Source organism: Rhizobium giardinii bv. giardinii H152 (genome assembly GCF_000379605.1).
Lineage (GTDB): Bacteria > Pseudomonadota > Alphaproteobacteria > Rhizobiales > Rhizobiaceae > Pararhizobium > Pararhizobium giardinii.
The window spans coordinates 111,478-167,651 of the sequence record NZ_KB902757.1; the positions used below are offsets into that span (position 1 = coordinate 111,478).

The following is a 56,174-nucleotide window of genomic DNA, read 5'->3' on the forward strand; positions in this document are numbered from 1 at the left end:
CCGGCGAATTGTCAGTCGGCAGGACGGCGTCCGTGGCAACGTCGGTTGCGTCGTCAGCCGATTGACCGTCGTAGACATAGGACTGGATATAATAGGCGAGGCCGCCCTTCCAGACCTTGCGGCCATCGATTTCCTTGCAAGGATAGGCCGTCTGCAGGTCGGCCTGGAGCGCGTCTGCAGTCGGCGGCGCAGCGACCGACGCATCCGTCGTGGCCGTGAGTGCCAGCATAATTAGGCCAAAGATCAAGATCCCGATCCCTCCAAGTGATTCGCGAGCCAGAGGCACGGACTCTATAACGCAGCCGAGCACCGGTTTGTTACAGCGGAAACGCTTCGCTGTGAGTTTTCCGCAGCGATTTATGAGGGGTGTCTAAAATCCGCAACAGGCGCCCAACGTCCGTCCTCGCATCGCAATTGGCTACGGTCAGGCGGCAAAGTCGTCGTCCGGCGCCTCTTCTCCATCCTGCCGCAGCGGGCGAAAACTCATGCGATGCAGCGGGCAGGGGCCGTGGCTGTCGAGGGCCTTGCGGTGACGAACGGTGGCATAGCCTGCATGCATGGCAAAACCATAGGCGGGAAAGACGAGGCCGGCCCGGATCATCATCCGATCGCGCGCCACTTTGGCAACGATCGAGGCGGCGGCGATCGACAGCGACCGCGCATCGCCCTTGACGACCGCCTTGCCGTGGCAGGGAAGCCCGGGTGGCACGTCGCGACCATCGGCGAGCACCAGGGCAGGGCGCGAGGAGAGCCCGAGGACGGCCCGGCGCATGGCATCGAGGCTCGCCTTGCGGATATCCGTGTCGTCGATCCTACCGGCACCCGAAGAGGCGATCGAGACGATGGATGAGGAAAGGATGATGTCGAACAGTTCCTCTCGACGGGTGAGTGAAAGCTGTTTGCTGTCGTTCAGCCCTTCCGGGATATTGTCCGGATCAAGGATCACAGCCGCCGCAACCACGGGGCCGGCGAGCGGTCCACGCCCGGCCTCATCCGTTCCGGCCACCGGCCATAGGCCATCGCGCCGCGCGCTCGTCTCAAAGGCGAAATCGGGGCCTTCGATGGTTTCGAAGAGAAAGGGGGAATCGGGCGGTGTGCTTCGTGACATGCGGCGAAACTCGCACACAAGCCCGATTCCCTGCAAGTCCTCCGGCAGAGAGGCGGCTGCCGGAGGATGGACCGATCGAGCCCCGGGGCAAGAAGCAGGATCGGCATTCGTTGTTCGGGGGAGCCCGAACGAAGACGTCAGAGCAGCGACAGCTGGACGCCGGTGCCGAGCGGCGGAACGAACAGGTCGCAGTTCAGCGGGCGCTTTGCCACGTTCAGTCCCAGCCGCTTGGCCGCCAGTTCGAAACGGCGGCCGATCTGCCAGGCATAGGGACCGGCGCCCTTCATGCGCTTGCCGAACTCGGCATCGTAGTCCTTGCCGCCGCGCATCGAGCGCACCAGTGACATGACGTGGCGGTAGCGATCCGGATAGTTCCTGAGCAGCCAGTCGCGAAACAACGGGCTCACCTCGAGCGGCAGGCGCAGAAGCACGTAGCTGGCATGGCTGGCACCTGCGGTTTTGCCCGATTCCAGCACCCGCTCGATCTCGTGGTCGTTGAGGGCCGGAACGACCGGCGCCATCATCACCGTTGAGGGAATGCCGGCCTCCGCCAGCGCCTTGATCGCTTCCAGGCGCTTGGATGGCGTCGAGGCGCGTGGCTCCATCAGGCGAGCGAGCTTGCGGTCAAGGGTCGTTACCGAGAGGCCGACCTTCGCCAGTCCCTTCTCCGCCATCGGTGCAAGAAGATCGATGTCGCGCATGACCATCGCCGATTTTGTGACGATCATCACCGGATGGTCGCAGGCCTTCAGCACTTCGAGTACCTGGCGCATGATCCGCCATTCCTTCTCGATCGGCTGGTAGGGATCGGTGTTGGTGCCGATTGCGATTGGCCGCACCTTGTAGCCGGGTTTTGCCAGTTCGCGTTCAAGCAGCTTTGCCGCATCCGGTTTGGCGTAGAGCTTGGTTTCGAAATCGAGCCCCGGCGACAGGCCCATATAGGCGTGGGTCGGACGGGCAAAGCAATAGATGCAGCCGTGCTCGCATCCGCGGTACGGGTTGACCGAGCGATCGAAGGGAAGGTCGGGCGAATCGTTGCGGCTGATGATCGCGCGCGGCTTTTCGACCTGAACCTCGGTCTGGAGGGCCGGGAGGTCGCCCAGCGATTCCCAGCCGTCATCTTCCAGAGCGCGGGAGACTGGCTCGAAACGTCCCGACGTATTGAGGGCGGCGCCACGGCCGCGCCGGCGATCGATCTCGATCCGTATTCCGGAACCGGCGATCATCGCCTCGGCCATATCTGCCGTGTTGCCGGGCGCAAGGGCGCCCTGCCTGATCTCAGACAGCTCGTTCATGGGTTTCTCCGGGAATTGTCCTTGCAGACGATCCGTTATGCTCTGATTATTTTCCTAACTCAGAAAACGGAACAATACAAGAACAAAATGGCGAAGTGCGCTGGGAAGCGCGCACCGGTGTGGCCAGTTCTGTCTTCGTTTGGGCGCGGATTCATCATGAATGAAAAGTTAATCGCCGGAAAACGAAGGGTTTATGGAAATTGCCGGTGCGATGGGTTATGGACGGCGATGCTGACGATCATCATCGAAACCCGCAACAACGAAGCCGAACTGGTGCAGACGCTGTCGGCGCTGGTCGCAGGTGCCGTGGAAGGCCTGGTAAGCGACGTGATCATCCTCGATCACGGCTCGCGCGACGGTTCCAGCCGTGTCGCCGATGCCGCCGGCGCGCGTTTCTGCACGAGTTGGGACATGAAGGACATCGTGCGCTCCGCGCGGGGCGACTGGCTGTTGCTCTTGGAGGCAGGCGCGAGACCAGCGGGCCGCTGGATCGACGACGTTGCCGAATATATGTCCCTTAGTAAGACACCAGCGCGTTTTTCGCCCTCGCGGCTGCATCGTCGGCCGTTCCTGAAGCGCGTCGTCACCCGCGCGGCGCCACTGGAACTGGGCTTCCTTCTGTCGCGGCAACAGGCGACAGCGATCGCAAAATCCGGCATGCGGCTCAGCGAGTTTGCAACCGGCCGCGCTGTGCGGCGCCTCGGCAGCGAGCTCGTGCCGGCCTGGGTCGCGATTGACAATCGTCCCGGAGCGGACGATCGCTAGGCGGTAAGGTCCTCATTTAAGCTCATACAGCAAAATGAGCAGGCCCTTTCAGGCCTGCTCTCGCGTGATGAAAATGAAAGGCTGAAAAGGTCTTGCCGAGCGGCCGAAGCCGCGCCGTCGTATACTTCCCACAGTATTCGTGTTGCCGATGAGGAGAGTTTTATACCGGCGCGCGCGCAGGCGCTGTTCCGGATGGAACAGGAAGGAGAGAGGTCGCAGGGGAGAGGCGTCAGCCGCGCTTCAGATGCTCGTCGAGCCTCGGCATGATCTCGACGAAATTGCAGGGCATGTGCCGGTAGTCGAGCTGCTGCTTCAGGATGCCGTCCCAGGCATCGCGGCAGGCGCCGGGCGAGCCCGGCAGCACGAAGATGAAGGTGCTATTGGCAACGCCGCCGGTCGCGCGAGACTGTATGGTGGAGGTGCCGATCTTCTCATAGGAGATGCGGTGGAAGACGGCGGAAAAGCCATCCATGCGCTTCTCGAACAGCGGTTCCACCGCCTCCGGCGTCACGTCGCGCCCGGTAAAGCCCGTGCCGCCCGTGGTGATGACGACATCGATCGCGTCTGCGAGCGTCCAGGCCTTGACCTGGGCTGCTATCTTCTCCTTGTCGTCGGGGACGATGGCGCGGGCCGCGAGCCGGTGACCGGCATCGGCGATACGGGCGGCAAGCATGTCGCCGGAGCGGTCGTCGGCGAGCGTGCGGGTATCGGAGACGGTCAGGACCGCGATGCCGAGGGGAACGAAGGGTTTCGTCTCGTCAATGCCGGCCATGATGGTCTTCCTCTCCATTGACGCTGTTGCAGGCAAGAACGTACCAGTTCGGGTGATCCGTTGAAAGAACGGCGGCGGCCGCGTCTCTTTCGTCGGCGGTTTCAAACAGCCCGAAGTAGGTGGCCCCCGAGCCGGACATGCGCACGAAAGCCGCGCCTGCCTCGATAAGCGTGTCCGAGACGGCGCCGATGGCTGGTTCCAGAATCCGCGCCGGAGGCTCAAGATCGTTGCGCATGTCTTTCAGCGCCTCGATCCAGTCGCTGCCAACAAGCGCTCCGCGGGGGATAACAAGCGCCGGATTGGTCTTGTTCGTCAGCGTCCGGAAAATCACCGGCGTCGATACGGCAATGAGCGGATTGATGAGAAGGATGGGAAAAGACGGAAGTGGCAGCCCCTCAAGCTCTTCGCCGATGCCGCGGGCAATCAGCGGCCGTCCTTCAAGGCACATCGGCACATCGGCGCCCAGTTTCAGCGCAATGTCCTGCAGGTGACCGCGATCGAAACGAGCTCCCCACAGCTCCAGCAATCCGAGAAGTGCTGCTGCCGCATCCGCCGAGCCGCCGCCTATGCCTGAAGCGACAGGCAGGTTCTTTTCGAGATGTAGGTGAACCGGCCCGGCCGCCATGCCGCGCTCAACCAGATGCGCCCGCAGGAGATCACGCGCCCGCAGCACCAGATTGCCGGACGCGCCTTCACCCGTCAGCGGCAGGTCGGTGGAAAACCGGCCCGAGACGGTGAAGCGGTCTTCCGCCCAATGGGAAAAGCCGATGCGGTCTCCCGCGTCGGCGAACGTCACGAGGCTTTCGAGGAGATGATAGCCGTCCGGCCTCTGACCGACGACATGCAGGGCAAGGTTGATCTTCGCCGGCGCCAGCCGCGTCAGCGCAAAACCTGGAATGCCGTCTTCAGTCGTCATCAGAGGGCGGGGATCAGGACTTCTTGCCCGCTGCCACGTTCGGAGCGACCTTCTCGGGCACGGTTTCCGCCGCCGCCGGGACCCTGGTCTCAAGTGGCGGCAGGCCCCTTTCGATCTTTGCCTTGATCTTCGGAATCTCCGCCTCTTCCGGCTTCAGCGCGAGCGCCTGGTTCCACTGGAAAACGGCTTCGAGCTTGCGTCCGACGCGCCAGTAGGCATCGCCGAGATGATCGTTGATCGTCGCATCGCCCGCCATGAGCTCTGCGGCGCGTTCGAGTTCGGTCACGGCGTCGTCGAAGCGGTTCATGCGGTAGTAGGCCCAGCCGAGCGAATCGACGATGTAGCCGTCATCCGGCTTCAGCTCGACCGCCTTGCGGATCATGCCGAGGCCTTCCTCGAGATTGATGTTCATGTCGACCCAGGAATAGCCGAGATAGTTGAGAACCTGCGGCTGTTCGGGATTGAGCTCAAGAGCCTTCTTGAAGCTCGGCTCGGCCTTAGCCCAGATTTTCTGGCGCTCATAGGCGATGCCGCGCTGGAAGAAGATCGTCCAGTCGCCGCGCTGCGGCACCGGCCCGATCGCCTCCACCGCGCGGTCGTAAACCAGCCCCATCTCCTTGTAATCCTTGGCATCGGACAAGACGCTGCCATAGGCGATGTAGCTGCGCACATCTTTCGGATCGAGATCGATCAACGCCTTCAGGTGCTTCTTGGCTTCCTCCACCTTGCCGATCGAGGCGAGGCTCAAGCCGAGCTGCATTTCGGAGAGCCGGCGCATCGGCGAATTTTCCGGAACGCTCTTGTAGAGCGCGATTGCCCGTTCCGGCTTCTTCAGGTTTTCGGCAATGCCGCCGAGCATGACGAGGATATCGGCGCTTTCCGGATCGAGCGCCCGGGCCGTCTGCAGATAGAGCGAAACGATATCTTCCGCGCCCTCACGGTTGAGGGCCGCACCGATCGAGAAGAGCACGGCAGCGGCACCCTGGGCCGCGCTGCGGACCTGTTGTTCCTGTGGCTTGCCGTCTTCGATGCTCTTGCGCAGCGCCTTCAGCGGGGCATAGTTGTTGATGAAACCTTCGCCCACGGCAACGGCGTCGAGCGCCTTGCGCTTGTTGCCGTCGCGGGCTTCCAGTTTTGCCAGCGCAACGACGGCGCGCATGAAGGTATCCGGCGCGGCGGTGCCGCCTTCGCGATCCAGAACGGCGTCGTTCAGCTTCGAACGGGCCGTGGATTTATCGCCCGCAGCAAGCGCGATGGCACCTTCGTTGTAGGATTTGAAGATCTTGAACCATTCCGGCCCTTCCATGGCGCTGATCCCGGCGATCGCCTCCTTTGGCTTGCCTTCTCCGGCCTTCGCCCAGCCGAGCAGCAGGCCGTTCATCAGCCGGTCGAGATCGTTCGGTCCATCATAATTCAGGATTTTCTGGGCATGGCGGTATTCGCGCTTGCGGATCGCCTCGACGGCCCGGGCGATCGTGGTGATGCGCTCGACGGAGCTGTCGGACTTCAGCTCTTCGGCAAGCTTCACGCCTTCGTCGAATTCGCCGTTCATCAGAAGCGTGATCATCAGGCGCTGCTTGACCTCGACATTGTCCGGCTCGAATTCGAGCGCCGTGCGGTAGAGCCTGGTCGCTACATCGAGGTCGTGATCGACATCGGCGGTGCGGGCGGCGAGGAACGCGCCCGAGAAGCTGTTGACCGAATCCACATCGAAAGGCTTGCTTTCCTCCACCGCGGCCTTTTCCTCGGCAAAGCTCTGGGAAGCGCCGAAAATCGACGCCAGGGCCAGGAACGCTGCGCCGCTGAGCAGGCGAAGAAGGTGTTTTTGCCGCATGACAAGCCTTTCGTTACGGTCGGCGCCCCTTGGCGCCGACGCCGGATTCGCGCGGAATCAGTCCCAAATCATTAGCGTATAACCCGGCAAACCGGAATCGGTTTGAGCGCTGAGCAAGACGCAATTCGACAGGTTGCCGTCAAGATCTACCGCCTTCGGTTGCGCCGGTGACGTGGCAACGATGTCATCATGAACGCACAGCATGGCTTTTTTGGCGCGGTGCGGCAAGAATTTCCTCGAAGGCTTCCGGGCGGGATCGCCGGATCAGCTTACCCGCTCGATGCAGAAATCGATCACCTCGAGAAGCGCCGCCTTCCACGGAGACTGCGGCAAGGGCGCAAGCGCGTCGCGGGCGATCGTCCCATAGTGCTGAGCCCGGGCGATCGTATCGCTCAGGCCACCATAGCGGGTGATGAGACCGAGGGCCTTTTCGAGGTTCTGGTCGTCGCTCTTGCCGCCCTCGATCGCCTCGCGCCAGAAACTGCGCTCGTCGGCCGTGCCGCGGCGGTAGGAGAGGATCACCGGAAGGGTGATCTTGCCCTCGCGGAAATCGTCGCCGACATTCTTGCCGAGATCGGCGGCCTTGCCGCCGTAGTCGAGTACGTCATCCACCAGCTGGAAGGCGAGGCCGAGATTCATACCGTAGGATTTCAGCGCGTTGCGGCTCGCCTTGTCGGTCTTGGCGACGATGGGGCCGACTTCCGCGGCAGCGGCAAACAGTGCCGCCGTCTTGGCGCGGATGACCGAGAGATAGTCGTCCTCGGTTGTTTCCATGTTCTTGGCGACGGAAAGCTGCAGCACCTCGCCCTCGGCGATCACCGAAGCTGCCGTCGAAAGCACGTCGAGCGCCTCCAGCGAGCCGACATCGACCATCATGCGGAAAGCCTGGCCGAGCAGGAAGTCGCCGACGAGAACGCTCGCCTGGTTGCCCCAGATCATCCGCGCCGTCGATTTTCCGCGTCTGAGATCGCTTTCATCGACCACGTCGTCATGCAAAAGCGTGGCCGTGTGCATGAATTCGACCGAGGTCGCGAGCTTCACATGCGCGTCGCCGGTAAAGCCGAACATCGAGGCGGAAGCGAGCGTCAGCATCGGCCGCAGGCGTTTGCCGCCCGAGGAAATCAGATGGTTCGCTACTTCCGGGATCATCTGGACGTCGGAACCGGCCTTGGACAGGATCAATTGGTTGACGCGCTCCATGTCCGCCTTCGTCAGGTCGACGAGCGGCTTCACGGATGCCTGTTTGTTTTTGCTGTCTTCCAGCGGTATCACTACGCCCAACGCAAGGCACTCCTGTTCAAATTCCAGTTCGGACAATAGAAAGGGGGCCTTGTGGCGGCAAGAGGCGAATTGTCCCGCTTCCTCAAATAAGGCAGGAAAACGATCACGAATGAAGGAATTGATCCGCACCAACGACGCCGTCGTCCTTTCCTTCGCCGAGAGCCTGATGAAGGAGGCAGGCATCGGCTGCTTCATCGCCGATCAGGGCATGAGCATTCTCGAAGGCTCGCTCGGCCTGCTGCCCCGCCGTTTTCTCGTCGATGAGGACGATGCAGATGAAGCGCGACAGATCCTGATCGATGCCGGGCTCGGGGCGGAATTGCGCGACCAATGACAACTGCCAAGTCCGAAACCGTCGACAGCTTCCACCGCGGTCAATTCCACGTGATCCAGCCGCTGGGGCAGGGGCACCGGTCCGGCATGGACGCGATGCTGCTTGCCTCGCTGGTCGCCTCCGACAAACCGCTCAGGGTTGCCGACCTCGGCGCAGGTGCTGGAGCGGCCGGCATGGCCGTTGCCTCGCGGCTCGAGAATGCGCAGGTGCTGCTGGTCGAGCGTTCGCCGCTGATGGCCGAGTTTGCCCGCAAGAGCCTCGCGCTGGCGCAGAACGAGCGGTTCAGTTCCCGCGCGTCCGTGCTTGAAGCGGATGTCGCGCTCACCGGCCGGGCGCGGGTCGCCGCCGGCCTTCCCGACGATACGTTCGACCACGTCATCATGAATCCGCCCTTCAACCATGCGTCCGACCGCAAGACCCCCGACGCCCTGAGGGCCGAGGCGCATGCGATGAGCGACGGTCTGTTCGACATCTGGATCCGCACCGCAGGCGCCATCATGAAGCCCGGCGGGCAACTGTCGCTGATCGCCAGGCCGGAATCGATCGCCGAGATCATCCGCGCCTGCGGCCGCCGGTTCGGCGGCATCGAGATCACTGCCCTGCATCCGCGAACGGGCGAAAACGCGGTGCGAATCCTCGTCACCGCCATCAAGCAGAGCCGTGCCCGGCTGGCGCTGCGGGCGCCGCTGATCATGCACGAGGACGGCACGCACAAATTCTCCGCCTTCGTCGATGACCTGAACAACGGTCGCGCCGCCTATCGTCGCCGGCGATGATTTTCGCGGCACCGCCATTGCGTTTGGCCTGTCAATGCATACATGCCATCACGAAAAACAGAAAAGTGAATGCAGGGAGTTGAGATGGCCCGATTTTTCAGAAGGCTTTTGCCGAGGCGTTTTCGCAAGGAGGGGCTGACGATCCCGGTCGTCAGGCTGCACGGTGCGATCATGGCCGGCGGCAGCCAGTTTCGCCCGCCGCTCAACCTTGCTTCGGTTGCTCCGGTGCTCGACAGGGCCTTTTCGATGAAAGGTACGCCGGCCGTAGCCATCTCGGTCAATTCGCCTGGAGGCTCGCCAGTGCAATCGCGGCTGATCTACCAGCGTATCCGCGATCTCGCTGAAGAGAAGAAGAAGCGCGTCATCATTTTCGTCGAGGATGTCGCGGCGTCCGGCGGCTATATGATCGCGCTGGCCGGCGACGAGATCATTGCCGACCCGACCTCGATCGTCGGGTCCATCGGCGTCGTTTCCGGCGGCTTCGGCTTTCCGGAACTTTTAAAGAAGATCGGTGTCGAGCGGCGTGTTTATACGGCCGGCAACAACAAGGCGATGCTCGACCCCTTCCAGCCGGAAAAGGAAAACGAAATCGAGTATCTGAAGAGCCTGCAACTCGAGATCCACGATATCTTCATCGGCATGGTCAAGGCGCGGCGCGGCCACCTGCTTGCCGACACGCCGGATATCTTCTCCGGCCTGTTCTGGACTGGCAAGCGCGGCCAGGAACTCGGCCTTGTCGACAGTCTCGGCGACATGCGCGGCGAATTGAAGAAGCGTTTCGGCGAGAAAACCGAGTTGCAGCTCGTTTCCGCGTCGCGCGGCCTGTTCGGCAGGCGCCAGCCCGGAGCCTCCTTGGCAGGCGGAATGGCGGAACGCGTCGCGGCTTCGGCCGTTTCCGGTCTTGCGGAGGTGGCCGAAGAAAGAGCATTATGGGCCCGCTTCGGCCTTTGATCATCTTGAAGGAAACGGGGGAGGAGCGATGCCGCAACTTATTCTTCTGCTGCTGTTTGCAGCCATCGCCTGGATCGGCTACCGCAAGTTCGTGGCCGACGCCGAAAAACTCGCCCGGCGCCAGCAGGACGTCCGCCGCCAGCAGGAAACCGGCACACAGGGCACGCTGGTCAAGGACCCGGTGACGGGAGAATACAGGCTGAAAAAGCCGGAGTGATTTCTCGCGTTTGCTTCAGAGTGCGACAACATCGTCAAGCCGCATTGGAGCAGGCCGCCCACGGTGGATGGGCCGTCGCAAGTGGGCATGTTGGGTTCGGCCCAGTACATTGCTCAAATGCCGAGTACATTGTTCAAATGATGGCGAAGCTCTGTGAGCACAACGGTTTGTCGCGTGTCCTCCCGCGTGGACGAACTACAAACTCAGACTGTTTTTCGCGTGAGAATTTTGTGTTGACGGCCGTTTTGCCGTTGATTCGGCGAAAACGAGGCCGCTCCCACGCCGAGATCAGCTCGAATCTCAGCAGCAAGCGCCTTAACTGCCGGCGCGCTGTAGGTTCCGTTCGATTGAAGCAGGCAAATATCGAGGAACGGCAGAGACGGAAATCCGTCCTCCGGTGTAATTATTCTCATGTCATCGGGAACCGAGCATTTTGCGAGGGCCGCGACAGCAAGACCCGCCCGTACAACGGTGAGAAGCCCGGCAACACTAGGGCTTGAAAAAGCAATACGGTATGATCGCCCATATTCGCGCAGCGCCTCGATGACCAAGGCCCGACCGACGCAACCCGGCTGGAAGAGCGCCAGCGGCACAGTACTTTCTTGATGGATGGCATGATGCATCGACGTGACCCACACCATCGGTTCGGATCGAAGGAATTGGGCATCAGAACCGCTTGATCCACGGGTGACAATCGCAAGGTCTATCCTGCGATCGGCAACCAAGCGGGACAGGGCGTCGCTCGGCTCACAAGTAACCTGAACTTCGACATTAGCATATTGACTGGCAAACCGGTCAAGAGCGTTCGGAAGCAGCGAACTGACATAGTCCTCTGGAGCACCCAAACGCACTGTGCCGACCAGGCTGGTCATTTTCAACATCGCCCTGGTTTCTTCGTGGAGTTCAACAAACCGCCGGGCGTGGGCAAGAAGCGCTTCTCCACGTGAAGCCAAGAGTCTACGACGACCATCCCGCTTGAAAAGCGGGGGGTCTCCAACAAGTTCTTCAAGTCGCTTCATCTGCATGCTCACCGCCGATTCCGTTCTCCCGATCCGCCCAGCCGCTCCGGAAAAGGAGCCGCTGTCCGCTATCGCGACAAGGGTGATCAGAAGCTGCGGATCGATTGGATCATGAGCATTGAGCATGCCGAATACTTAAGCATCCCTGATGTTTGACTTCAACTGAATTCGTTTGAATCTACGCATTCGCCCCCCTTAAATAAACCTATGCATGCATGGTTAAGTATCTGCTATTTAAGGAAAATTTGCCGCATGCTGCCAGCGCAGACATTTCCGCTGGGCTCTCCCAAGCACCAATGCAACAAAGGGAAAATTCCATGTCGAATATGCATCATTTCAAAGAAACCGTATTCCGGAAATTCGAGTCCGGTGATTTCTTTCGCGCGAGCTCGAAAAACTTTCCCGCACTGAAGGGCCTCGCGGTTCAGGGGCTTGATCTCGCACCCGGCGCCGTTCGCGAGCCGCACAGCCATCCGAATGCGAACCAACTCGACTATTGCGTCAGCGGCGAAGGACGTGTCGGGATCGTCGGCCCGGAAGGTGAAACGCACTATCTGGACCTCAAGCCCGGCGACATATCGTTTGTGCCTCAGGGATTTCTTCACTGGATCGAGAACACCGGCTCTGAGCCCCTGAGTTTTCTGGTCGTTCTGTCCCATGAAGAACCGCAAACCATCGAACTTTCCGAGATGCTGACGGGTGTGCCCGATGCGACGCTTGCCAACATGTACGGCGTTCCCGAAAGCGTCTTCGAGGCTATTCCGGACCGCACGGTCGTTATCGGTGGCGGCTACGGCCGTGAACCCGCGAGCGCTCCGCTGAAGATGGTGGCTGCGGAATAGAGACCAACAGACCCGGCCGCACACGCGGTCGGGTCCATTTGAGGGAAAAGGCGATGTCGACAAGCGCACGGGGTAGGCTCTCTTTGGGGGATATCGGCCTGCTCATTCTGGTCGCGTTTGTCTGGGGGTTCAACTTCGTTGTAATCGCTGTCGGACTGAACAGTTTCCCGCCCCTTCTGTTTTCTGCGCTTCGTTTCCTCGTCTGCGCGTTGCCGGCCGTCTTTTTTGTTCCACGCCCCGCAGTGAGGGTGCGCGACCTGATAGGTCTTGGCATCGTGCTTGGCATCCTTCTTTTCGGCTTCCTCTTCGTCGGCATTCAAGCAGGTATGCCGGCGGGGCTTGCATCGCTCGTCATGCAGTCGCAGGTCTTCTTCACAGTGGTGCTGGGAGTTGCGTTGCTCGGCGAGCGTCCTCGTCCATTGAACTGGCTTGCCATCGTAATTGGATTCTTCGGTATTGCTCTTATTGCATCCGCGCGCGGCAGCTTCGACAAGGCCTCCGCGCTCATGCTCGTTCTTGCCGGCGCGTTGTCGTGGGGTGTTGCAAACCTCATGATGAAGAAGATGCCAAAGACCAACATGATGCACCTGATGGTATGGATCAGCCTGATCCCTCCTGTCCCGCTTCTCCTTTTGTCCCTGGCCTTGGATGGTTGGTCCACTATCGAAATCTCGTTGGTGGACATGAATTGGCGGGGCATCGGCGCGATACTCTACACCGGACTTCTTTCGACGATTTTTGCCTACGGTGTGTGGGGAAATATGCTGCAACGTTACCAGACCGTCCAGGTGACCCCATTTGCACTTCTCATTCCGTTGTTTGGTCTGGTATCAGCCTTCCTGTTCCTCGGCGAGCAGCACGGTGTAGTCGATGTGGCGGCTTCGTTTCTGATCCTAACCGCGCTGGCCATCAACGTGTGGGCTCCACATCTGGAAGCGATTTTCCGTAGTCCATCGGCCAAGCGCCTAAAATCTTTTCGTGAATAATGACAAGCCAGTCTGTGGCCGGCCGCGGATAGTATCCGCAAACAACGACGCCACGGACGAAGCGCATTGTCGTTTTTGGTATGCCCGAGATGTGACATTTAAGAAATGAAACATGCCGACAGAAAGATCTTGCATATGCCCTTGGAAGTGATGAAGAGGGCGATTTCGGCGAGCGTCTCAGAGACGTGACGGACGAGGAGCTTCGTTCGATCCTTGAAGGGCCGCCATGCAGGTTTCAAGGTCGGAAAGCGGTCTGGTCCTCGACGAGCCTGCCCACACAATGAAGCAACGGCAGGTCGAGTCGCTGGAACGCATCAAGGCGGTTGCGAAGCATCTGCCTGCCGACTGGAAATTCGAGCGTGACGAAGCAAATGCGCGCTGAGGGCTTTCGCCACACTTCCTCCGCCCCTTGACCCCTTTCGCCCGTCATGGCACCAGACAGCCAGCACATTCAACCTGGACTGACGCCATGACGACCGCCGCCCTGCCGGACCATATGAACCCGAAGCGCTCCTTTCAGGCGCTGATCCTCACGCTGCACAATTACTGGGCGGACAAGGGATGCGCGGTCCTGCAGCCCTATGACATGGAAGTCGGCGCCGGTACCTTTCACCCGGCAACGACGCTGCGCGCCCTTGGGCCAAAGCCCTGGCGGGCGGCCTACGTCCAGCCGTCGCGCCGCCCGACCGATGGGCGCTACGGTGAAAACCCCAACCGCCTGCAGCATTATTACCAGTACCAGGTGATCCTGAAGCCAAACCCGTCAAACCTCCAGGAACTCTATCTCGGCTCGCTCGCGGCGATCGGGCTCGACCCGCTGCTGCACGATATCCGCTTCGTCGAGGACGACTGGGAAAGCCCGACGCTCGGCGCCTGGGGGCTCGGCTGGGAATGCTGGTGCGACGGCATGGAAGTGTCGCAGTTCACCTATTTCCAGCAGGTCTGCGGCATCGAGTGCTCGCCGGTTTCGGGCGAGCTCACCTACGGCCTCGAACGCCTTGCGATGTATGTGCAGGGCGTCGACAACGTCTACGACTTGAACTTCAACGGGCGTGAAGGCGACGAGAAGATCAGCTATGGCGACGTGTTCCTGCAGGCCGAGCAGGAATATTCACGCCACAATTTCGAATATGCCAACACCGCCATGCTGCAGCAGCATTTCGTCGACGCCGAAAAGGAGTGCCTGTCCCTGCTCGCCGTCGGCGCGCCCGACAGCGGCGCCAACGCGATGCTGCACAAATGCGTCTTTCCGGCCTACGACCAGTGCATCAAGGCCAGCCACGTCTTCAACCTGCTCGACGCTCGCGGCGTGATTTCGGTGACTGAACGGCAGAGCTATATCCTGCGCGTGCGCGCGCTGGCCAAGGCTTGCGGCGAGGCGTTTCTGCTGACCGATGCAGGCGGTGTCAACCTCGTGGACCGGGCGGCCTAAGGCAATCTTCACTTAGGTTCGACCGAGGCGGCGCCTAGCGCCTGTCCGTGTGGATGCGCACCGGCACGAGGCTCTTCTGCCGCTGGTCCAGTTTCTGCGCCCGACTGGCCGCCATGTGGCTCACGCCGATGAGAACCAGTGCCGAGAGGGTGATCATCAAAAGAATGGTCATGGTTCAAGTCGCACTTCAATAAGAGTTTGGCGACGCTCTTGGCCTGCGTTGCGCCGTAAGGTTTCGAGGCGGCCATCCTGGCCCATGCCGCAGCCCAAATTGGCCATGTATTAGAAAATTATGCGATAAGGATACGCTTTATCCGGCCGCTCGCAATCACCAGTTATAGCTAGATCCCTCGCCGGCTTGTCTGCGGGGATGGCCGGTATCCAAACACTCGCCTTTCGCGGTGAAAGGTGGGGGATCACAGGCGGAACTTCGATCGTCAGCAAGCGATGGTCGGCCCTCGCTATCAGGCCGACATTGGGTTTCATCGCAATCTGAACATTTGTCGGCGTTTAGGTCGGATGTGGGAAAGAGTTCAGACCCGGTCGCTGGCATCGACGCCGATCTTCCAGACCGGCTTCAGGGTCGGATAGGCGCCGGTCGGAAGCTGGCCGGCGTAGGTCTGCAGGGCGCGGCGGACGCCGGTCGGCTTTTCCACGGAGGTGGTGCTCGCATAGGCGACGAACAAAGCCGAGAAGGCGATGACGTTGATGAAGGTTGCGAGCGTTTTCATGGTGCCGTTTCTTTTCGGTTTGGCGTTGACTTGATGGAGGGACTATCGGCCAAACGGCGCCGTCGCGCGGTTCCCGGAGGAACAGGGCAGGCGCGATGGCAATGCGAAAACAAGACGGAAGAGGCGGCGGTGGAAAATTGTCTTCCAACGGTGGCGCACGATGCTTAAGTTGCAAAAAAACCTGTCTGGCGGAAGGAAGCCTCGATGATCGGTCTCGCTATTGCTGCGGTCGTGATCCTGTACGTGATCTTTATCTACAACGGCCTGGTGAAGGCGCGTCAGGTAAAGGAAGAGGCGTGGTCCGGCATCGACGTGCAGTTGAAGCGCCGCGCGGATCTCATTCCGAACCTGATCGAGACGGTCAAGGGCTATGCCGCCCATGAGAAGGGCACGCTGCAGGAGGTCGTCGAGCTTCGCAGCAAGGCGCAGGCCGTGCCCGCCGGCGATGTCGCCGGACGGGCCACCGCGGAAGGCATGCTCAGCCAGGCGCTCGGCAAGCTCTTCGCGCTGGCGGAAGCCTATCCCGACCTCAAGGCCAACCAGAATTTCGCCGAACTGCAGCAGTCGCTGGAGGAGATCGAAAGCGAAGTGCAGATGGCCCGCCGCTATTACAATGGCGCGGCCCGCGACCTGAATGTCAAGGTCGAGAGCTTCCCGTCCAATTTCATCGCCGGCCCCTTCGGCTTCGCCAAGGCGGCGTATTTCGAGATCACCAACGAAGCCGACCGCGCCGTGCCGGTCGTGAAGTTTTGATCTATCGCCAAGCGCCATTCCGTCGTAGACGGCTGTCGACAATCGATAGAGCGCAAGCCTAAAAAACCCGGCGCCGCAGGTATCAAGAGACATGAGCATGAGCAACGCTGACCAGAAACTGACCATCCTCCCGCCGGGCCATCCGCTTGAGGGCCGCGTCAGCCCGCCCGGGTCGAAGTCGATCACCAACCGGGCCCTGCTGCTCGCCGGCCTTGCCAAGGGCACGAGCCGGCTGACCGGTGCGCTGAAGAGCGATGACACGCGCTATATGGCCGACGCCCTGCGCGCCATGGGCGTTACGATTTCCGAGCCGGACGACACGACTTTCGTCGTCACTGGAACGGGTAAGCTGTTGCCGCCCGAAAAGCCGCTTTTCCTTGGCAATGCCGGCACCGCGACCCGCTTCCTGACGGCGGCCGCAGCGCTCGTCGATGGCACGGTGGTGGTCGATGGCGACCAGCACATGCGCAAGCGGCCGATCGCGCCGCTGGTCACGGCGCTGCGCGCGCTCGGCGTGACGGTCGAGGCCGAAACCGGCTGCCCGCCGGTCACGGTGTCCGGCAGCGGCGATTTCGGCGCCGATCGCGTCACCATCGATGCCGGCCTGTCCAGCCAGTACGTTTCTGCCTTGTTGATGGCGGCGGCGGGCGGCACGCGCCCGGTCAACATCGAGCTTGCCGGCGAGGAGATCGGCGCGCGCGGTTACATCGACCTCACCGTTGCCGCCATGCACGCCTTCGGCGCCGAGGTCAGCCAGGTGAGCCCGTCCATCTGGCAGGTCGCCCCGACCGGCTATCGCGCCACCGACTATGTCATCGAGCCGGACGCCTCGGCCGCCACCTATCTCTGGGCGGCGGAAGTGCTCACCGGCGGCAGCATCGATCTCGGCGTCGCTGCCACCTCGTTCTCGCAGCCCGACGCGAAATCCTATGAGGTGATCGCCCGCTTCCCGCATATGCCGGCCATCATCGACGGATCGCAGATGCAGGACGCGGTGCCGACGCTCGCCGTGCTTGCCGCCTTCAATGAGACACCGGTGCGCTTCACCGGGCTTGCCAATTTGCGCGTCAAGGAATGCGACCGGGTGCGGGCGCTGTCCACCGGCCTGTCGAACATCCGCCCGGGGCTCGGCATCGAGGAGGGCGATGACCTGCTGGTCGCTTCCGACCCGAAGCTCGCCGGCCAGACGCTGCCCGCCGATATCGATACCTTCGCCGATCACCGCATCGCCATGAGCTTCGCGCTGGCGGGGCTGAAGATCAACGGCATCACCATCCTCGATCCCGGCTGTGTGGCGAAAACCTATCCGCGCTATTGGGATGAGCTCGCCTCGCTCGGCGTCGATTTCGAAGGCGACAGGCCGTGAGCGGGCGTATCGCCATCGGCCGGAGGTAGGAATGAAACGTCTCCTCGCGGCGCTCGGTCTCGTCTGGCTGTTTCTGGCCCTGGGCGGTGCCGTGCGGGCGGAGGAAATGTTCACCTCCTATCATTCGGATATCGGGCTGGCGCAGGACGGCACGCTGACCGTCACAGAGACAATCAGCGCAATCGTCGAGGGCGACCGGATCAAGCGCGGCATCTACCGTGATCTCCCGCTCACCTTCACCGACGCCAGCGGCCGCACCGCCAGGGTCGATTTCAAGCTCATCTCGGTCGAGCGCGACGGCAGTGCGGGGCCCTATCGCACCGAAAGCATCAAGGGCGGCATCCGCATCTACAGCGGTGATGCCGACGTCTTCCTGTCGCGCGGCGAACACACGTTCCGGTTCACCTACGAGACGGCCCGCCAGATCCGCTTTTTCGACGATCACGACGAACTCTACTGGAACGTCACCGGCACGGATTGGGCCTTTCCTATCGAAGAGGCCTCCGCAACGGTCACCCTGCCATCCGGCGTGAAGGCGCAGGCGCTCGACGTTTTCACCGGCCGATACGGGGCAACCGACAAGAATGCCCGCGCGGTCGAGGAAGGCGACGAACTGATGTTCACCACGACGCGCCGTCTGCAGCCGGGCGAGGGGCTGACCATTGCCATCAAGATGCCGAAGGGCAGCATCGAGCGACCATCGGCTTCCACGGAAAGGCTCTGGTGGTTCCGCGACAATCTGGCCGCCATCATCGCCATCGCCGGGCTCGTGATCGTCGTCCTCTATTACTCCCGCGCCTGGTTCAAGGTCGGCCGCGATCCGGCTCGCGGGGTGATGGTGCCGCGCTGGGACGCGCCGGACGGCATCTCGCCGGCGCTGGTCAACTACATCGACAACAAGGGCTTTTCCGGCGAGGGCTGGACGGCGCTTTCGGCCGCAGCACTCAACCTCGCCGTCGGCGGCCATGTCGTCCTGGAGGACCTGAAGAATTCCCTGGTCATCACCAGCACCGGCAAGGCGAGGGCCGGTCGCTTGCCGACCGGTGAGGCAGCACTTCTGAAGGCCGTTGAAGATCAGGGCGGCAAGCTGGTGATCGACAAGGCCAACGGCAAGATCGTGCAGAAGGTCGGTGCCGATTTCCGCAGCGCCATGGAGCGAGAGCATCGCGGCAAATACTACAAGGCCAATACCGCCTACGTGGTCGGCGGCGTCGTCCTGTCGGTCCTGTTCCTTCTTGCTATCTTCCTTTTCGGCGAACTTGATGAGGAAAACATCGGCCTCGTCATCGTACCGGTTGCCGCCGCCTTCTTCGTGTCGGTCTTCGCCGTTGGTTTCGGCAAATCCTTCCGCAGGCAGGCGAGCCTTGCCGCGCGCATAGTCTCGGTTGTCGTGCTCGGCTTCATCGGTTTCGTCGCCGTTTCGGTGTTTTCCGGCGTCTTCGCTTTCCTCGTCTTCGAGGCGGTGTCGTCGCATCAGCTGCCGCTGCTGATTGCCGTTGGCGGCATCGTTCTCGTCAATCTCCTGTTCTTTCTCCTCATGGGCGCGCCCACGCCGCTCGGTGCCCGGATGATGGACGGCATCGATGGCCTGCGCCAATACCTGACGCTTGCCGAGAAGGAGCGGCTGAACATGGCCGGCGCGCCGGAGATGTCGCCGCAGCATTTCGAAATACTGCTGCCCTACGCCGTTGCCCTCGGCGTCGAAAAACCCTGGTCGGAGACCTTCGATCGCTGGCTGCTCACCGCCGCTGCCGGGGCCGCCGCAGCCGGGTACCAGCCCGCCTGGTACCACGGCGACAGTTTCAGCGCCGGTTCCTTCGGCGACCGCATGGGCGGCTTTGCCGGCTCGATGGCCGATACCATGACCTCGTCCCTGCCGCCCCCGCCCAAAAGCTCGTCGTCCGGCTTCTCCAGCGGCGGCGGCTTCTCCGGCGGTGGCGGCGGAGGAGGTGGTGGGGGAGGGTGGTAGGTCGCGGCCAGTTTCAGGAAATGTATCATCCGATGATTCTTGACGCATCCAATTCAATGTATCATTGTGTGATACAGTCTTGGAGATGATTGGTGATCCGTTCTTTCAAGGGCAAGCTCTCCCCATCCGTGGCCGATGGCAGCGTGAAAAAGGGCTTTCCTGTGGACCTCGTTCGCCGCGCGCAGCAACTGTTGGCCTTGTTGAACGGGCGGCAGATGTGAAGGATTTGCGCTCCCCGCCAGGAAATCGCCTGGAGAAGTTGTCGGGAGATAGGGAAGGCCAGTATTCGATCCGTATCAATGGCCAATGGCGCATCTGTTTCTTATGGTCCAATGGCGGCGCCGATGATGTGGAAATAGTGGACTACCATTGAGGTTAAGGAAAAATCAGATGAGTGATATCGGTCTGCCCGCAATCCATCCGGGCGAAATCCTGAAGGACCTATATCTCGATCCATTGGGGATGAGTGGCGGGACGCTTGCCAAGAAGCTCAATGTTCCAAGGACCCGCATCGAGCGTATCGTCTCGGGCAAGACCGGCGTGACGTCCGATACCGCGCTGCGCCTTGCGAAATTCTTCGACACCACACCCGAACTCTGGATGAATCTACAGGTGAGCTACGATCTGAAGATCCAGGCGGAGCGAAATCGCGCCGAAATCGAACGCATTCCTGTACGCGACGCCGCGTGACAGCTGACTTTTCCGCTATTGAATGGATGACTTTTGCTACCGGGCTTGCTAAGTCCCCCGCAGTCCACCGATCCCTCAGAAAAGCATCCATCTCATGCCCGATCTTCTGCTTGAACTCCGCTCCGAGGAAATCCCGGCTCGCATGCAGCGCAAGGCTGCCGGCGACCTGAAGAAGCTTTTGACCGATGCTTTGGTCGAGGCGGGGCTGACCTATGAGGGTGCGCGGGAATATTGGACGCCGCGACGGCTGACGCTCGATATCCGCGGCCTGAACACCCGTTCGGCCGATGTGCGCGAGGAACGCAAGGGCCCGCGCACCGATGCCAACGAAAAGGCGATCGAAGGCTTTTTGCGCGGTGCAGGGCTGACATCGATCGATCAGGCGCATGTGCACAGCGACCCGAAGAAGGGCGACTTCTACGTCGCCCATATCGTCAAACCCGGCCGCCCCGCCGAAGAGATCATTGCCGAGGTGATGCCCGGCATCATCCGCAACTTCGCCTGGCCGAAATCGATGCGCTCCGGTGCCGCCTCGGCGAAGGCCGGCGCCATGCGCTGGGTCAGGCCGTTGCAGTCGATCATCTGCCTGTTCGGCCCGGAACACGAGGAAACCCGCGTCATCCCGTTCGAGGTCGACGGCATCACCGCCTCCAACGTCACCTACGGCCACCGTTTCCATGCGCCGGAAGCGATCACCGTTCGCCGCTTTGCCGATTACATCGAGAAGCTGGAAAAGGCCTATGTCGTGCTCGATGCCGAGCGCCGCAAGGACATCATCCTCCACGATGCCCGCGATATCGCCTTCGCGAGCGGCCTCGAACTGGTCGAGGACGAGGGGCTGCTGGAGGAAGTCTCCGGTCTGGTCGAATGGCCGCGGGTGCTGATGGGCGCCTTCGAGGAGGACTACCTGGCGATCCCCTCGGAAATCATCCGGCTGACGATCAAGACCAACCAGAAATGCTTCGTCACGCGCGTGCTCGGCGAGGAAACCCTGTCGAACAAGTTCATCCTCGTTGCCAATATCGAAGCGAAGGATGGCGGCAAGGAAATCGTCCACGGCAACGGCAAGGTCGTCCGCGCCCGCCTGTCGGACGCCAAGCATTTCTGGACCCGCGACCAGGGCAACCTGCCGGACCTCGAAACGCTCGACGCCTCCGCAAAGAAGTTCGATCTCGACCTGAAAAAGCCGCTCGACCAGCGCATGGCCAAGCTCGACGCGCTGAACGTGACGTTCCATGCCAAGCTCGGCACGCAAGGCGATCGTGTTGCGCGCATCCGGTCGCTCGCCGCCGAACTGGCGAAGGTGACCGGCGCCGATCCGGTATTGGTTGACCGCGCCGTCGTGCTCTCCAAGGCAGACCTGCGCACCGAGGCCGTCGGCGAGTTCCCCGAGCTTCAGGGCATCATGGGCCGCAAATATGCGCTGCTACAGGCGGAGGATGTTTCCGTCGCCGCAGCGATCGAGGATCACTACAAGCCGCAGGGGCCCTCCGACCGCGTGCCGGACGACAAGGTCGCCATCACCGTGGCGCTTGCCGACAAGCTCGATACGCTCGTCGGCTTCTGGGCCATTGATGAAAAGCCGACGGGCTCAAAGGATCCCTATGCGTTGCGCCGTGCCGCACTGGGTGTGATCCGCATCATGCTAGAGCGGAAGGTGCGCTTGCCGCTGGCGAAGTCATTCAGGCAGGCAACGGTCCTGGTGCTTGAAAATCCCGATGGGATGAGTGGACAGGACATTCATGTTCTTCAAGACGACCTCCTCTCCTTCTTCCACGACCGCCTGAAAGTCTACCTGCGCGATCTCGGCGCCCGCTATGACCTGATCGATGCGGTGCTTGCGGCCAGCCCCTCATCCGCCCTGCGGGCACCTTCTCCCCGCGAGCGGGGAGAAGGCAGGGAGAGCGCAGAGGCTGCCGGTTCCTTCTCCCCGCTTGCGGGGAGAAGGTGGCCCGAAGGGTCGGATGAGGGGCAGTCGGCGCCCGCAAACGACGACCTCCTGATGGTCGCCCGGCGCGTCGAGGCGCTGACGGCCTTCATCACGTCCGAAGACGGCCAGAACCTGCTCGCCGGCACCAAGCGCGCCACGCAGCTGCTGGCGGCCGAGGAAAAGAAGGGCACTGCCGTTGCTGCAGTCGTCGATCCGTCGCTCTTCAGGCTCGGTCAGGAAAAGGCGCTTTACGCCGCCGTCTCCGAGGCCTCGCAGGAGGCCGCTGCCGCCATCGCAGGCGAAGATTTCCGCTCGGCCATGGAGGCCCTGTCGAAACTGCGCGGCCCGGTCGATCAGTTCTTCAACGACGTCCTCGTCAACGACGAAGACCCGGCCATCCGCGCCAACCGTCTGGCATTGCTCGGCCTGATCCGCTCGGCAACGGGAACGGTCGCCGACTTCTCGAAGATCAGCGGCTAAGGGAAAGGGCCGATGGGGGCAAAAATCCTCGTCAGTGCTTGTCTGATGGGTCATGCCGTCCGCTATGACGGGCGGGCCAAGCCGCTCGCGCATCCGGCACTCGATCGCTGGCTGGCGGAAGGGCGGCTGATCACGATCTGTCCGGAAATGTCGGCGGGCATGCCGGTGCCGCGGCTGCCGGCGGAAATCGAACCGGGAAAATCCGCGGCCGAGGTGCTCTCCGGAGGCGCTCGCGTGCTGGAGATTAATGGTGACGACGTCACCGCCGAGTTCCGGCAGGCGGCTGAAAATGCTCTGGCCCTGGCGCTCGAGACCGGCTGCGCCTATGCACTCCTGATCGACGGCAGCCCATCCTGTGGGTCGGGTTTCATCTATGACGGCAGCTTTTCAGGCCGCCGCCGGCCGGGCGAGGGCGTCACGGCAGCACTTCTCAAGGCGCACGGCATCCAGGTGTTTTCCGACCGCGACATCGACGCCCTCGTCGAAGTCTTGGGCTCTACCGTCTGATCGCTTCCGAACTGCAATGAAAGAAAAAGGCAGCACCCGAGGGTGCTGCCTTTTCCGGTATTGGTCAGCGGTTCGGGTCAGCCAGCCTTGCGCCACTGGGGCTGCCGACCGGTCTCGGTGGGTGCACCCCGGTCGGAGATGCGGAAACCGCGGATGAGGTTCAGGAGCTCTTCCGTATCGTCGGCCAGCACCTGGGCCGACGCCGTCGTCTCTTCCGCCATGGCGGCGTTCTGCTGCGTGGCGACGTCGAGCTGGTTCATCGAGCCGTTGATGCTGCGCAGCGTCGAGTCCTGTTCCTTGGCGCTGTAGGCGATCTTGGCAACGATCTCGTTGGCCGCCGCAATCTGGCTGGAAATCCGCTTCAGCGCTTCCCCTGCCTCGCCGACCAGCTTGACCCCGTTGACCACCTGGCCGGAGGAGCGGGAAATCTGCTCCTTGATCTCCTTGGCGGCTGCGGCGGAACGTTGCGCCAGCTCGCGCACCTCCTGCGCCACGACGGCGAAGCCCTTGCCGGACTCGCCGGCACGCGCCGCCTCGACACCGGCGTTCAGCGCAAGCAGGTTGGTCTGGAAGGCGATTTCGTCGATCACGCCGATGATCTTGGAAATCTCGTCGGAGGATTTTTCGATGCCGCTCATGGCTTCGATCGCCTGCGAGACGATGGCGTCGCTGCGCGACGCGTCGACGCTGACGGCCTGCACCCGCTTGCTTGCTTCGCTTGCCCCTTCGGCCGTGTGGCGCACGGAGGCGGACAGCTCGTCGACGGCGGCGACTGTTTCTTCCAGATTGGCGGCCTGCTGCTCGGTACGGCGGGCGAGTTCCAGGGAAGCGTTGCGGATTTCCTCCTTGCTGCCACCGATATCGGCACCCTTGCCGTTGACCTTGGACATGGCCGCCTCGAGCCGCGCCAGCGCATTGTTGAAGTGTTCGCGCAGCGTCGAGTAGTTGGGGCCGAGATCACCGCAGCGGATGGTCAGGTCGCCGGTCGCCAGAACCTCCATCGCCTCGCCGATCGTTGCCACCACATGCGCCTGCAGTTCCGCCTCTTCGCGCTGAAGGTCGAGATTGTGCTGGCGCTCGGCGTTGATTACGGCCTGCTGCTCGGCCTGGTGGCGGGTCATCTCATGCCGTTCGCGGACCTTGTGCTGCAGCGATTGCGTCGCCGTCGCCATCAGGCCGACTTCGTTACGCAGGTTCGTATGCGGGATGTCGATCGTGACGTTCTCGTCGGCAACCGCCTGGAGCGCCGTGTGGATCGCCTGCAGCGGCCTGGTGATGCCGCGGATGACGTACCAGGCAGCGGCAATGCCGAAGCCGAAGACGAGCAGGCCGATCGACAACGCCTTCCAGATGGTGGCGGTAACCTGCGCGTCGAGGTCATCAATGTAAAGGCCGGTGACGACGACCACCTGCCAGGGCTCGAAGGCCAGGGCATAGCCGCTCTTGCGGAAGAAGGCATCATCCGGCTCGCCGGGCTTGACGGCATAGAAGTTTGTCTGCCCGCCGCCGGCGCGTCCAAGCCGGACCAGTTCGTCCCGGAACTTGTAGCCCTTCGGATCGGCTACGCCCTTGGCGCTCTTGCCGACCTTGCGGGCGTCGGGATGGAATTTCATGACGACGTCGTAGTCGTAGCCGAAGAAATATCCGTCCGGATCGAACTTCATCGCCGTCAAGGTCTTGAAGGCCTGGGTCTGTGCCTCATCGCGGGTCAGTTCGCCGGCAGCTTCCCGTTCATGAAAAGCCTTCAGCACCGATACGGCCGACTGCACCTGGGTGCGCAGCGTGTCATAACGGGCGTTGTAAAGCGCTTCGCTCGATGCGGATATTTGAAAATAGACGGCCGCTGCGAAAGAACGAACAGTCCGGTGACCAGCAACAGCAGTTGCCGCGAAATCCTGAGGTTCTTCATGGTGTTTCACGCGATCCAGACACCGGCGGCCAAGGGGTCGCCGGCAAATCTATTTTGAATGAGCAGGGGCAAGGGCAGGTCGCACTCCGCGGCCACCGGAAATCATTTCCAAGACTATGTTAGTCTGAACGTGCTTAAGAAAAACCTATCCGTCCGCTGACGAATGCCACTTTCGTGCAGCACAAAAAATTACGCCCCTGCTTCTCTCAGGGGCGCAATTTCTCGCCTTGGAAGGCGAATGCCCGTTCAGCCATTTCAGCGTGGCTGGCCAGGGCAGGGACAGGGAACTCCCGGATTATTTTAGCCGAAGTTGGAAGTTTTCCAGATCAACTTCTTGTGAACGGCTGTCGTGCGGCGTTACCGCGGCCATACCGGCCATCGACGCGCTGGAGACCGCGCTGGTTTTCACCGTGCCGTCGATGACGGGCAGAGCGGCCGTTGCCTGAGCCTCTGCCGGCAGCGGATCGGCCGTTGCAGCCTCCGCCAGATGCTCGGTCGGCTGCATTTCAGCCTGCGCCGCCTTGACCGCTTCCGCCGAGGCCTTGGTGATGAAGACGACCGGCGAGCCGCCCAGCCACGCCTCGGTGCGAACCAGCTTCATCTCGCCGTTGATTTGCTTTACTTCAACCCGCTCCGTGCCGGGGGCGACGTCGGGAACGACATAGCCGGTCTTCTTCTCGATCACCGGCGGCGGGCACTGCGCGCAGGATATTTGCGAGATGCTGGTGTTGGCATCCTGTCCGGTCGTTACGGCTTCGATCGACGACGCGGCGGCTGAACCGGCGGCAAACAGGCTGGCGACTGTGAACAACAGGGTGCGCATCGGCATTCTCCTCGATAATCCGTACCGAGGAGAATATTCATTCTCCGTTACGTTCCCGTCAGGAGAATTGGTAAAAATTGAATGAGTCTTTTGATTTCCGGGCGGGATCGCTGCCGTCAGGCCTTTTCGCGCTTGACCGCCTGCCAGCCGATGTCACGGCGGCAGAAGCCGTTTTCCCACTCGACCAGGTCGAGAGCGGCGTAGGCTGCCGCCTGGGCCGCGCGGACGGTCGCTGCCTTGGCGGTGACGTTGAGCACGCGGCCACCGGTCGCCACCAACTGCCCGTCCTTCAGCGCCGTTCCGGCATGGAAGACCTTGGTCGCGGCGTCTTCGGGCGGCAGCTTTCCGATCGGCGTGTTCTTCTCGTAGGAGCCCGGATAGCCCTTCGACGCCATCACCACCGTCAGCGCCACCTCGTCGCGCCAGTCCGCGCCGACATTGGCCAGCGTCCCCGTGGCGGCGGCATAGAGCAGCGGCAGAAGATCGCTCTTCAGCCGCATCATCAGCACTTGGCATTCCGGATCACCGAAGCGGACATTGTATTCGATCAGTTCGGGACCCTTGGCGGTGATCATCAGCCCGGCGAACAGCACGCCGGTGAAGGGATGGCCGCTGTCGGCCATGCCGGCAATCGTCGGCTCGATGATCTCGCGCATCGTCCGCTCGACCATCTGAGCCGTCATCACCGGCGCCGGCGAATAGGCACCCATGCCGCCTGTGTTCGGTCCGGTGTCGCCGTCGCCGACGCGCTTGTGGTCCTGCGCCGATGCAAGTGGCAGGGCGGTCTTGCCGTCGCAGAGACAGAAGAAGCTCGCTTCCTCGCCATCGAGATAGGCCTCGACCACGACCTCGGCACCGGCGGCGCCGAAGGTGCCGGCAAAGCAGCTGTCGACGGCCTCCAGCGCCTCGTCCAGCGTCATCGCCACGGTCACACCCTTGCCGGCGGCAAGCCCGTCGGCCTTGATGACGATCGGTGCGCCCTGCGCGCGCACATAGGCCCTGGCGGGCTCGGCAGACGTGAAGCGCTGATAGGCGCCGGTCGGAATGCCGTATTTGGCGCAGATGTCCTTGGTGAAACCCTTGGAGCCCTCGAGCTGGGCTGCGGCTGCCGAGGGTCCGAAGACGGCGATGCCGCCCGTGCGCAGCGTATCGGCAAGTCCCGCCACCAGCGGCGCTTCCGGACCGACGACGACGAAGTCGATCAATTCCCTGCGGCAGAAGGCGAGCACGGCGCTGTCGTCGGCGATATCGAGATCGACGAGTGTTGCTTCCTCGCCGATGCCGGGATTGCCGGGCGCGGCGTAAAGGGCCGTCAGCAACGGTGATTGCGCCAGTTTCCATGCCAGCGCATGCTCGCGCCCACCTGACCCGATCAACAGAACTCTCATCGCCTACTCCGCAGCCTGAAGTGTTGAGGTGCGGTTAAGGCGAGGGGGGCTGAAGGTCAAGGTAAAATCGGGAGCCACGGTGCTATAGGCGCGTTTCACTGGCGGTTCACAGCAGGCTGGAGGACCCCGCGCGGCGCCTGCCGCCGCTGACGAACGCGCGGTCCTCATCGCCACCGGCGATTTCCGCTGCCTGCTTCAGTGCCCAGATCGACAGGTCCGGCAATGCCAGCGGCTTGCTGATGAGATAGCCCTGGAAATGGTCGCAACCGGCAGCGATCAAAAGCGCGAGTTTCTCGTGGGTGTCGATGCCTTCGCCAACCACCGCCATCTTGCGCGCGTGGCAGAGCGAGACCATTGCTTTCAGGGCCGGCAGCGTTTCCTGATTGGCAAGGTTTTGCACAAGCGCCCGGTCGAGCTTGATCGTATCGGCGGTATATTCGATGATCTGCTGCACCGAGGTATAGCCGGCGCCGAAATCGTCGATGGAGATGCGGAAGCCCTTCTCCCGCAGGTTTTCGATGTTCCGGTGCAACTGATCGCCGAGCTTGACGGCGTAGGTTTCCGTCAGCTCGATCTCGATCGTGCGCGCGTCGAGCCCGTGCCGGTCGAGGCAATCGCTGAAATAGTCGCCGATCGATTTCGAGTGTAGTTCCGCCGACGAGATGTTGATGGCAAGCACCGTCTCCGGCCCGAACAACGCCTTCAGATGCTGATGCTCCGACATCGCCCGGTTGATCACCCACCAGTCGATCTTGGTGAACTGGCCGGTGCTTTCGGCGATCGGCACGAACTCGTCCGGCGTGATGTTGCCGAGCGTCGGGGAAACCCAGCGCAGCAATGCCTCGCAACCGGTCACCTTGCCGCGCGCATCGATGATGGGCATGTAGACGAGGTGGAACTGCTCGTCCGGATCGACCAGCCGCAGCTCTTCCTGAATGTGGCGGATCCGGTCGCGTTTGTCCTGCAGCGCACGGGAGAAGCGCGAGGAACGGTTCTTGCCGTTGGTCTTGGCCTGGTACATGGCCGCATCCGCATTGGAGATCAGCTCGGCCAGGTTCGTTGCGTCCATCGGACAGATGGCAACGCCGATGCTGGCGGTGACCGGGTAATGTTTGCCGTGCACTTCGAAGCCGTCCGAAAACAGGCCCAAGATGCAGGCACACATTTCGCGGATCGTGCCGTCCCCGGATGCCGACTGCACCAGAACGGCGAATTCGTCGCCCGAAAGACGCGCAAAGACGACCGGCGGCAGGGATCGACGCGCGATGATTTCGCCGACGACACGTTCGATCCTGAGCGCCAGTACCTTCAGAAGTTCGTCGCCGACCTCGTGGCCGTATTTGTCGTTGACGAACTTGAAGTTGTCGATGTCGATGAACAGCAGGCTGCCATGACCGCCCTGCGTCGTAACCTTGTGGACGACCTTTGCAGCCAGCGTGTTGAAATGCCCGCGGTTGCTGATGCCCGTCAGCGTATCCGTCCACGACGCATGCTGAACAAGGTGCAATGCGCGTTGGGACTGATCGTGCAATTGCTTGATGTTTCCGGTCAGTCGACCGATTTCCCCGGCGGCGTCGATTTCCGTAATGCCTTCGTTCTTGCCGGTCATCACCGCAGTGACCTGCCGGTCGAGCGCGGCGATCGGATTGGTGATGAAGCGGCGGATAAGGACGATCATCAGACCGACGGAGACGAGGCTCATGGCCAGCGCGCCAAGGCCGAGGAGCAGCTTCAGTCGCTCCACGTTGCCTGCATCGTGAGACGGCGGAACTGCCAGCGCGGCAAAGAGTGACGGCGCCAGTCTGACTGATGCAGAAAGTTCGTTTGGCAGGGATGGCCGCGGCACGGTGTCGAAGTCGATCACGGTTTGATACTCGTCCTGCAGCTGGCGCTGCATGGAGAGAAACTGGGTCGGCTCGAGCGCCACCTGAACCAGCAGCGCGCTTTTCTTGGCGCTGGGCAGCGGCCGGCCGAAGGTCACAGGGTCGATAAATTCCGAATAGACGATCAGCGGGCGTGTTTGCCCCTCATGAAGGTAGGTCCAGTCTCTGAGCTGGCTGCCGCCCGTGAGCCGGCGTCCCAGCGCAAACTGTGCTTCGCCGATTTCGGCAAAGGGATCGTCGCTGTTTTCGAAGTAGTAGCCGGGCGTCAGATCCGGATTGAGGATGGCGAAGGAAATGAATTTCTTCGGATCGTCGGAGAGCGAGCGGATGCTCTGCTGCAGCCTGAGCCCAAGCGCGTTGTTGCGGTAGTCCTCATCGGTTTCGGAGACGAACAGCCGGACCGCATTGCCTTCGAGAAGCGAATAAAGAAAGCTCCGGCTCTGGTTGACATCGTTGCGGAACAGGGCCGCGATATGGTCGAGTTGCTGCGATAGTCGCGCGCGCTCAAGCGAGAGCATCGAATGGCTCTGCGCGATGTAGACAGACAGCGCTGCGAGCAGGTACCCCGTCAGGACAACCGGAAAAATCAGGAAAAAGGCGCGTTTGCCGAGTGTCACTGGAAATTTGCCATCGAGCTGATGATGCGTCGACGGGTCTGGATCGACTGGACAGACAGTTCCTTCTGATACTGGCTCTTGGCCAGAATTTCGGCGGGCGGGTAGATTTCCGTGTTCGACCGGGTCTCTGCCGGGATGAGTTTCAGTGCCGCTTCACTTGCCGTCGGCATCGTCAGCGCCTCGGCGTTGGCGGCGGCGCTTTCCGGCGATCCGATAAAGTCGAGCAACTGCAGGGCGAGTTGCTTGCGGGGCGAGGCTGTCGTCACGGCCATGCAGTCGAGCCATGAGAACGTGCCTTCCTTCGGTACCGCGTAACGCCAGACGCCGGGTGTTCCCGCCTTGTCGTTGAGCACATGCTGATCGCCGCTATAGGCGATCGCCATGTAGATGTCCTTGCCGATATCGGGATTCTGGATCGAGGTGATGACATAGTCATAGGTCAGCACGAAGGGCGCCTGTTTCTTCATCAACTCGAAGGCTTGCTTCAGCGTCTCGTTGTCGTTGGCGTTGATCGATTTGCCAAGCAGCACCAGCGGCGCGATGAACGCTTCGTTGTGGTCGTCATACATGGCGATGTGTTTTTTCAGCCCCGGCGCAGGCGACATCAGGTCGTTCCAGGAGGTGGGCGCCGTGCTGATCTTATCGGAGCGGTAGGCGATGCCCATCGTTCCCCACAGATAGGGCATGGCATAGCCGGCGCAGCGCGAGGTCCACTCCGGTTTATAGTCCTTCAGCGAAGGCACGTTCTTTTCTGTCAGCGGCTCCAGGATGCCGCGTTTTCCGAAGAGATCAGCACCGTTCTCGCCAACGACGACAAGATCAATATTGCTGTTGGGGTCGGACAGCACTTCGTCGCGTGCATCGCCGCTGTCATAGTAGATCTGGTGGACTGCGACGCCGGAGTTCTGCGTCCAGCGGTCGAGGATCTTCTGGTCGATATAGGATTCCCAGATCAACAGGTTGAGCGTTTCCGCCTGCCCGGGCGTGGCAGCGAACGGCGCGCCAAGCGCGACGGAAACGGCAATAAACGTCTTGCGCATTGAAGTTACCCCGACAGTCCCCGGAGAGAACCTTAGCCCGCAATGCTTGATGAATACTTACAAGGGGATGCGTTGGACTGGCGCAGGCATGAAATGTCGCAGGGGCGCTCTTCGCCTACCTGTGGCGGGGGAGCTTCGGCAGGAAGATCGTGAGCAGGCCGAGCAGCGGCAGGTAAGAGCAGATCGTGTAAACGAACGATATGCCGCGGTGATCGGCAATGACGCCGAGCACGGCGGCGCCGATGCCGCCGAAGCCGAAGGCAAAGCCGAAGAACATGCCGGCGATCAGGCCGACGCGGCCCGGCACCAGTTCCTGCGCGAAGACCACGATGGCGGAAAAGGCGGAGGAGAAGATGAAGCCGATCAGGATGACGAGCGCTGCGGTCCAGAACAGGTTGGCATAGGGCAGGATCAGAGCGAACGGAATGACGCCGAGAATCGAGAACCAGATCACGAAACGCGCGCCAAAACGGTCGCCGATCGGTCCGCCGAAGATCACGCCGGTCGCCGACGCGCCAAGGAACAGGAACAGGAGCATCTGCGCGTCCTGAACCCCGAGGCCGAACTTCTCTATGGTGAAGAAGGTGAAATAGCTCGAAAGGCTTGCGAGGTAGGCGTTCTTGGTCGCGGTCAGGATGACGAGGACGATCAGCGTCCAGATCACCTGATTGCGCGGCAGGGGCAGGGTGCGGCTGGCAGCCTTGCGGCCAGCGGAACTGCGGCGGTGGCGCGTATACCAGACGCTAACCCCGGACAGCACCATGAAGCCGGTGAGCGCGATGATCGAGAACCAGCTGAGGCTTTCCTGGCCATGCGGGATGACGATGAAGGCCGCGAGCAGCGGCCCGATCGCCGTACCGGTATTGCCGCCCACCTGAAACAGCGACTGGGCAAGGCCATGCCGGCCGCCGGAAGCAAGCCGCGCGACGCGCGATGCCTCGGGATGGAAGATGGCCGAGCCGATGCCGATCAGGCAGGCGCCCGCGACGAGAACGTAAAAATGATTGGCGTTGGCGAGCGTGATCAGCCCCGTACAGGTGGAGAGCATCGCCACCGGCAGCGAGAAAGGCATCGGCCAGCGATCGGTGACGACGCCGACAGCCGGCTGCAACAGCGAAGCGGTGACCTGAAATGCGAAGGTGAGAAGCCCGATCTGGACGAAATCGAGGGCGTAATTCTCTTTCAGCAGCGGATAAAGCGAAGTCAGCAGCGACTGCATGATGTCGTTCAGCATGTGGCAGAAACTGACGGCGACGATGACGGAAACGGCCGTCTTTTCCGCGCCGATGCCGCTGGCCGATGATATCGTCGTCATGCTGTCTTCCTCGCCTGGGGATCGCGTCCTGCTGGTGTTTATCGTCTTTACATTGCTTGTGCTTGGCCTGCTTTTGTGTTCTGGTCGTATCCTTTCGAGAGTGGGCCAGATGCGGACAATTGATTTCACCGGACAGGAAAGCCAGGACGACAACGAGCATTTTGCGAGCCTCTCCTGGATCGAAAACACCGAGGAGCCCCTCCCAGCGCTCGGCCGCGTCTATCCCGCTGGCTTCCGGGGGCTGCCCCACAGCCATACGAAGACGCAGCTCTGGTGCGCCCGACGTGGTGTTGTACTGGTCAGCACCGCCGGTGGTCGCTGGATGATACCACCCGGTCACGGACTGCTCATTCCAGCAGGTCTCGAACATTTCAGCGAGATGATCAGCGAAGTGCACATGCATTCCATCTATGTCGATCCATCGGTCATCGGCGCGCGTGATCCGCGGGTGCTGGAGGTGACTGCGCTCGCCGGCAGTCTGATCGAGGAACTGGTGCTTTCGGACGAGAAGCCGCTGTCGCCGCGGCGCAAGCGGCTGATCATGGAACTGCTGCTCGATGAGATCGGCCAATTGCCGGAGCGGCCGCTCGGCCTGCCCTTCCCGGGTGATGCGCGGCTGAGCCGCCTCTGCCACCATTTCCTGAAATCGCCGGCCGCCAATGCCGGCATCGATGACTGGGCGCGGGAACTGGGCATGAGCCGCCGCTCCTTTACCCGGCTGTTTCGCGCCGAGACCGGCGTCAGCTTCGTCACCTGGCGGCAGCAGGCCTGTATCTTCGCCTCGCTGCCGCGGCTGGCCGCCGGTGAGCCCGTGACGAATGTGGCGCTCGATGCCGGCTACGAAAACATCGCGGCCTTCACCACGATGTTTCGCCGCATGCTCGGCAGTTCGCCCTCCACCTATTTGAAATTGCGCGCTGCCTGACGCCGCAATTTTGCCACCTCAGGGCAGAATCCCGAACGCACAGATGCGTTATCCTCTTGTTGGAAAAAGGCTTTCTCATATGGCGTCAGGCTAATATGGAAAAGAAAGACTGAAAGTCTCTGGTTAACGAGATGGTAGTGAGCTAAGGCCTATAACCGCGCCGAAACGAACCGTTTCAGTTTGCCCCGCCGCCGCCCGGTCCGCACGGGGTTTTGTATCCGGAGTTCCTTCTTGTCCCGCCGATCTACCCTTTCACTTTCCCTTGCCCTTTCCGTTGGTGTTGTTCTTGGCCTTGCTTCTGCCGCTCAGGCGCAGGACGGCCAGTATTTCTGGTCGGGTGACTGGTATCTGAAGGTCGGCGCGACAGGCTTCCTCGGTCCGAAATATGATGGCGGCTCCGACCGTCTGTTCCAGGCAGCGCCGCTGATCTCGCTCGGGCGCGCCGGCAGCACGGTGCGGTTCTCGTCGCGCAACGACAACCCGGCCTTTGCCTTCGTCGATAAGGGGGCGTTCCGCGCCGGCGTCGTCGGCAAGCTGATTTTAGAGCGCGACGAGGATACCTCATCCAAGCTCGAGGGCCTCGACCCCGTACGCTTCGGCGGCGAGCTCGGCGGCTTCGCCGAAGTCTATCCGACCGACTGGCTGCGCATCCGCGCCGAACTGCGCCAGGGCATCCGCAGCCATCACGGCCTGATCGCCGACGTTGCCGCCGATGGCTTCGTCGACGTCAGCGACAATGTGCGTGTCTCCGCCGGCCCCCGGCTGTCGGCGGCGACGAGCGACTATTTCGATGCCTATTACGGTGTGAGCTCGTCGGAAGCCGCAAAGTCCGGCTACTCGAAATATACCCCGTCCGGTGGCCTGAATTCGGTCGGCGCCGGCGCGGCCATCACCTGGCAGGCGACCGAGAAGCTCGAGACCAGCGCCTTCGCGGAATACAAGAGGCTGATGGGTCCCGCCGCGGATTCGAGCATCGTCAAGGAAGGCGGCAGCCGCAACCAGTTCCTCGTCGGTCTCTCCGCACTCTATCGCTTCGATTTCACGCTGCAGTGAAGCCATCCCTCGACGGCGGTTCCTGATCGCTTGACCGCGGGCGCCTTGCGCGGCAAACACATGGCATGAGCACCAGTCCAGCCGATTCCGGGCGTGTCTACGACGCCCCGTCCAACAATTGGGTCTACCGCGTCCTGCCGCGGACGCTTTGGCCCTATGCGCAGCTTGCCCGCTGGGACCGGCCGATCGGCTGGCAATTGCTGATGTGGCCGTGTTTCTGGTCGGCGGGACTGGCGGCAAACGCGGCGGCTTCTGCCGGGACGTTCTCCTTCGGCCGGTTCGCCTTTCACCTGTTGCTGTTCTTCATCGGGGCCGTCGCAATGCGCGGGGCCGGCTGCACCTATAATGACATCGTCGACCACGACATCGACATGGAAGTGGCGCGCACCCGGTCGCGGCCATTGCCCTCGGGCCGTGTCACGCGGCTGCAGGCGAAGGTCTTCATGGTCCTGCAGGCGCTTGCCGGTCTTCTCGTGCTCCTGCAGTTCAACGGTTTTTCAATCTTTCTCGGCGTCTTCTCGCTCGTCTTCGTCGCGGTTTATCCCTTTGCCAAGCGCTTTACCGACTGGCCGCAATTTTTCCTCGGCCTTGCCTTTTCCTGGGGCGCGCTGATGGGGTGGTCGGCGGAATTCGGCGGGGTAGGGATGGCCGCGATCGTCCTCTATCTGGGCGCGATCGCCTGGACGGTTGGTTACGACACCATCTATGCCTATCAGGACAAGGAAGACGACGAACTGATCGGTGTGCGTTCAACGGCGCGGCGCTTCGGCGAGCATCCGCGCCCCTGGCTGTTCGGTCTTTACGGCCTGACGGTCCTGCTGCTGTGTGTCTCGTTCGCGACCGCCGGCGCCGGCCTCCTGGCCTTTGTCGGCCTTCTGGTTGCCACCGTCATGCTGTTCTACCAGATCCTGGTGCTCGACATTCATGACGCAGCACAATGCCTTGCCCTGTTCAAGTTCAACGGTGTCGTCGGGTTGATCGTCTTTGGCGGATTGTTGGCGGCGCTTTTGGTGCGGCTGATATAAAAAGGCCCTCCGGAATACCGGAGGGCAAGGGTCCACCGCAGCAAACGAATTTCAGGCCCAGCTTGGTTCCGTGTCGCGGCTGTTCTTCTTCTTGGCCAGGCGGGCGGAAAAGGCGGCGATAGCCGCAAGGATGAATTTGCGCATGGGATTGTCTCCTTCTGGTGCCGGCAATGTGCAGGCTGCATATGGCTTCAAGAAGGCATCCGCCGGGTTTTTAGAATCATCTCTAACGGGCTGAAAACAAATGCAAAAAACCGGCCGCAGGGACAGCCGGTCTTTCGCGCTGGAGGAACGTGCGGATATTGTGTCGAAAATCAGTTGCGGGCGATAATTTCCCGGCCGTCGATCTTCATGTTGACCCCGAGGCTGCGGCTTGAGCGGCGCATCAGGAAGCGTGGGCGGCGATCGTTGAAAAGCGAATGGCGACGGCGCGGCTTGATCTCTCGGGTGCGAACTTCGCCGAGATGCTCTTCCAGCGGCCGGGCAACGCCATCGGCCTCCACCATCAGCATCGGGGTGCGGTAGGCTTCCGACCACGCACGCCAATCGGCGGCGATATCGGAGAGGTCATGGGCGACGAGAAGCGGAATGCAGAGATCCGGGTCGTCATGATGCAGTTCCAGCGTCACGGTTACTTCTCCGTCTCCATGGTCTATCGCGCGGGCCGCAACGCCCTTGAAGGCGCGCGCCGGCAGCGCGATCGAGAGTGGCAGTCCGCTCGAGGGCAGGACCTTGCGCAACACCGCTCCGCGCTCATCCAGACTGATGGTGACATTGCTCGACTGTCCATGCAAGCTGTAGCTTGCCTGCTGAGGGAAGCGTTTCGGGTCCAGTCGCAGCGTGGTTTCAACCCAAGCCGGTTGGGAAAGTGTCTTCAGCATTTCAATCGCCCTTGTTTTCCTTGAGAGCCGGTTTCCGGTCTTCTCGTCGGGACTTTTCGTCCTCTATGGCTGGAGCATAGGCGGCGGCCGTTTGAGACCGCTTAAAAATCGCAGTTAAAAAACTTTGCATTTCCTGATGGTTAGCAAAGACCAATGCGGCAGGGTTTCCCAAATCTGAAGAAAATCGGCAGCATTTTGCCGATCCGCCGGCAGAGCGGGCAGGCCCCCTGGAAAAGCCACGCGCAAGGCTGAAAGGCGATGGTGCCGCAGATTATGGCCGCACCTCGCGGCATTGCGTCCGTCCGGACAGCATTCCGTCAGGCAATTCAGGCGATCGGCAGAACGGCAATGGTTTCCACCTATATCGACTACAATCTCATCACCCGCGATATGAAGACGAGCCTTCGTCGCACCGCCGAGCAGACGCTGGTTGCCCGCGAAACCGAGTACTACAAGGAGAATATCGGCAAGGTCACGTCGATCGACGAGTTCCTCGACGATTTCCGGCTCTATTCCTATGCCATGAAGGCGCACGGTCTCGAAGACATGACCTATGCCAAAGCCTTCATGCGCAAGGTTCTGGAAAGCGATCTCACCGACGACAGCAGTTACGCCAACATGCTGACAGACGAACGCTACCGCAATTTTGCGTTGGCCTTCAGCTTTTCGCAATCCACGGAGGTGGTCCAAAGTGATGCACAGGAGGATGCGCTTATCGGCCTCTACAGCCAGAGCATCGCCAACCTCGATGACGCAGTTACGGACGACACGAACTATTTTAACGCAGCCATCGACAGGGTTACGACCGTCGATCAACTCTGGCAGGACGAGAAGCTTAAGGACTACGTCCTGACCGCGCTCGGCTTCGACCCGGACTATATGTCCTATGCGCATTTCAAAGGGGTGGTGACGAGCGACGTCAGCGACGCGGGCAGCTACGTGAACACGGAAGCGGCGGCCTACAAGCAGGGATACCAGGACAAGATCGACGCCGTCAAAGCCAGCGCGTCCGCCGCGGATCTGGCCGACAGCACCAGTGCGGCAAGCAAGCTGATCGCGCAGTACCAGTCGGCGATCAACAATGCCCCGGACTATACGCCGCTTGCCGCCGCGTTCAATTTTCAGGATGACGGAACGCTGGCTGCGGGCGATCTGCCGATGACCGCCACCCAGAAGGCATCGGTCAACGAAGCCTATGCCTTCGCGCAGCCGCGGCTTTCCTCCGCCGCTGCCCGGCTCAACCAGGAATATTATGAATCGACGATCGGGAGCATCACCTCGGTCGGCGATATTCTGAGCGATAGCCGGTTGTTCGCCTATATCCGCATAGCCTACGGCCTGCCGTCGAGCCTGCTGACGTCGACGATGGAGAATATCCTGACCAGCGATCTCAGCGATTCAACGAGCTATGCCAACACGCAGGGTGGTGAAAACAACGCCGCCTACAAGGAACTCGCCGCAGCGTTCAACTTCCAGACGGACGGGACGCTCGCATCAGGAGACACGGCGCAAACGACGACGCAAATTACAAAAACGTCCGCTTACTGGATGACACGCTACAACGACGCCGAAGAAGCCGCCGACGAGAGCCTGATTGCCTCCTTCAAAACCCTGATCGGTGTGGTGACGGATGTCGATGACCTGCTTGCCGACACCAAGATCATGAAGCTGGCGCTGACAGCGGTCGGGCTTCAGAATGAAGGCGATACGACGCGCAAGCTGAAGAAGGTGCTGACCAGCGACCTCACCGATCCGAAAAGCTATGTCTATACGTTGAAAGACGAACGTTACGTCGAACTCGCCAAGGCGTTCAATATCGACACGGATGGGTCGCTCGGCGTCCCGATGCTGGCGCAGTCGGAATCCGAAATCCTCAACACCGCCAAGTCCTATGTCGTCGAGAAGAGCCGCTTCGGCACGGAGGAAGACAAGACCAAGGCAACGGAGGAATCAAAATACTACAGCGCCGAGATCGAAAAGATCGAATCGCTGGACGATCTGCTTGCGGACCGGCGCCTGGTTGATTTCATTCTGGTCGCAGCCGGTCTCGATCCCGAGGAGTACACCACGGACTATGTCCGGCAGATGTTCAAATCCGATCTCGACGATGCCAAGAGCTTCATCAACACCGAGCCGGACACGACGATCTTCAAGCAGATTGTCACCTCTTACAATTTCGACAGCGACGGCAACCTGGCAAAACCGATGGAGGGGATACAGACCAAGCGTGGCCTGCTGGAGACCGAGGATCTCTACCTCAATCAGACGCTGGAAGAACAGCAAGGCGAGGAGAATGCCGGCGTGCGCCTTGCGCTCTACTTCCGCCGCATGGCATCCGGCGTCAATACGGCTTACGACCTCTTGGCCGACAGCGCGCTGCTGCAGGTCATCCAGACAACCTTCAGCATTCCGGAAGAAATGTCGAGCGCCGATGTGGACGTGCAGCATGACTATATCAACCGGGTCCTCGATATCGAGGACCTGCACGATCCGGAAAAACTGGACAAGTTGCTCGTGCGCTTCACCGCGCTTTATGACGTCGAGAACAATATCGATGTCTCGGCCGCCGAATTGATCATGTCGGGAAGCGGCCGCAACGGCATCAGCGCCGATACGCTCCTCAGCCTCACCCAACTGCGCACCGGCGGCGCTTGATGTCGTCAGGCTTTCAGCACCTTGTCCGGGTTCATGATCCCGGCCGGGTCGAAAGCTTGCTTGATGCGCTGCATCAGATCGATTTCTATTCGTGAGCGCACCTCGGCCAGTTCGTCGCGCTTCAGTTGGCCGATGCCGTGCTCGGCCGAGATCGAGCCGTTGTATTTCATGACGATGCCATGCACGATCGCGTTCACTTCGCGCCAGCGGGAAAGGAAGGCTTGCCTGTCTGCACCGATCGGCTGGGAGATGTTGTAATGGATATTGCCATCGCCCATGTGGCCGAAGGCGCAGATGCGGGCGCCGGGAATGGCCGCCATTACCGCAGCATCGGCCTGCGCCATGAAGGCCGGAATGCTCGATACCGGTACCGAGACATCATGCTTGATCGAGCCGCCCTCCGGCCTCTGCGCCGGCGACATGCTTTCGCGCATATGCCAGAGGCTTTTGCGCTGGGCGTCGTTGGCAGCCACTACGGCATTTTCGACGAGTCCGCCTGAAATCTCCGTCTCCAGCAGTTCGCTCATCATGTGTTCGGCGGTCTCTGCCGAATCGGAAGTGGAAATGTCGATCAGCGCATACCAGGCATGCGCGGTGTCCAGCGGGTCGCGAACGCCCGGAATGTGCTTCGCGGTGAACTCGACGCCGAGCCGCGGCATCAGTTCGAAGCCGGTCAGGGCGGGACCGCAAAGGCTCGACGCCTTGTCGAAGAGGGCAAGCGCATCGGCAACGCTTTTCAGCCCGGCGAAGGCGACCTGATGGCCGAGCGGCTTGGGAAAGAGCTTCAGCACCGCGCCGGTGATGACGCCGAGCGTGCCCTCGGCGCCGATGAACAGGTCGCGTAGGTCATAGCCGGTATTGTCCTTCTTCAGCCGCCGCAGCCCGTCCCAGATTTCGCCGGTCGGCAACACGACTTCGAGCCCGAGGCACAATTGCCGCATGTTGCCATAGGCGAGAACAGCGGTGCCGCCGGCATTGGTCGAGAGATTGCCGCCAATTCGGCATGAGCCTTCCGAGCCGAGCGACAGCGGGAACAGGCGGTCATGCGCCTCTGCCGCGATCTGGATATCGGCAAGGATGCAGCCGGCGTCGGCGACGATCACGTTGCCAACCGGGTCGATGTCGCGGATGCGGTTCAGTCGTTCCAGTGAAAGAACGATATCGGCAGCGCCGGTGCGCGGGATCTGACCCGCGACATGGCCGGTATTACCTCCCTGCGGGACGATCGCCGCACCGGTTTCGCTCGCGAGCTTGAGGATCTGCGATACTTCGTCGACGCTGCCGGGCTTCAGCACCAGCGGCGTGTTGCCCGTGTAGAGACCGCGGGATTCGACGAGATAGGGGGCGATCGCCGCCTGATCGGTCAGCGCGTTGCGGTCGCCGACGATGGCGGCAAAGCGAGCGATGAGGTCGGGGGAGGGAATGGTGTTCGTCATAAGGTCGATACCTTGCTGGTGGCCGCGTCACCGGCGAAGATTCATGCTTCCGCGCCATCTCTGGGGGCTGCTGCGCGTTCGATCCGGTCGATGATCGCTTCGCCCAGTCCCTCATTCGGAATGGGGCCGAAGGCGATCGTCGCGGCGCCGAAGGCGTCGGCCTTCTTCATATAGGCGAACAGATTGGCGGCTGCTTCTCGCAGGTTGGACGAGGGACTGAGATCGAGAACGAAAGCGGCGTTTTCCTCGCCCGGCAGTGTTTTGCCGCCGAACCGGATCAGTACCTCGCCAGGCCTGACATCCGCCGCGTTCAGCCGCACTGCCGCCGCGGGTGCATAATGGGAAGCGAGCATGCCCGGCGCCTCGATCGCGGCACCTGCGGTTTGCGGCCGCAGAACGGGCCTTCCGGTCAGCTTCTCGATATCGGCGACATCAAGTCCGCCCGGCCGCAGCAGCCGGATTTCGTCGCCGTCGACCTTGATGATCGTCGATTCAAGGCCGATTTCGGCTGGCCCGGCATCAAGAATGAGCGCCAGCTTGCCGCCGAGATCGGCGGCGACGTGTTCGGCGCTGGTGGGGCTGATCTTGCCGGAGGTGTTGGCGCTCGGCGCCGCCAGCGGTTTGCCATAGCGTTCGATCACCGACCGCGAAAAACCTTCCGGTATGCGGATACCGAGTGTGTCGAGACCGGCACAGGCAAGCGGATGAATGTCGCTCTGCGGCCTCATCGGCAGGACCAGCGTCAACGGTCCCGGCCAGAAGGCTTGCGCAAGCTTGAGCGAGATCGGATCGAAGTCGACATAATGTCGGGCCATGTCTAAGTCGGCGACATGGCAGATCAGCGGGTTGAAGCGCGGGCGGCCCTTCATTTCGTAGATGCGGCTGATGGCATCCGGGTTCGTCGCGTCGGCCGCCAGGCCATAGACCGTCTCCGTCGGGATCGCGACCGGGAGGCCCTGGGCCAGCGTTTCGCAAGCCGCCGCCAATGCACGTTCCGGTTCGGTCCTTGTGTCGATGATGAGGGTCATGCTGCTTCCAAAAGATCGGGGCCGACCGAAGGGGCAGGCCTTGCGGTCTCTATTACAGGGCCGGGCGCGACATTGCCAAGTGCATTCGGCGGGCCGCTCTGACTGTGCCTGATCGCTGCAGCCCAGGTTCAAGATTTCTTAAAATGCGACAGCTTCCATTAGCGGAGCCGAAAGTTGGACATGTTAGCCATTGTTTTCTACATCCTGCCGGAGCGCAAATGGCCAATAAGAAATCCATGCCGAACGATCTTGCCCTGCGCATCGCCACTGCCATGCAGCAGATGGGCATCGACGCTGTTCCGAGAAACTACGAACTTGTCTACGAGGCCTATGCCGGCGCTAATCCCGAACTGGTGCGGGACTTCATCGCGCTTGGCAAGTACAAGTCGCAGGCCGCCCTCGACGAACTCGGCCGCAAATATCTGCCGCATCACCATGAAGCGGGCGTTCTGGCGCGTTCGACGACGATCGTGCGCGATGAAATGAGCAACTTCATGAATTTGCTCTCGCGCGAAAAGAACTCGCTAGACGATTATGGCCGGTTGATCGGCGAGGCCTCGAAGGCGCTCGTCGTATCGGATGAGGCAAGCCAGGCGGCGTTGAAGAACTCGATCCAGGCCTTGAAGCGGGCAACCGAGCGGCAGGTCTCGCACAATGCCGAGTTGGAGCAAAGCGTCACCGAGCAGTCCAAGGTCATTGCCGGCGTTCAGAAGGAGCTTGCCGATTTCGAGGCGACGAAATTCTCGGATGCCGTGACGGGCCTCGCCAACCGCCGCGCGTTCAACAAGGCGCTGGCCAGGGTCTATGCCGATCCCGATCTGCCGCTTGCCTGCGGCGTTGCGATCGCCGAGCCGGACACCAGCCAGCGGCTTTCCGCTGAACAGGTCGCAGCAATCGCCGATCATCTCGCCCGCCATATCGGCGGCGTCGTTCAACAGGCCTTTCCACCAAGCGAGCTCGTCGCGCGGTTCGACGGCGTCCGCTTCGGCTTCCTGATCAATGCGGGCGAGGAGCGAGAGGTCGTGCGCCTGATGGCGCTCCTGCGATCGGCGCTGCGCGGCGTCCATTTCAAACATCCGAAAACCGGCCGCACCCTCGGCAGTGTCACGCTCTCGGTCGGCGTATCGATGTCGCACAGTGCCGGCAATGCGTTCGATCTTGTCGGGACGGCAGAAAAGGCGCTGGCCAAGGCGCAGGCCAAGGGTGGCGACTATACCGTCGTTCACGGCGCGGAGGACGAGCAGCCGGCGGGGCGGGATTGGCTGATCTACAAGCGGTAGCCGGCTGCACCGCGCCGATCAGAGGCTGGTGATGATTTTGCGGAGCTGTTCGTTGCGGGCGCCGAGCAGCAGCACATTCTTCAAGGCCTCTTTTGGGTCGACGGTGCGAAACAAGAGGCCGTTTTCACGGACCGTGCGGTTGAGCGTCAGCTTGCCGTCTTCGGTATCCGGGGCGGTCGCAACCGCAAAATACATCCGCGCATAACCCAGCCTGATCTTCTCGAAGAAATGCTCGTCGTCGCCGATGTCGGAGACGAAGTTGGCGATATAGAACGACCATCGGACATCGTCGAACTTGGCGAGCTTCGTCCGCGCCGTGGTCACGTGGCAATAGCCGAGATGCGGCCGGCCCGAAAGCGTACGGTGGAAAATTAGTTTCGGGAAGCGGATGGAGGCGTGGAAGCCATTGATCCGTTCATGCGTCTTTGCTCCGGCGGCCTCAAGTTTGCGGCCGGTGCGGGCCGCCACTTCCTGGTGCGTCAGATAGCGTTTTTCCTCGGCGCTCCATTGCTGCCGGTTGATACGTCCGGTGCGCAGGAACTCGGTATGAACCGCAGCCTTCGGCGATGGAGCCGGCTTGTTGACGGCGGCAGCGTCGAAATATCTCAGGTTTGACATCGGCCTGCACCAGGATTGCGCCGGCGTGCCAGGATGCGCCGGGTCGGAAACGCCTATGAGGAGAAGCTACATTGCGACGGTTAATGCAGCCTTTCCAAGCCTTACCCGCGTGCCATGGTGCGAAGCTTGCGCATCGATCGGGCCATCGCGCCGCTTAATGTCGCAAAGAGACAGTCTTTGCACAAAATCTGGCGGCGTGTGGCGGAAAACGCGCCATCTGCCGAAAAAATAGCAAAGACCATTGTTTCTGCTGATAAAATAGCCGTTCCAGATCGTCTGGAAACCTAACTGTGTGGTGTCGTCATTCTGGAACCGGATGTCGCTAATCGGCGGCTGTCCGGCCGTGTCGCTTGGTTAGATGAAGACACTCAAGGTGCCGCCTTTATAGGGAGGGCGGAGAATTGGGAAGCCGGTCGAAATCCGGCGCTGCCCCCGCAACGGTGGTGGAGCGAAACCTCGGCAAAAGGCCACTGGAGAGATTCGGGAAGGCGCCGCGATGGTCCGAAAGGACAGCTCCTGAGCCCGGAAACCAGCCTTGAAGCGAAATTGATGTCTTGGTTGCGGCGGGCAGCCGGAAGGCGAACCAGTGTATCCACGCGCACTCCCGGCGCGGTGGTGGTTCCTTTCCTGTCCGCTCAACCGAAAAGTGGCGAGCACAAGGAAACGAACATGGATCTCCGCAGCGAAGTCCTCCGCAAACTCAAGACCCGCCGTGACGGGCATAGCCTGGAGCAGGCCTTCTATACCGATCCCGATCTCTACAAGCTCGACATGGAGCAGATCTGGTACAAGGACTGGCTGTTCATCGGCCATGACTGCGAAATTCCGAAGGCAGGCAACTATTTCACCGTCCAGGTCGGCGATTATCCCGTCGTCATCGTCCGTGATCGCCAGGGCGCCGTCCGGGCGCTCCACAATTCCTGCCGCCACCGCGGCTCGCGCGTCTGCGCCGGCCAGAAAGGGTCCTCGGCCAAGCTGGTCTGTCCCTATCACCAGTGGACCTACGAGCTCGACGGCAAGCTGCTCTTCGCCCGCCAGATGGGGGAGGATTTCGACAAGGCGCAGCACAGCCTCAAGGCCATCTATTGCGAAACCATCGGCGGTTATATCTTCATCTGCCTCGCCGACGAGCCGATGGATTTCCAGCCGATGCGCGACATGGTGTCGTCCTATGTCACGCCGCACAATCTGAAGGACACCAAGGTCGCCTACGAAAGCACGATCATCGAGAAGGGCAACTGGAAGCTCGTCTGGGAAAACAACCGCGAGTGCTACCACTGCGCCGCCAACCATCCCGAACTCTGCCGCACCTATCCGGAAGCCCCGACCGCGACCGGCGTTCAGGGCGCCAAGGACGATCCGATCATCGCTGCCCACTGGGCGAAATGCGAAGCCGAAGGCTTGCCGAGCGAGTTCAGGATGTCGCCGACCGGCCAGTTCCGCGTCGCCCGCATGCCGCTGATCCAGGACGCCGAGAGCTACACCATGTCCGGCAAGCCCGCAGTCAAGCGCCAGCTCTCCGACGATGTCAGCCAGAGCCATATCGGCACGCTGCTGCTGTTCCACTATCCGAGCACCTGGAACCACGTCCTGGCCGACCACGCCATCACCTTCCGCGTGCTGCCGCTCGGCCCCGAACTGACCCAGGTCACCACCAAGTGGCTGGTGCATAAGGATGCCGTCGAAGGTGTCGACTATACCCTCGAGGAACTGACGCATGTCTGGACCGAGACCAACGACCAGGATCGCCAGATCGTCGAGGAAAACGCCTTCGGCATCCGCTCGCCCGCCTATCAGCCCGGCCCCTATTCACCGGAGCATGAAGGCGGCGTGATGCAATTCGTCGAATGGTACGTCAATTTCATGCAGGATCGCCTGCATGGAGCCTCCACCCCTCTGGTCCGGGTTGCCTGACATGACGATTGCCTCATCCTTCCGGCACTTCGACGAATTACAGCCGTTCAACGACCGGCAGCATCTTCTGGAATGCATCTCCGTCACGACCGAAGCCCCGGATGTGATGACCTTCGGCTTCAAGGCCGACAAGGACAGCTGGTTCCGCTACCTGCCGGGCCAGTTCGTCACGCTCGAGCTGCCGGTCAAGCCGGACGATCCGGTGATGCGCACCTATACGCTGTCCTCAACGCCGTCGCGGCCCTTCTCGGTGGCCGTGACTGTCAAGGCGCAGGCATCGAGCATCGGCACGCGCTGGATGTTCGAGAACCTGAAGCCCGGCATGAAGCTGAAAGCCTTCGGCCCGCTCGGCGATTTCTCCTTCGTCCGCCACCCGGGCGCAAAATACCTGTTCATCTCCGCTGGTTCCGGCATCACGCCGATGATGTCGATGACCCGCTGGATGGCCGATTGCGCGCCGCAGACGGATGTCACCTTCCTCTCCTGCGCCCGCCAGCCGGATGACCTGCTGTTCCGCGACGAACTCGAGAACATCTCCCGCAACATGCCGAACCTCAATCTCGGCTTCATCGTCGAAACCCACGCGCCGCGCCATGGCTGGCACGGCCTGCGCGGCCGTATCGAGACCTCGAAACTCGCTCTGCTGGCGCCGGATTTCCGTGAGCGGACCGTCTTCTGTTGCGGGCCGGAGCCGTTCATGCGCGGCGTCAAGTCGATGCTTGAAAGCGTCGGCTTCGACATGAACCGCTATCACGAGGAAAGCTTCCAGCCGGCCGCACCGCCTGCTCCGGAGGCATTGGCGATCAGTTCCGGGGCCGATGGTGACGCGGTCTCGACCATCACCTTCACCATGGCTGGCAAGGAAGCCAGGTGCCTGCCGGGACAGACCATCCTGCAGACCGCGCGCGCTGCCGGTGTGCGCATCGGCGCTGCCTGCGAAGGCGGCCTTTGTGGTACCTGCCGCGTCATGAAGGTCTCAGGCGAGGTGGACATGCAGCACAATGGCGGCATCCTCGACGACGAGATCGATGAGGGCTACATCCTCGCCTGTTGTTCTCGTCCGCTTGGGGACGTGCAGATCGAGGCGTGAGCGCCCAGGCTCTGCCGCCCTTCACTTGCCAGCAGGTGAAAGGCGGCATTTATCCGAAGGCAGCCGGACTGGCGCTAAGCAGGTTCCGGAAAAGTGTCCAACAGTTTTCCGGACAGAACCTGCGTTAAAACAAACACCTAAGCAGACGAAACGTTGGCCTTCCAACGAAAGTCTGCTTAGTAGGACATGCGGACGCCGCCGGGGTTCGAAGCGCTGAAATCAGGCTGAGGATAGGCGCCCTGCCATTGGCTGTAGGTCGTATTGCCGGCGCCGGTACTTGCACATCCCGAAAGGGCCAGTAGTGCGACCGCGGCGACCGCTATCAGAGATTTAGCACGCATTATTTTCTCCAATCTGCCAGCTTGCCCGCGCTCACGAGGGTATGCTGCGATTCTCTCTCAAATCATCGTCAATAGCAAGCCGGATCGCCTTGCGGTTGAAGGCTCATGCACCGGGGATTCGATTTGCATCATTGACAATATTCGATAATTTCCGGCCCTTTCAGGCAAGCCAATCGGCACGGCGATTGTCTGGGGAGCAATGTTTCCCCTCTCTCCTCCGGACAGTGCGGTAACGCACGGAAGACCCTTTGTCGGAAAACGTTACTTGTTGGATGCGGCTAATTTAGTACAATTAAATACGCAAGAGATAAGCATCTTGCGCCGATTTCAGAACGTATGCCTTTGGCCCCTTCCGACCTTGGAGGGGGCCTTTAATCGAGTGGCCGAAGCGCCTCTTGAACGCGCGAATTCGCGGCCAATATTATCCTCCGATACCCGCGAAGAGGTAGTCAGAAAAAGGAGGAAAAAAGAGATGACTATTCGCGATGTTCCGTGGACCCATCCCCTGAAAGTGACCCTGCGCTCCGGTTTGGAACGCACCTTCGGCAGCGTCTACGAAGCCCTTGATTTCCTGGAGCACGAGTGGCCGCTGAAGCGAGGCGCGCGCTATGAGCGTGCCGTCTCCTCCTGCCGGCGGGCCCTGAACCGGATGACCCCGGCGGCGGTGGCGCGCGAGGCCTTCATTGCCGCCTGCCTTGAGGCCGGTCTGCCGGCGGTCATGGCAGCACCGCTTCCCCATGGCCGTTCAGCTCAGCGCGGCGCTTCGGCTGTCGTGTAGCGTCACATGTCCGGGCGGTGGAAACGGCCACCGCCCGGCTCTTCGCAAAAGGCGCGGCAGACAGGACACCGAACGCTGCGCTGCCGGCAAGCGGCTAAGCAGGTTTCGGAAAAGTGTTCCACGGTTTTCCGATCAAAACCTGCGAAAAAACAAGGAAAGCTAAGCAGATGAATCGTTGGCTTGCCAACGAAAGTCTGCTTAGAACAGAAAATCGGTCACATCCAGTGCCGACAGCTTCACGTCCTTCAGCAAGATGCTGTCGCCGTTTAGCCCATCGATCCGCACATCGTCGCCGACCTGTCGCATATGGTTTCTTGCAAGATCCGCGTAGCTGGTGACGCTCGCCAGTTCGGTCAGATCGAGCACGTCGTGGGCCGTGCCGGTGGCGGCAAAATCGGTCACGGTGTCCTTGCCGTCGCCGGTATTGAAGATGAACTGGTCGGCACCAGTTCCGCCGGTCAGGATGTCTGTGCCGGCGTGGCCCCAGATCATATCCTTGCCGGCCATGCCGTCGATGCTGTTGTTGCCGCCGTTGCCGTGAAGCAGGTTGGCCAGCAAATTGCCGGTGGCCGTGATGTTGCCCGTGCCGTTCAGCGTCAGTTTCTCGAAAGAGCTGCCGAGCGTGAAGGACACTGTCGTCTTGACAAGATCCCTGCCGCCGCCGGCGGATTCGGACAGTTTGATCGCGGCGTCGCTGATCAGGTAAACATCATTGCCGGTGCCACCATAGACGGTGCCGTTCACTTTGCCGCCCGTGCCGTCGAAATAGTCGTTGCCGCCGCCGAGCTTGATCGCACCGGTGACGGTGCCGCTGTTGAACACGGACTGGGCGCCATTGCCGCCGAGAAAGGCCAGCGACTTCGCCGATATCAGCCCGGTGTTGTCCAGGCTGGATTTGGATGCGCCGGAAAAATCGACCGCTGCAGCCGATGTCTCCGTGCCAGTAATCTTTCCGTGATTGGTGAGCGTGCCGTCCGTTCCCGTCAGCTTCACGCCGCCGCCGGCAGTGATGGTCTTGTTGTTGGTGATGGTCGCCTCGTCCGCCGAAACGGCGATGGCATAGGCCGAGGTTTTGATCAGCCCGTCATTGGTAACGATACCGTCGTCGCCGGTCAGAACGATCCCGGCCTTGCCGGCGCTAACCGTGCCACTGTTGGTTATCGTCGCGTTGTCACCCTTGGCGGCGATCGCATAGCCGGCCGTCGACCTCGTCTCGCCGTCGTTGGTGATGATGGCGGCTGCACCGGAGGAAACGATGGCGGTCCCCTGGGCGACCACAGTGCCGTGATTGGTGAGCATCGCCGCCTGGCCGCTCGAAACGAGGCCATAGGAGGTGTCGGAGCGCAATTCACCGTTGTTGGTGAAGAGTGCGCTTGCACCGGAAAGGTTTACCGCCACGGTTTCGGCGCGTGTGGCGCCGTGATTGATGACGACGGCGTTGCTGCCGGAAACGGCTATTCCGATGCCTGCCGATGAGGTGATGAGGCCCGTATTGACGAGTTGCGTCGCCTCGCCCGCGGCCGTGATCGCCGTGAGCCGCGCCTCGATGGTGCCGGCATTGCTCAGTTCCAGGCCGCCGCTATCGATCGTAAGGGCGTAGTCGCCTCCCGAAACCGTGCCGGTGCTGCTGACGACGAACTGGCTCTGGCTGTCGGCGACGGTGGTCGTACCGAACCGGAAGACATCGCTCGTCGCAGAGATGACGGTGCCGTTGATATAGAAATAACGGTCGGTCGCCGTACCGGTCGCAACGATGGCGGTCGCAGGCGTCGACAGGGTCACGCCCTCGTCGACGATCAATTCGCTGTCTGCATCAAGCACCGAAACCGGCGTCGAGCTGTCGTCACTGATCACAATCTTGGTCGTCATCTGCTCGTCATGTGCAGGGTCAGCTTTCGTTTGAGCCGTCATACGGCCAAAGGGTAACGGGGTTTACGTGTGAAAGCGCCTTTCAACGATGACGGTCAATGCATTGCTACCAAACGTTGTCGCTCGGCGCTGCTTTTACCTCAAAGCCAGTGCGCTGGAAACCCTGCCGATTGATCCTGTTACCGTGAGGTCGACGCCGATATTCGCGCCGGCGGAGACGCTTGCCTTGCCGGTGGCGATCAGCAGTGGCTTGTCGAGCGGCTTTGCCGGCAGCAGGTCGCCTTTCGCCCAAACGGCCTTGAGCGCCTTTGCGTTCATCCCGGCCACATTGACGTCGATGTCGGGCAGCGTTCCTGCGACACGGTAGGGGCAGCGTCGCTTTCCGCAATTCGTCGCCGAGGAGAACTGCCACAGCGCGTAGCTGTCCCAGTTTCCCATCGGAAAGACGTTGCGAATGCCCGGCTTGTAGCGGGCATACCAGAGCGGCAGGCGAGACAGGATCGGGAAACGATCCCGGTTGGTGGCGATGTATTTGGCCGTCACGTGATTGGTGTAGAGCATCGGGTAGCGACCGGTGCGGGTCTTGATGTGGCCGGCAAAAACAGCGGCATCCTCCAGGGACATGTATTTTTCCGGATCGAGGCCTTCGATGTCGAGCACCATCAGTTCGTCGTCCCGGGGCTCGGCATAATCGAGGAAATGATTGGCCTGGTCGACCGGATTGCCGGGACGGGCGAGGTGGTAGGCGCCCCAGAGCAGGCCGTTCGCGCGGGCAATGAGGCGCCGCGTCTGGTAGAGCTCGCGGCTGACCGCATATTTCCGCCACATCGTCTTGCAGTGGGCAACGGTATCGCCGCCATGATCTCCCGTGCAGGCGAAACTTTCCGGCAGCCCGTCCGACGCCTTGGAGATGAAGCCGGCGATCCGCTTGTCCTTCAGCATCTCCTCCCAGTCGATGATGTTCATCTCGTAGGCGTCGATGACGAGGGCATTGTCCCTGGACTTCCAGGGCGTGATGTCGCGTGCGTTAACGCCGCCCGGCCACAGCGCGACGCCGAGGATAGCGGCGAGGCGGAAAAACATGCCCAAGCTGATCGACCGGCGCTTTTCCATCACAAGAGGGTGCTGAAACAGGGTTAACCGAGGGTTAACAGCTTGAGCCTTGCAGGCGATTTTCGCCTCGATTCCCTTCGGTTACGCCCGTCGCAGGTCGCTGACGCGGCCAAAACCCCTGTGGTGGGCCGAGATGAGGGAAGGCACGGAGCCTCACACGTTCATCGCGAATGCTGCAGACGTGCTTATCTCTGGTGGTTGACGGAACAAAAAGAACCGCGAACCGTTCTCAGGGCAAGACGATGTTGTCGGATGATAATAGAACGGAGAAACCCATGGGTGTTTCGAGATTAAAAATGGCGTCTCTGGGCCTCTCGGCTGTGATGCTGGCGACGTCTTTCACGCCATCAATGGCTTTCCCCCAGATTCCCACACCGGTAAAGGTGGAGCAAGCAGCCGACGTCGAGACGGTCCAGTATTATCGACGGCGCGACTACGACGAGCGCTGGCGGGATCGTGACGGATATCGCCGGGAGTATCGCCGGGATTATCGCCGGGACAATTACTCCTATTACCGCGGTCATCGTGGCTATCGCTACTACCGCCCGGGCTATCGCGAATATAACGGGTACTGGTTCCCGCTCGCGGCTTTTGCTACCGGCGCGCTCATCGGTGGAGCCATCGCACAGCCGCCTGTGGGCTATGGCGGCAGCCATGTCGAATGGTGCGCAAACCGCTATCGCAGCTACCGCGCCTACGACAATACCTACCAGCCGTATAGCGGTCCGCGCCGGCAGTGCGTTTCGCCGTATTGATGGTTTACTTCACGCGCACCAAACTGGCCGGAGATGTTGTCTCCGGCTTTTTTGGTGCCTTTCAAAGTATTCCGATCCGCCTGAGAATCGTCCAGGCAAGGCCCATCGAGAAGAGAATGAACAATCCGGCGAGAAGCGTGCCGTGCACGCCATCGGCAAAGGGCAGGCTGCTGGTGTTCATGCCGAAGAAACCGGTGACCAGCGTCGGCGGCAGCAGGAACGCCGTCATCAGCGACAGGATGTAGAGATGGCGGTTGGTTTCCGAGGACAGCTTGCTGTCGATTTCCTCATGCAGCAGCCGGGCGCTTTCCTGCAGGGCAAAGACATCGCGATCGACCGATTCCAGTCGGTCTGAAAGGCGCTCCGCCACGTCGATGAAGCCGGGCGGCACTTCATCCTCCTCCGAGGTTCCGGCGCGCCGCAACAAGGCCAACAGCGTGCGCAGGTGCCGGTGCAGGCGCACGGCCGTCCGCCGCAGCGGAGCGAGTCGCGGCTGGTGGTTGTGGCCCGCCTCGCCGTAGACGTCGTCCTCGATGACGTTGAGGTCTTCGGTCAACTCCAGCACCAGGCTGATCAGCGTGCGCTGGAACTCGACCACCATCATTTCGAACAGGTCGATGGGTCGGGCGCAGCGCGCGTTCTTCTCGACGGCGACCTTGACCCGGTCGATGCTGCGCAGCGGATGCAGGCGCGTGGTGATGATGATCTTGTCGGTGACGGCGAAATGCAGCCAGCCGATGGTCTTTGTCTCGGCGTCGAAGCTGCGCTCGAAATCGACCAGCGTGCCATAGATCATGTCGTCGGCGACGGTGACGGCCGCCTGCGTGTCATGGCTGGTCAGCGTCGAAAGCGCACTCGGCGGCAGGCTGGTGATGCGTTCGATCAGGGCAGGGGTACGGGCGTCGCTGAGCGCCAGATGCAGCCACACCCATCCGTCGCCTTCCATCAGCGCGTCGATGGAGGAATCGGTGGCAATTCGCAGGCAGCGGCTTTCGCCGGGCAAAAAGCGGTAGGCCCAGACGAGGCCTGGGATTTCCGAGGAGATGAGATTCATGCGGGCGTAATCCCGGGAGGAGGCCAGACTACGCTTTAGTCGGGTTCCATGACAGTTTTGTTACAGGCATCCATCATCGGCACGCATGGCGCTGTACGATGGAATATTGACGTTTACGTAAAAATCAATAATTTCTCGATCCGACGAACATGCCCTTGCTGGACTGCTGGACGGCAATGTTGTCATGTGACTGCGGAGGAGACGATATGTACAAGGCACCGGTGGACGAAGTTCTGTTCACGCTCAAGCACGTGGCCGGCCTCGCCGAGGACCTGGCCGAGGGCGTTTTTGGCGATCTGGACGAGGATCTCGTCGACGCCATCCTTGGGGAGGCCGGCCGCTTCGCCAATGAAGAAGTGGCGCCGCTTGCCGACATCGGCGACAAGCAGGGCTCCAAGCTGGTCGATGGCAAGGTCCGGACGCCGGACGGCTGGCGCGATCTCTATCGCAACTGGGCCGCGGGCGGCTGGAACAGCCTGACCGCACCGGAGGAATTCGGCGGCCAGGGCCTGCCGCATATGCTGCACATCGCGGCGATGGAATTCTGGAATGCCGGCTCCATGGCTTTCGCCCTTGCGCCGATGCTGACCATGGGCGCGGTCGACGCGCTGGAAAAGCACGGCTCCGACACGCTGAAATCGGTGTTTCTCGCCAGGATGATTTCCGGCGAATGGACGGGAACGATGAATCTGACCGAGCCGCACGCCGGCTCCGACCTCGGCGTCTTGAAGACCCGTGCCGAGCGCCGCGACGACGGCACCTACCGCATTTTCGGCCAGAAGATCTTCATCACCTGGGGCGAACACGAGATGACCGACAACATCGTTCATCTGGTGCTTGCCCGTCTTGCCGGAGCGCCGGAAGGCACTCGTGGCATCTCGCTGTTCCTCGTACCGAAATACCTCGTCAACGAAGACGGGTCGCTCGGCGCCCGCAACGACCTGTTCTGCCATTCGCTCGAACACAAGCTCGGCATCCATGCCTCGCCGACCTGCACCATGGTCTATGGCGACGGCAAGTTCGGCGACGAAAAAGGCGCCGTCGGCTATCTCGTCGGCGAGGAGAACAAGGGCCTCAACTGCATGTTCACGATGATGAACAACGCCCGCCTTGCCGTAGGCACACAAGGGGTGGCGATGGCCGACGCGGCGACGCAACACGCACTGAACTATGCGCGCGAACGCACGCAGGGCAAGGCGCCGGGCTGGCAGGGAACCGGCATGAGCCCGATCGTCGAGCATCCGGACATCGCCCGCACGCTGCTGACCATGAAGGCGCTGACGAAGGGCGCGCGTGCCATCGCCTTTGCCTGCGCCCGCGCCGTTGACCGGGCGCATGTCTCGCAGGGCGAGACGGCACGCTACTGGCTGGAACGCTCAAGCCTTTTGACGCCGATCGCCAAGTCCTTCGGCACCGATGTCGGCGTCGATGTCGCCTCGATGGGTATCCAGATCCATGGCGGCATGGGTTTCATCGAGGAGACGGGTGCCGCGCGCTATCTCCGCGACGCCCGCATCGCGCCGATTTACGAGGGCACCAACGGCATTCAGGCGATCGATCTCGTCACCCGCAAGCTGCCATTGTCTGACGGCGGCCATGTCCGCGGTTTCATCGCCGAATTGAAGGCCATTGCCGAAGACGTGGGCGCATCCAACCTCGCGGATTTCGGCGAAACGGGCCGCCGCCTTAACGATGCGATCGGCGAGCTTGAAGCGGCGACCGAGTGGCTGCTTGCCCGTCTGGCCGAAGGCAAATCCGCCGACGCGCTTGCTGGCGCGACCGCCTACCAGCGCCTCTTCGGCCTGACGCTGACCGGTGTCTACCTTGCCAAGGGCGGGCTGGCGGAGGCGGGCGATGGCGGCCGCGACGCCCGCATCGCGCTCTGCCGCTTTGCCGCCGAGAACCTGTTGTCCGAAACGGCGGCGCTCAAAAACAGCATCATCAACGGCGCGGCAAGCCTTGCCGCCGCCCGCATCGCACTTGTCTGAACAACCGGGCCTGCCCCCTTGGTCCTGAAGGAGACTGCCATGACCGACGACGTTCTGATCGAGCGGCCGCAAGACTATCCTGGCGTTCAGGTCATACGGTTCAACCGACCGGCCAAGAAGAATGCCATTACCAGGGCGATGTACGCCAAGATGGCCAATGCGCTTACCGTCGCCGGCACCGATGACGCCGTCCGCGTCACCGTTTTTCTCGGGACCGAAGGCTGTTTTTCGGCCGGCAACGACATGGCCGATTTCATGGCCTTTGCCGTGGGCGGAACCATGGGGCAGGAGGTGCTCGACTTCCTGCGCGCGCTGGCCGGTGCTGCCAAGCCCGTCGTTTCCGGTGTCGACGGCCTGGCGATCGGCATCGGTACGACGATCCACCTCCACTGCGATCTGACGATCGCCTCGGCGCGCTCGGTCTTCAAGACGCCGTTCGTCGATCTGGCGCTGGTGCCGGAAGCCGCCTCCAGCCTGATCGTACCGCGCATCGCCGGCCACCAGCGCGCCTTTGCGCTGCTCGCCGCGGGCCAACCCTTCACGGCGGAGGAAGCGCAGGAAGCCGGGTTGATCTGGAGGATTGCCGGCGCTGACGCGATCGAGGAGGAGGTGCTGGCACTCGCCGCGAACCTCGCCAGGAAGCCGCCGGAAGCCCTGCGCATCGCTCGCCGGTTGATCCGTGGCGACCGGTCCGACGTGCTTGCACGCATCGAGGAGGAGGCCGAACACTTCGCCGCACAACTGAAGAGTGCAGAAGCGCGCGCTGCCTTCGAGGCTTTCATGCGCCGCTGAGGACTTTGTACGTATCATGCCTTGCCGGAGGGCGGGATGAGACCCATATTGCAGTCTGTTGCGTGGAGGAATTTCGGCACTGGGGGCAGCCGGCAAAGTCAAGGATTCGTCCATGCGGTCTCGTTTCAAGCTTTCCCTCTCCGATATGCTGAGACAGCACCGGCGGTGGGAAAGGACTCTCGCCAAGGCCGTCAAGATCACCCGCAAGGCTGTTGTTTCTGCCACCTCTGCCCCGGCATCGGTGCCGGCAACCGCAAAGCCGAAAGCGGTCCACAGGCTGGAGGAGGTCAAGGCATTCGGCAGCAATCCCGGCCATCTGCGCATGCTGCGTTATGTGCCCCGGGGACTGCAGAAGAAATCGCCGCTCGTCGTCGTCCTGCATGGTTGCCATCAGACGGCGGAAGCCTATGACCAGGGCAGTGGCTGGTCGACGCTGGCGCGCGAGCGCGGCTTTGCCGTCGTCTATGCCGAGCAGAAACGCTCGAACAACGCCAATCTCTGTTTCAACTGGTTCCGCCCGAGCAATGTGGCGCGCGACCGCGGCGAGGTGATGTCGATCCTCCAGATGGTCGCCAAGATGGCGGCGACGCACGGTATCGACCGCAAGCGGGTGTTCATCACCGGCCTTTCGGCTGGCGGTGCAATGACCGCGGCCATGCTGGCCGCTTATCCAGACGTGTTTCGTGCCGGCGGCATCATCGCCGGTCTGCCCTATGGCGCTGCCCGCGACGTGCAGCGCGCGCTCGCTGCCATGAAGAACGCGCCGCAGCGGACACCGCAGGAATGGGGCGACCTTGTGCGTGCCGCATCCTCGGTGAAGCGGGATTTCCCCACGGTTTCCATCTGGCACGGGACGCGGGACCACACGGTCTCGCTCTCCAATGCCGAGGCGCTGCTCCAGCAATGGCTTGACGTCCATGGGCTCGAGCGCGATGCCTTCACGCAGAGTGCGGTCGACGGTCATATCCGCCGCGTCTGGAAGAATGCGTCCGGCAAGATGGCCGTCGAGTTGTACCTGATCGAGGGGATGGGGCATGGAACGCCGTTGAAGCCGAGACCTGCCTCGCGGGTGCGGGCGGATACACCGGGTCCCTTCATGCTCAATGCCGGCATTTCCTCTTCGATGCATCTCGCGACCGCCTGGGGGCTGAAAAAACCGGCCCTGCTTTCGGCTTTGAGACAGGCCGCCGAATAGGCGGGAAGTCCGATAAAATCCCCGCATATCAGCCAATGAATTTTTAACGCTGCCTTAAGTACGCCGGGCTATGGTCCGGCCATCACGGGCATCTCATACCAGCCCCCCAGGCCGCATGACGCGCGCCGTTTTCGCCTCCGGGCATGTCTTCATTCTCGCGAACTCAGGGGTCTGCCCCGCGCGCCGTCGCGCCCATTGGCGATTTGGTTGCGCAAAGCTGCACCGCAATAAGGAAGCCTGCCTTGTCCAAAAGATCTAACCTGATGACGCGCATTCTCATCGCCGCGTCGCTTGTCGTCATCGCCGCCTTTGCCGGCTTTTCCGTCTATATCGACAGCCTCCAGCATGCCGTGACGACGCGCGCGGTCGAGGAGAACATTGCCTCCTCCGGCAAGCAGGCCGCCCAGAGCGTTGCCAACTGGCTGAACGGCCGCGTCACCTTGACGGCAATGGCC

General features: G+C 61.6%; 52 protein-coding genes, 2 pseudogenes and 1 riboswitch (2 of these 55 only partly in view). Of the genes and pseudogenes, 30 read left to right on the forward strand and 24 right to left on the reverse strand.

Translation table 11 applies throughout. The annotated features are described in order from the left end of the window. From A3AY_RS0133630 to A3AY_RS0133640, 3 genes are all read right to left on the reverse strand, one after another. Positions 1-247, reverse strand: partial view of a hypothetical protein gene (locus A3AY_RS0133630; RefSeq protein WP_234913185.1) — the 5' portion only. It extends 65 nt beyond the left edge of the window; only the first 247 of its 312 coding nucleotides appear in the window; its start codon is at positions 245-247; the stop codon falls past the left edge of the window. 177 nt (positions 248-424) lie between these two features. Further along, entirely contained in the window at positions 425-1,108 is a 684-nt protein-coding gene (locus tag A3AY_RS0133635) for a ribonuclease HII (protein WP_026204104.1), read from the reverse strand. 137 nt (positions 1,109-1,245) lie between these two features. After that, positions 1,246-2,403 (reverse strand): PA0069 family radical SAM protein, encoded by a 1,158-nt coding sequence (locus tag A3AY_RS0133640; RefSeq protein ID WP_018330061.1) that lies wholly within the window; start codon positions 2,401-2,403, stop codon positions 1,246-1,248. Between the two features lie 228 nt (positions 2,404-2,631). On the opposite strand from A3AY_RS0133640, the gene A3AY_RS0133645 reads away from it, so the two are divergent. Then, positions 2,632-3,168, forward strand: a complete 537-nt coding sequence (locus A3AY_RS0133645) for a glycosyltransferase family protein (RefSeq protein WP_018330062.1) — start codon at positions 2,632-2,634, stop codon at positions 3,166-3,168. A gap of 229 nt (positions 3,169-3,397) precedes the next feature. On the opposite strand, the gene moaB is transcribed toward A3AY_RS0133645, so the two are convergent. The 4 genes from moaB to A3AY_RS0133670 all read right to left on the reverse strand — a co-directional run bounded on the left by moaB (position 3,398) and on the right by A3AY_RS0133670 (position 7,971). Next, positions 3,398-3,940, reverse strand: a complete 543-nt coding sequence (gene moaB / locus A3AY_RS0133650) for a molybdenum cofactor biosynthesis protein B (protein WP_018330063.1) — start codon at positions 3,938-3,940, stop codon at positions 3,398-3,400. Further along, positions 3,927-4,856, reverse strand: coding sequence for a 4-(cytidine 5'-diphospho)-2-C-methyl-D-erythritol kinase (locus A3AY_RS0133655; protein ID WP_018330064.1), 930 nt, complete (start codon positions 4,854-4,856; stop codon positions 3,927-3,929). Before A3AY_RS0133655 ends, moaB begins: the two co-directional genes overlap by 14 nt. A gap of 13 nt (positions 4,857-4,869) precedes the next feature. Further along, on the reverse strand, positions 4,870-6,690 hold the full coding sequence (locus A3AY_RS0133660) for a tetratricopeptide repeat protein (protein WP_018330065.1): 1,821 nt from the start codon (positions 6,688-6,690) through the stop codon (positions 4,870-4,872). 264 nt (positions 6,691-6,954) lie between these two features. Continuing rightward, positions 6,955-7,971, reverse strand: a complete 1,017-nt coding sequence (locus A3AY_RS0133670) for a polyprenyl synthetase family protein (RefSeq protein ID WP_026204105.1) — start codon at positions 7,969-7,971, stop codon at positions 6,955-6,957. Between the two features lie 109 nt (positions 7,972-8,080). On the opposite strand from A3AY_RS0133670, the gene A3AY_RS0133675 reads away from it, so the two are divergent. From A3AY_RS0133675 to A3AY_RS0133690, 4 genes are all read left to right on the forward strand, one after another. After that, positions 8,081-8,305, forward strand: coding sequence for a putative signal transducing protein (locus A3AY_RS0133675; RefSeq protein WP_018330068.1), 225 nt, complete (start codon positions 8,081-8,083; stop codon positions 8,303-8,305). Continuing rightward, a complete protein-coding gene (locus A3AY_RS0133680) occupies positions 8,302-9,081 on the forward strand; it encodes a tRNA1(Val) (adenine(37)-N6)-methyltransferase (protein ID WP_018330069.1) in 780 nt (259 codons plus the stop codon). Before A3AY_RS0133675 ends, A3AY_RS0133680 begins: the two co-directional genes overlap by 4 nt. Positions 9,082-9,165: 84 nt before the next feature. Further along, positions 9,166-10,032, forward strand: coding sequence for a S49 family peptidase (locus A3AY_RS0133685; RefSeq protein ID WP_018330070.1), 867 nt, complete (start codon positions 9,166-9,168; stop codon positions 10,030-10,032). Between the two features lie 28 nt (positions 10,033-10,060). Then, on the forward strand, positions 10,061-10,249 hold the full coding sequence (locus tag A3AY_RS0133690; RefSeq protein ID WP_018330071.1) for a hypothetical protein: 189 nt from the start codon (positions 10,061-10,063) through the stop codon (positions 10,247-10,249). Between the two features lie 203 nt (positions 10,250-10,452). On the opposite strand, the gene A3AY_RS36875 is transcribed toward A3AY_RS0133690, so the two are convergent. Next, positions 10,453-11,394 (reverse strand): LysR substrate-binding domain-containing protein, encoded by a 942-nt coding sequence (locus A3AY_RS36875; RefSeq protein ID WP_018330072.1) that lies wholly within the window; start codon positions 11,392-11,394, stop codon positions 10,453-10,455. 191 nt (positions 11,395-11,585) lie between these two features. On the opposite strand from A3AY_RS36875, the gene A3AY_RS0133700 reads away from it, so the two are divergent. From A3AY_RS0133700 to A3AY_RS0133715, 4 genes are all read left to right on the forward strand, one after another. Next, positions 11,586-12,110: a cupin domain-containing protein gene (locus A3AY_RS0133700; protein WP_018330073.1), complete on the forward strand. Its 525-nt coding sequence runs from the start codon at positions 11,586-11,588 to the stop codon at positions 12,108-12,110. A gap of 53 nt (positions 12,111-12,163) precedes the next feature. Next, on the forward strand, positions 12,164-13,096 hold the full coding sequence (locus A3AY_RS36880) for an EamA family transporter (RefSeq protein WP_112851163.1): 933 nt from the start codon (positions 12,164-12,166) through the stop codon (positions 13,094-13,096). Positions 13,097-13,322: 226 nt separating this feature from the next. Then, on the forward strand, positions 13,323-13,478 hold the full coding sequence (locus A3AY_RS39560; protein WP_018330075.1) for a hypothetical protein: 156 nt from the start codon (positions 13,323-13,325) through the stop codon (positions 13,476-13,478). 87 nt (positions 13,479-13,565) lie between these two features. After that, on the forward strand, positions 13,566-14,528 hold the full coding sequence (locus A3AY_RS0133715) for a glycine--tRNA ligase subunit alpha (RefSeq protein ID WP_018330076.1): 963 nt from the start codon (positions 13,566-13,568) through the stop codon (positions 14,526-14,528). A 34-nt stretch (positions 14,529-14,562) separates the two neighbouring features. Here A3AY_RS0133715 and A3AY_RS39565 read toward each other — a convergent pair whose 3' ends face one another. Together A3AY_RS39565 and A3AY_RS0133725 are read right to left on the reverse strand one after the other, a co-directional pair. Continuing rightward, positions 14,563-14,700, reverse strand: a complete 138-nt coding sequence (locus A3AY_RS39565; RefSeq protein ID WP_018330077.1) for a hypothetical protein — start codon at positions 14,698-14,700, stop codon at positions 14,563-14,565. Positions 14,701-15,061: 361 nt separating this feature from the next. Continuing rightward, entirely contained in the window at positions 15,062-15,259 is a 198-nt protein-coding gene (locus A3AY_RS0133725; RefSeq protein ID WP_018330078.1) for a hypothetical protein, read from the reverse strand. Between the two features lie 204 nt (positions 15,260-15,463). On the opposite strand from A3AY_RS0133725, the gene A3AY_RS0133730 reads away from it, so the two are divergent. The 7 genes and pseudogenes from A3AY_RS0133730 (at position 15,464) to A3AY_RS0133760 (ending at position 22,954) form a co-directional block, all read left to right on the forward strand. Beyond that, positions 15,464-16,012 (forward strand): LemA family protein, encoded by a 549-nt coding sequence (locus tag A3AY_RS0133730; protein WP_018330079.1) that lies wholly within the window; start codon positions 15,464-15,466, stop codon positions 16,010-16,012. Between the two features lie 91 nt (positions 16,013-16,103). Continuing rightward, entirely contained in the window at positions 16,104-17,378 is a 1,275-nt protein-coding gene (locus A3AY_RS0133735; RefSeq protein WP_018330080.1) for a 3-phosphoshikimate 1-carboxyvinyltransferase, read from the forward strand. Positions 17,379-17,409: 31 nt separating this feature from the next. Beyond that, entirely contained in the window at positions 17,410-19,347 is a 1,938-nt protein-coding gene (locus A3AY_RS0133740) for a DUF2207 domain-containing protein (RefSeq protein WP_018330081.1), read from the forward strand. A 92-nt stretch (positions 19,348-19,439) separates the two neighbouring features. Then, a pseudogene (locus A3AY_RS36885) lies at positions 19,440-19,720 on the forward strand (type II toxin-antitoxin system RelE/ParE family toxin). A gap of 17 nt (positions 19,721-19,737) precedes the next feature. Beyond that, positions 19,738-20,037, forward strand: a complete 300-nt coding sequence (locus tag A3AY_RS0133750) for a HigA family addiction module antitoxin (protein WP_018330083.1) — start codon at positions 19,738-19,740, stop codon at positions 20,035-20,037. 94 nt (positions 20,038-20,131) lie between these two features. Further along, positions 20,132-22,447 carry a glycine--tRNA ligase subunit beta gene (glyS, locus tag A3AY_RS36890; protein ID WP_018330084.1) on the forward strand — a complete coding sequence of 772 codons (2,316 nt, stop codon included), beginning with the start codon at positions 20,132-20,134 and terminating at the stop codon, positions 22,445-22,447. 12 nt (positions 22,448-22,459) lie between these two features. After that, positions 22,460-22,954 carry a 2-thiouracil desulfurase family protein gene (locus A3AY_RS0133760; RefSeq protein ID WP_018330085.1) on the forward strand — a complete coding sequence of 165 codons (495 nt, stop codon included), beginning with the start codon at positions 22,460-22,462 and terminating at the stop codon, positions 22,952-22,954. 77 nt (positions 22,955-23,031) lie between these two features. On the opposite strand, the pseudogene A3AY_RS36895 reads toward A3AY_RS0133760, so the two are convergent. From A3AY_RS36895 to A3AY_RS0133790, 6 genes and pseudogenes are all read right to left on the reverse strand, one after another. Next, positions 23,032-24,863 (reverse strand): annotated as a pseudogene (locus tag A3AY_RS36895) (methyl-accepting chemotaxis protein). Positions 24,864-25,158: 295 nt separating this feature from the next. Beyond that, complete coding sequence (locus tag A3AY_RS0133770) at positions 25,159-25,686, reverse strand: plant virulence effector HPE1-like domain-containing protein (RefSeq protein WP_018330087.1); 528 nt, start codon at positions 25,684-25,686, stop codon at positions 25,159-25,161. Positions 25,687-25,802: 116 nt separating this feature from the next. Then, complete coding sequence (purD, locus tag A3AY_RS0133775; protein ID WP_018330088.1) at positions 25,803-27,074, reverse strand: phosphoribosylamine--glycine ligase; 1,272 nt, start codon at positions 27,072-27,074, stop codon at positions 25,803-25,805. Between the two features lie 106 nt (positions 27,075-27,180). Beyond that, on the reverse strand, positions 27,181-29,574 hold the full coding sequence (locus A3AY_RS0133780; RefSeq protein ID WP_018330089.1) for a putative bifunctional diguanylate cyclase/phosphodiesterase: 2,394 nt from the start codon (positions 29,572-29,574) through the stop codon (positions 27,181-27,183). Next, positions 29,571-30,614, reverse strand: coding sequence for a polyamine ABC transporter substrate-binding protein (locus A3AY_RS0133785; RefSeq protein WP_018330090.1), 1,044 nt, complete (start codon positions 30,612-30,614; stop codon positions 29,571-29,573). The genes A3AY_RS0133780 and A3AY_RS0133785 overlap by 4 nt, the downstream gene beginning before the upstream one ends. Positions 30,615-30,729: 115 nt before the next feature. Then, positions 30,730-31,929 carry an MFS transporter gene (locus A3AY_RS0133790; protein ID WP_026204106.1) on the reverse strand — a complete coding sequence of 400 codons (1,200 nt, stop codon included), beginning with the start codon at positions 31,927-31,929 and terminating at the stop codon, positions 30,730-30,732. Between the two features lie 109 nt (positions 31,930-32,038). On the opposite strand from A3AY_RS0133790, the gene A3AY_RS0133795 reads away from it, so the two are divergent. From A3AY_RS0133795 to ubiA, 3 genes are all read left to right on the forward strand, one after another. Next, complete coding sequence (locus tag A3AY_RS0133795; RefSeq protein ID WP_112851171.1) at positions 32,039-32,854, forward strand: AraC family transcriptional regulator; 816 nt, start codon at positions 32,039-32,041, stop codon at positions 32,852-32,854. 231 nt (positions 32,855-33,085) lie between these two features. After that, positions 33,086-33,907 carry a MipA/OmpV family protein gene (locus tag A3AY_RS0133800; RefSeq protein ID WP_018330093.1) on the forward strand — a complete coding sequence of 274 codons (822 nt, stop codon included), beginning with the start codon at positions 33,086-33,088 and terminating at the stop codon, positions 33,905-33,907. 65 nt (positions 33,908-33,972) lie between these two features. Next, on the forward strand, positions 33,973-34,932 hold the full coding sequence (gene ubiA / locus A3AY_RS0133805) for a 4-hydroxybenzoate octaprenyltransferase (RefSeq protein ID WP_018330094.1): 960 nt from the start codon (positions 33,973-33,975) through the stop codon (positions 34,930-34,932). A 314-nt stretch (positions 34,933-35,246) separates the two neighbouring features. Here ubiA and A3AY_RS0133815 read toward each other — a convergent pair whose 3' ends face one another. Further along, entirely contained in the window at positions 35,247-35,813 is a 567-nt protein-coding gene (locus tag A3AY_RS0133815; protein ID WP_018330096.1) for a DUF6101 family protein, read from the reverse strand. 348 nt (positions 35,814-36,161) lie between these two features. Between A3AY_RS0133815 and A3AY_RS0133820 the strand changes: the two genes are divergently transcribed. Then, positions 36,162-38,468, forward strand: a complete 2,307-nt coding sequence (locus A3AY_RS0133820) for a DUF1217 domain-containing protein (RefSeq protein ID WP_026204108.1) — start codon at positions 36,162-36,164, stop codon at positions 38,466-38,468. 5 nt (positions 38,469-38,473) lie between these two features. On the opposite strand, the gene A3AY_RS0133825 is transcribed toward A3AY_RS0133820, so the two are convergent. Next, positions 38,474-39,904, reverse strand: coding sequence for an FAD-binding oxidoreductase (locus A3AY_RS0133825; RefSeq protein WP_018330098.1), 1,431 nt, complete (start codon positions 39,902-39,904; stop codon positions 38,474-38,476). Positions 39,905-39,945: 41 nt separating this feature from the next. Next, entirely contained in the window at positions 39,946-40,932 is a 987-nt protein-coding gene (locus tag A3AY_RS0133830) for an L-threonylcarbamoyladenylate synthase (protein WP_018330099.1), read from the reverse strand. A gap of 218 nt (positions 40,933-41,150) precedes the next feature. On the opposite strand from A3AY_RS0133830, the gene A3AY_RS0133835 reads away from it, so the two are divergent. After that, positions 41,151-42,212, forward strand: a complete 1,062-nt coding sequence (locus A3AY_RS0133835; RefSeq protein WP_018330100.1) for a diguanylate cyclase domain-containing protein — start codon at positions 41,151-41,153, stop codon at positions 42,210-42,212. Positions 42,213-42,230: 18 nt separating this feature from the next. Here A3AY_RS0133835 and A3AY_RS0133840 read toward each other — a convergent pair whose 3' ends face one another. Continuing rightward, a complete protein-coding gene (locus A3AY_RS0133840; protein ID WP_018330101.1) occupies positions 42,231-42,830 on the reverse strand; it encodes a DUF6656 family protein in 600 nt (199 codons plus the stop codon). Between the two features lie 126 nt (positions 42,831-42,956). On the opposite strand from A3AY_RS0133840, the gene A3AY_RS39570 reads away from it, so the two are divergent. The 3 genes from A3AY_RS39570 to A3AY_RS0133850 all read left to right on the forward strand — a co-directional run bounded on the left by A3AY_RS39570 (position 42,957) and on the right by A3AY_RS0133850 (position 45,834). After that, positions 42,957-43,118, forward strand: coding sequence for a hypothetical protein (locus A3AY_RS39570; protein ID WP_154663371.1), 162 nt, complete (start codon positions 42,957-42,959; stop codon positions 43,116-43,118). A 66-nt stretch (positions 43,119-43,184) separates the two neighbouring features. Continuing rightward, positions 43,185-43,382: riboswitch (cobalamin riboswitch) on the forward strand. 117 nt (positions 43,383-43,499) lie between these two features. Then, entirely contained in the window at positions 43,500-44,744 is a 1,245-nt protein-coding gene (locus tag A3AY_RS0133845; protein ID WP_018330102.1) for an aromatic ring-hydroxylating oxygenase subunit alpha, read from the forward strand. Between the two features lies 1 nt (position 44,745). Next, positions 44,746-45,834, forward strand: coding sequence for an FAD-binding oxidoreductase (locus A3AY_RS0133850; RefSeq protein WP_018330103.1), 1,089 nt, complete (start codon positions 44,746-44,748; stop codon positions 45,832-45,834). 176 nt (positions 45,835-46,010) lie between these two features. Here the strand turns inward: A3AY_RS0133850 and A3AY_RS40000 are convergent, their stop codons facing one another. Next, on the reverse strand, positions 46,011-46,175 hold the full coding sequence (locus A3AY_RS40000; protein ID WP_018330104.1) for a hypothetical protein: 165 nt from the start codon (positions 46,173-46,175) through the stop codon (positions 46,011-46,013). 472 nt (positions 46,176-46,647) lie between these two features. Between A3AY_RS40000 and A3AY_RS0133860 the strand changes: the two genes are divergently transcribed. Continuing rightward, positions 46,648-46,953, forward strand: a complete 306-nt coding sequence (locus A3AY_RS0133860; protein WP_018330105.1) for a DUF982 domain-containing protein — start codon at positions 46,648-46,650, stop codon at positions 46,951-46,953. Positions 46,954-47,151: 198 nt separating this feature from the next. Here A3AY_RS0133860 and A3AY_RS0133865 read toward each other — a convergent pair whose 3' ends face one another. Next, complete coding sequence (locus tag A3AY_RS0133865; protein WP_018330106.1) at positions 47,152-48,822, reverse strand: calcium-binding protein; 1,671 nt, start codon at positions 48,820-48,822, stop codon at positions 47,152-47,154. Between the two features lie 135 nt (positions 48,823-48,957). Continuing rightward, on the reverse strand, positions 48,958-49,935 hold the full coding sequence (locus tag A3AY_RS0133870; protein ID WP_026204109.1) for a glycoside hydrolase family 25 protein: 978 nt from the start codon (positions 49,933-49,935) through the stop codon (positions 48,958-48,960). A 275-nt stretch (positions 49,936-50,210) separates the two neighbouring features. Between A3AY_RS0133870 and A3AY_RS0133875 the strand changes: the two genes are divergently transcribed. Next, positions 50,211-50,690, forward strand: a complete 480-nt coding sequence (locus A3AY_RS0133875; protein WP_026204110.1) for a BA14K family protein — start codon at positions 50,211-50,213, stop codon at positions 50,688-50,690. Positions 50,691-50,751: 61 nt separating this feature from the next. On the opposite strand, the gene A3AY_RS0133880 is transcribed toward A3AY_RS0133875, so the two are convergent. Beyond that, positions 50,752-51,744 (reverse strand): transporter, encoded by a 993-nt coding sequence (locus A3AY_RS0133880; RefSeq protein WP_018330109.1) that lies wholly within the window; start codon positions 51,742-51,744, stop codon positions 50,752-50,754. A 206-nt stretch (positions 51,745-51,950) separates the two neighbouring features. Here A3AY_RS0133880 and A3AY_RS0133885 point away from each other — a divergent pair, with 206 nt between their 5' ends. From A3AY_RS0133885 to mcpU, 4 genes are all read left to right on the forward strand, one after another. Next, positions 51,951-53,732 carry an acyl-CoA dehydrogenase family protein gene (locus tag A3AY_RS0133885; protein WP_018330110.1) on the forward strand — a complete coding sequence of 594 codons (1,782 nt, stop codon included), beginning with the start codon at positions 51,951-51,953 and terminating at the stop codon, positions 53,730-53,732. A gap of 39 nt (positions 53,733-53,771) precedes the next feature. Continuing rightward, the gene (locus A3AY_RS0133890; protein ID WP_018330111.1) at positions 53,772-54,524 is read left to right on the forward strand and encodes a crotonase/enoyl-CoA hydratase family protein; all 753 of its coding nucleotides are present in this window, start codon (positions 53,772-53,774) and stop codon (positions 54,522-54,524) included. 112 nt (positions 54,525-54,636) lie between these two features. After that, positions 54,637-55,719, forward strand: coding sequence for an extracellular catalytic domain type 1 short-chain-length polyhydroxyalkanoate depolymerase (locus A3AY_RS0133895; RefSeq protein WP_018330112.1), 1,083 nt, complete (start codon positions 54,637-54,639; stop codon positions 55,717-55,719). A gap of 242 nt (positions 55,720-55,961) precedes the next feature. Beyond that, on the forward strand, positions 55,962-56,174 hold the 5' portion of the coding sequence (gene mcpU, locus A3AY_RS0133900) for a methyl-accepting chemotaxis protein McpU (protein WP_026204111.1). It continues 1,893 nt past the right edge of the window; the window shows 213 of its 2,106 coding nt (coding positions 1-213); the start codon lies at positions 55,962-55,964; its stop codon lies off the right edge, out of view.

Bases quoted from the DNA above. Each gene is read 5' to 3' on its own strand.
- A3AY_RS0133635 (WP_026204104.1), bottom strand. From the start codon at position 1,108: ATGTCACGAAGCACACCGCCCGATTCCCCCTTTCTCTTCGAAACCATC.
- A3AY_RS0133640 (WP_018330061.1), bottom strand. From the start codon at position 2,403: ATGAACGAGCTGTCTGAGATCAGGCAGGGCGCCCTTGCGCCCGGCAAC.
- A3AY_RS0133645 (WP_018330062.1), top strand. From the start codon at position 2,632: ATGCTGACGATCATCATCGAAACCCGCAACAACGAAGCCGAACTGGTG.
- moaB (WP_018330063.1), bottom strand. From the start codon at position 3,940: ATGGCCGGCATTGACGAGACGAAACCCTTCGTTCCCCTCGGCATCGCG.
- A3AY_RS0133655 (WP_018330064.1), bottom strand. From the start codon at position 4,856: ATGACGACTGAAGACGGCATTCCAGGTTTTGCGCTGACGCGGCTGGCG.
- A3AY_RS0133660 (WP_018330065.1), bottom strand. From the start codon at position 6,690: ATGCGGCAAAAACACCTTCTTCGCCTGCTCAGCGGCGCAGCGTTCCTG.
- A3AY_RS0133675 (WP_018330068.1), top strand. From the start codon at position 8,081: ATGAAGGAATTGATCCGCACCAACGACGCCGTCGTCCTTTCCTTCGCC.
- A3AY_RS0133680 (WP_018330069.1), top strand. From the start codon at position 8,302: ATGACAACTGCCAAGTCCGAAACCGTCGACAGCTTCCACCGCGGTCAA.
- A3AY_RS0133685 (WP_018330070.1), top strand. From the start codon at position 9,166: ATGGCCCGATTTTTCAGAAGGCTTTTGCCGAGGCGTTTTCGCAAGGAG.
- A3AY_RS0133690 (WP_018330071.1), top strand. From the start codon at position 10,061: ATGCCGCAACTTATTCTTCTGCTGCTGTTTGCAGCCATCGCCTGGATC.
- A3AY_RS36875 (WP_018330072.1), bottom strand. From the start codon at position 11,394: ATGCTCAATGCTCATGATCCAATCGATCCGCAGCTTCTGATCACCCTT.
- A3AY_RS0133700 (WP_018330073.1), top strand. From the start codon at position 11,586: ATGTCGAATATGCATCATTTCAAAGAAACCGTATTCCGGAAATTCGAG.
- A3AY_RS36880 (WP_112851163.1), top strand. From the start codon at position 12,164: ATGTCGACAAGCGCACGGGGTAGGCTCTCTTTGGGGGATATCGGCCTG.
- A3AY_RS39560 (WP_018330075.1), top strand. From the start codon at position 13,323: ATGCAGGTTTCAAGGTCGGAAAGCGGTCTGGTCCTCGACGAGCCTGCC.
- A3AY_RS0133715 (WP_018330076.1), top strand. From the start codon at position 13,566: ATGACGACCGCCGCCCTGCCGGACCATATGAACCCGAAGCGCTCCTTT.
- A3AY_RS39565 (WP_018330077.1), bottom strand. From the start codon at position 14,700: ATGACCATTCTTTTGATGATCACCCTCTCGGCACTGGTTCTCATCGGC.
- A3AY_RS0133725 (WP_018330078.1), bottom strand. From the start codon at position 15,259: ATGAAAACGCTCGCAACCTTCATCAACGTCATCGCCTTCTCGGCTTTG.
- A3AY_RS0133730 (WP_018330079.1), top strand. From the start codon at position 15,464: ATGATCGGTCTCGCTATTGCTGCGGTCGTGATCCTGTACGTGATCTTT.
- A3AY_RS0133735 (WP_018330080.1), top strand. From the start codon at position 16,104: ATGAGCATGAGCAACGCTGACCAGAAACTGACCATCCTCCCGCCGGGC.
- A3AY_RS0133740 (WP_018330081.1), top strand. From the start codon at position 17,410: ATGAAACGTCTCCTCGCGGCGCTCGGTCTCGTCTGGCTGTTTCTGGCC.
- A3AY_RS0133750 (WP_018330083.1), top strand. From the start codon at position 19,738: ATGAGTGATATCGGTCTGCCCGCAATCCATCCGGGCGAAATCCTGAAG.
- glyS (WP_018330084.1), top strand. From the start codon at position 20,132: ATGCCCGATCTTCTGCTTGAACTCCGCTCCGAGGAAATCCCGGCTCGC.
- A3AY_RS0133760 (WP_018330085.1), top strand. From the start codon at position 22,460: ATGGGGGCAAAAATCCTCGTCAGTGCTTGTCTGATGGGTCATGCCGTC.
- A3AY_RS0133770 (WP_018330087.1), bottom strand. From the start codon at position 25,686: ATGCGCACCCTGTTGTTCACAGTCGCCAGCCTGTTTGCCGCCGGTTCA.
- purD (WP_018330088.1), bottom strand. From the start codon at position 27,074: ATGAGAGTTCTGTTGATCGGGTCAGGTGGGCGCGAGCATGCGCTGGCA.
- A3AY_RS0133785 (WP_018330090.1), bottom strand. From the start codon at position 30,614: ATGCGCAAGACGTTTATTGCCGTTTCCGTCGCGCTTGGCGCGCCGTTC.
- A3AY_RS0133790 (WP_026204106.1), bottom strand. From the start codon at position 31,929: ATGACGACGATATCATCGGCCAGCGGCATCGGCGCGGAAAAGACGGCC.
- A3AY_RS0133795 (WP_112851171.1), top strand. From the start codon at position 32,039: ATGCGGACAATTGATTTCACCGGACAGGAAAGCCAGGACGACAACGAG.
- ubiA (WP_018330094.1), top strand. From the start codon at position 33,973: ATGAGCACCAGTCCAGCCGATTCCGGGCGTGTCTACGACGCCCCGTCC.
- A3AY_RS0133815 (WP_018330096.1), bottom strand. From the start codon at position 35,813: ATGCTGAAGACACTTTCCCAACCGGCTTGGGTTGAAACCACGCTGCGA.
- A3AY_RS0133820 (WP_026204108.1), top strand. From the start codon at position 36,162: ATGGTTTCCACCTATATCGACTACAATCTCATCACCCGCGATATGAAG.
- A3AY_RS0133825 (WP_018330098.1), bottom strand. From the start codon at position 39,904: ATGACGAACACCATTCCCTCCCCCGACCTCATCGCTCGCTTTGCCGCC.
- A3AY_RS0133830 (WP_018330099.1), bottom strand. From the start codon at position 40,932: ATGACCCTCATCATCGACACAAGGACCGAACCGGAACGTGCATTGGCG.
- A3AY_RS0133835 (WP_018330100.1), top strand. From the start codon at position 41,151: ATGGCCAATAAGAAATCCATGCCGAACGATCTTGCCCTGCGCATCGCC.
- A3AY_RS0133840 (WP_018330101.1), bottom strand. From the start codon at position 42,830: ATGTCAAACCTGAGATATTTCGACGCTGCCGCCGTCAACAAGCCGGCT.
- A3AY_RS0133845 (WP_018330102.1), top strand. From the start codon at position 43,500: ATGGATCTCCGCAGCGAAGTCCTCCGCAAACTCAAGACCCGCCGTGAC.
- A3AY_RS0133850 (WP_018330103.1), top strand. From the start codon at position 44,746: ATGACGATTGCCTCATCCTTCCGGCACTTCGACGAATTACAGCCGTTC.
- A3AY_RS40000 (WP_018330104.1), bottom strand. From the start codon at position 46,175: ATGCGTGCTAAATCTCTGATAGCGGTCGCCGCGGTCGCACTACTGGCC.
- A3AY_RS0133860 (WP_018330105.1), top strand. From the start codon at position 46,648: ATGACTATTCGCGATGTTCCGTGGACCCATCCCCTGAAAGTGACCCTG.
- A3AY_RS0133865 (WP_018330106.1), bottom strand. From the start codon at position 48,822: ATGACGACCAAGATTGTGATCAGTGACGACAGCTCGACGCCGGTTTCG.
- A3AY_RS0133870 (WP_026204109.1), bottom strand. From the start codon at position 49,935: ATGGAAAAGCGCCGGTCGATCAGCTTGGGCATGTTTTTCCGCCTCGCC.
- A3AY_RS0133875 (WP_026204110.1), top strand. From the start codon at position 50,211: ATGGGTGTTTCGAGATTAAAAATGGCGTCTCTGGGCCTCTCGGCTGTG.
- A3AY_RS0133880 (WP_018330109.1), bottom strand. From the start codon at position 51,744: ATGAATCTCATCTCCTCGGAAATCCCAGGCCTCGTCTGGGCCTACCGC.
- A3AY_RS0133885 (WP_018330110.1), top strand. From the start codon at position 51,951: ATGTACAAGGCACCGGTGGACGAAGTTCTGTTCACGCTCAAGCACGTG.
- A3AY_RS0133890 (WP_018330111.1), top strand. From the start codon at position 53,772: ATGACCGACGACGTTCTGATCGAGCGGCCGCAAGACTATCCTGGCGTT.
- A3AY_RS0133895 (WP_018330112.1), top strand. From the start codon at position 54,637: ATGCGGTCTCGTTTCAAGCTTTCCCTCTCCGATATGCTGAGACAGCAC.